This window comes from Bacteroides sp. D22, assembly GCF_000163675.1.
In the GTDB taxonomy this organism is placed as follows: domain Bacteria; phylum Bacteroidota; class Bacteroidia; order Bacteroidales; family Bacteroidaceae; genus Bacteroides; species Bacteroides xylanisolvens.
Map to the genome: position 1 here is coordinate 183,380 of NZ_GG774804.1, position 41,386 is coordinate 224,765.

Sequence of the window (41,386 nt, forward strand, 5' to 3'; positions counted from 1 at the left end):
CGTCTATTTTGCTTTATTTCTAACCCTTTTTGAATGATAATTATCCCCTCCTTTTTAGGTGAATCGCCTACCTTTGCCGTATACTATTAAAATTCTATTTTTGAATAAACCATGAAAAACAAAATTATTGCTTTACTGGTACTTTTTACAGTTATTCTCTTTAGTAGTGCACAGGCGCAAACCACTGCCCACAAATTTGAGGCGGGCAAGAACACATTCCTGCTTGATGGAAAACCATTTGTAGTGAAGGCGGCTGAATTGCATTACACCCGTATCCCACAGGCTTACTGGAGTCATCGCATAGAGATGTGCAAAGCATTGGGAATGAATACGATTTGCATTTATATTTTCTGGAATATCCACGAACAGGAAGAAGGAAAGTTCGACTTCTCCGGGCAGAATGATATTGCCGCTTTCTGTAAACTTGCGCAGCAACATGGAATGTACGTCATTGTCCGTCCCGGTCCGTATGTGTGTGCGGAATGGGAGATGGGAGGACTTCCCTGGTGGCTGTTAAAGAAAAAAGACGTAGCTTTGCGCACGCTTGATCCTTATTACATGGAACGGGTAGGCATTTTTATGAAAGAAGTCGGTAAGCAACTGGCTCCGTTGCAAGTGAATAAAGGAGGAAATATTATCATGGTTCAGGTGGAGAACGAGTATGGCTCTTACGGAACCGATAAACCATACGTTTCTGCCGTGCGTGATTTGGTACGTGAATCCGGTTTTACCGATGTGCCTCTGTTTCAATGTGACTGGAGCAGTAACTTTACCAATAATGCACTCGACGATTTGATTTGGACTGTGAATTTCGGAACTGGAGCTAATATCGACCAGCAGTTTAAGAAACTGAAAGAACTTCGTCCCGAAACTCCATTGATGTGTAGTGAGTTCTGGAGCGGATGGTTCGACCATTGGGGACGGAAACACGAAACACGTCCTGCAAAAGATATGGTACAGGGCATCAAGGATATGCTCGACCGGAATATCTCTTTCAGTCTCTATATGACTCACGGAGGAACGACTTTTGGTCATTGGGGAGGTGCAAACAACCCTGCTTATTCCGCTATGTGCAGTTCGTACGATTATGACGCTCCGATCAGTGAAGCTGGATGGACCACCGAAAAGTTTTTCTTGCTTCGCGATTTATTGAAAAATTATCTTCCGGCCGGTGAATCATTGCCTGAAGTCCCCGCCGCTTTGCCTGTTATTGAGATTCCTGAAATTCATTTTAATAAAGTGGCTCCACTATTCTCGAATTTGCCGGAAGCCAAACAAACAGTGGATATTCAACCGATGGAACAATTCAATCAAGGATGGGGAACTATTCTGTATCGGACCACACTGCCTGAAGCAACCCTCGCAGGAACCGTTTTGAAGATTACGGAAGTGCACGACTGGGCGCAAATCTATGCCGACGGCAAACTTCTGGCGCGTTTGGACCGTCGTAAAGGAGAATTTACTACGACTTTGCCCGCACTGAAAAAAGGTACGCAACTGGATATTCTGGTGGAAGCAATGGGACGTGTCAACTTTGACAAATCCATTCACGACCGCAAAGGTATCACGGAAAAGGTGGAACTAGTTTCGGGTAATCAGACTAAGGAATTGAAAAACTGGACTGTGTACAACTTCCCGGTAGATTATTCTTTTATTAAAGACAAGAAATATAACGATACAAAAATACTACCGGCTATGCCTGCTTACTACAAGAGCACTTTTAAACTGGATAAAGTAGGAGATACATTTCTGGATATGAGCACATGGGGTAAAGGTATGGTTTGGGTGAACGGTCATGCAATGGGACGTTTCTGGGAAATCGGTCCGCAACAGACCCTCTTTATGCCGGGTTGCTGGCTCAAAGAAGGAGAGAATGAAATTCTCGTATTGGATTTGAAAGGTCCTGCCAAGGCTTCTATCAAAGGCTTGAAGAAACCTATTCTTGATGTGCTTCGTGAAAAAGCTCCCGAAACACACCGCAAGGATGGAGAAAAACTGAAACTGGCAGGTGAGAAAGTAACACACGAAGGTGCTTTCACTCCGGGCAACGGCTGGCAGGAAGTACGATTTGCTGCTCCAGTGAAAGGACGTTATTTCTGTTTGGAAGCGCTTTCTCCGCAAGCAAATAATAACATCGCGGCAGTAGCAGAGTTCGATGTCCTGGGAGCTAATGGCAAACCGGTATCTCGTGAACATTGGAAGATTCGTTATGCCGATAGCGAAGAAACGCGTAGCGGCAACCGTACAGCCGACAAAATATTTGATTTGCAGGAATCTACTTTCTGGATGACTGTGGATAATGTCCCTTATCCTCATCAACTGGTGATTGACTTGAGTAAAGTGGAAACAGTGACCGGCTTCCGCTATCTGCCCCGTGCCGAAAAAGAATATCCGGGCATGATTAAAGAATATCGGGTGTATGTGAAATCTGCTGACTTTAATTACTAAACTATTGATGTACAAGCATTGAAATGATAATAGATATGAAAAAAAATATAATCCTTTTCGCACTCCTCTTTGTAGGAGTGTTGACTGGATATTGCCAACAATCTGCCTACCTGTTTGTTTATTTCACCGGCAATCGCATGAGTGAAGAAGCCGTCAGGATGGCTGTTAGTCTCGACGGATATAATTATAAAGCCTTGAATGGAAATCAACCGGTACTTGATTCCCGGGTGATTAGTTCAACAGGCGGAGTGCGCGATCCCCATATTTTACGTTGTGAAGACGGGAAGACGTTTTATATGGTAGTTACAGATATGGTATCTGCTAATGGATGGAGTTCTAATCGCGCCATGGTATTGCTGAAATCGAAAGACCTTGTACACTGGACTTCCAATATCGTGAATATCCAGAAGAAATATCCCGATCAGGAAAACCTGAAACGTGTGTGGGCGCCACAAACGATTTATGACAAGGAGGCCGGAAAATACATGATCTATTGGTCCATGCAACATGGCAATGGCCCGGACATCATTTATTATGCTTATGCTAACAAGGATTTTACCGATATAGAAGGAGAACCGAAACCGCTGTTTCTTCCGAAAAACGAAAAGTCATGTATTGACGGCGACATCATTTATAAAGGCGGGCTTTATCACTTGTTCTATAAAACGGAAGGGAATGGAAATGGCATTAAGAAGGCTACTACTTCCTCTCTGACCTCCGGACAGTGGACGGAATCAGATGACTATAAGCAGCAGACGAAGGATGCAGTAGAGGGTGCGGGCATCTTTCCATTGATTGGCTCGGATAAGTATATCTTGATGTACGATGTGTATATGAAAGGCAAATACCAGTTTACGGAAAGTGCTGATTTGGAACACTTCAAAGTGATTGACCATGCCGTTAGTATGGATTTCCATCCACGCCACGGTACTGTTATTCCAATTACTCAAAAAGAATTGCAACGCCTTTTCAAGGCGTATGGTAAACCGGAAGGTTTCTGATCTAAAGGAGGAAGGTCAAAACCCATCTAAATTAGAAATCATCCTCGCCACAGCTTCTTGTCGCGAAGATGATTTCGTTGAAAGGAAATTTGGGCACCTCTCATCTACAAATTCAATGAATTTCAAGCGGGTAGTCTTCATTTACAGATAAATACATTTACTCTTTCGTCTTTTTTTGAGTTATTAAGATAAGGTGGATTCACTAGTGTAATCCAGGAAAATAGTATACGATATTGGAAAAAGTGTATATTTTACCCTTGTTTACTTGTTTCTTATATATTTTTAAGTGTAAAACAACCAATTATAGCTTGAAATATATCAGTTAGAATAATGAAAATCTTAACTTTGCGATTGATAATCTTAATGCAATAGATACCATGAGAAAATTATTCCTGTTTTTAGTTGTCTTGTTTTTGTCGTTTCAGCAAGTCACTTTAGCTGCAATCAAAGAAATGACGAGTACCCCCGATTCGGTTTATCTCTTTTCCTTCGCTACTTCCGGAGACGACGGACGTAGCGGGCTTCGTTTTGCCTGGAGCATGGATAAGGAAAACTGGTTTGAAGTCGGCCGGAACTACGGATATCTCCGGTGTGATTACAGCCGTTGGGGATCACAGAAGAAAATGCTCGACCCTTATTTGAAACAGTCGCCCGCTGGCGAATGGATATGTACCTGGAAATTGAATGATCGTGATGGATACGGTCAGGCCACTTCTAAAGACTTGATAAACTGGACCAGCCAGAAATATCCCCGTACTACTTCCGATTTTGACGGAACAAGAGTGAAAGCCGTAGTTGCCGGAGAGGAGCAGAAAGGAACTATCAACCGGGTAGCATGGACTTTGGTAGGTGGATTAAATAAGAATTATGGCTGGAATCAATATCGGAACTCATTGCATGAAGAGCGTCCGGTGCAGGATGGAGAACGTTTTGCCGGTTTGAAGCCTGTAAATGCAATGGTCACCGTACAGCCCGAACGTGCCAAAGCCATCAGCGATGTCTTGTTGGGTGCTTTCTTTGAAGATATTAATTATTCGGCAGACGGAGGACTCTATGCAGAGCTGATCCAGAACCGTGATTTCGAATACGACCCTTCAGACAGGGAAGGGGATAAGAACTGGAATAGTACTCATTCCTGGACATTGAAAGGAGATAAAACCACTTTTGCCATTAACACTAGCGATCCTATTCATGCCAATAATCCGCATTATGCCGTATTGAATGTAGAACGACCGGGAGCCGCGTTAGAAAATACAGGCTTTGATGGTATCGCGCTGAATGTCGGAGAGAAATATGATTTTTCCATATTCGCAAGGGTTCCGCAGGGGCAATCAAACAAATTGCAGGTTCGTTTGGTAGATGGAGAAGGAAATATATGTGGAGAGACTTCTCTGACTGTATCTTCCCGCCAATGGAAAACGTATAAAACAGTGATTACTGCCAAAGTAACCGCAGATACTCGTCTCGAAATCATTCCCCAATCTGCTGGAGAATTGAATCTGGATATGGTTTCCCTGTTTCCGCAGCATACATTTAAAGGACGCAAGAACGGACTCCGCAAGGATCTGGCTCAAGTGTTAGCTGACATTCATCCCCGTTTCATCCGTTTTCCCGGTGGCTGTGTGGCTCATGGTGATGGTCTGAAGAATATCTATCAATGGAAAAACACAGTCGGTCCGTTAGAAGCAAGAAAGGCGCAACGTAACCTTTGGGGGTATCATCAAAGCATGGGACTGGGATATTTTGAATATTTCCAATTCTGCGAAGATATTGGCGCAGAACCGCTTCCGGTATTGGCAGCCGGTGTTCCTTGCCAGAACTCTGCCTGTCACGGTGACTTGAGAGGCGGACAGCAAGGCGGTATCCCAATGAGCGAAATGGGGGCTTATATTCAGGATATTCTTGATTTGATAGAATGGGCAAATGGCGACGCTAAGAAGACAAAGTGGGGAAAGGTACGTGCCGAAGCAGGCCATCCGAAACCTTTCAACCTGAAATACATCGGTATCGGAAATGAAGATCTCATCACCGATATCTTCGAAGAACGTTTTACAATGATATTTAATGCCATCAAAGAAAAATATCCGGAAATGATCGTTGTAGGTACAGTAGGACCGTTCAATGAAGGTACAGACTACGTAGAAGGATGGAAACTGGCCGACAAACTGGGTGTGCCGATGGTGGACGAACATTATTATCAGACTCCGGGATGGTTCCTGAACAATCAGGATTTCTACGATAAATATGACCGTTCGAAAAAGACAAAAGTATATCTGGGCGAATATGCGACTCATATCCCGGGACGAAAAGCGAATATCGAAACTGCACTGACGGAAGCTCTTTATCTTGCTGCCTTGGAACGCAATGGAGACGTTGTACACATGACTTCCTATGCTCCTCTTCTCGCCAAAGAAGGACATACCCAATGGAATCCGGATTTGATTTACTTCAATAACCGGGAAGTGAAACCTACTACCGGATATTATGTGCAGAAACTCTACGGACAGAATGCCGGAAACGAATATTTGCCGTCGAAAATCACTTTGGATAATAAAGACGATAAAGTGCAGAAACGTTTTGCTTCTTCCATTGTCCGCGATTCGGCAAGTGGAGATGTGATTGTGAAGTTGGTCAACTTACTTCCAGTAGAGGTTAATACTCATGTCGACCTTTCCGGAATCGGTGCGGTACAGCCTTCTGCAAAGAGAACCGTACTGACCGGCAAACCGGCAGATACTCCGCTACCTGTTGAAGATACGGTGGAAGTGGCAGAAAAGTTTGAATGCCAATTGTCTGCCTACTCTTTTACGGTGATCCGGATAAAAAAGGCAAATGAGAAATAACAGGAAATAAATGAAGAACATAATAACATGAATAATATGAAGAAGATAATAAGCACTCTACTGGTGGCTGGTTGCTGTCTGACTTCGCTGATGGCACAAGACGTGGTCGTGAAAGGACCGGATGAAAAACTGCAATTGGTTGTCTTTACTTCCCCTGCCGAAAAGCCAAGTTATTCCATTACCTATAATGGGAAAACCATGCTGGAGAAATCACCTTTGGGTATGAACACGAATATCGGTGACTTTGCTAAAGGAATGAAACTGACAGGGCATACGGTCACCCCGATTGATACCGTCTATCGTCAGGATCGTATTAAAACCTCACAAGTGCATTATCAGGCAAACGAGCTGAACTGTCAATTTGAGAATCCGAAAGGACAGAAAATAGACGTTGTCTTTCGTGTCAGCAACAATGATGTAGCTTTCTGTTATACCCTGCCGCGTCAGGATGGAAAAGGAAGTGTAACGGTGACTGCCGAAGAAACCGGTTTCCGTTTTCCGCAACAGACTACTACTTTCTTGTGTCCGCAAAGCGATGCCATGATAGGATGGAAGCGTACAAAACCCAGTTATGAGGAAGAATACAAGGCAGATGCTCCGATGAGTGACCGTTCCCAGTACGGGCATGGTTACACATTCCCTTGCCTGTTCCGTATCGGTGACGATGGTTGGGTGCTGGTTAGCGAGACAGGAGTGGACAGTCGATATTGCGGCTCACGTTTAAGCGATGTGAGCGAAGGTAATCTGTATACGATTGCTTTCCCGATGGCAGAAGAAAATAATGGCAACGGAACGGTTGCTCCAGCATTTGCCTTGCCGGGAGCCACTCCCTGGCGTACCATAACTGTTGGCGAAACTTTGAAACCGATTGTGGAAACAACTGTTACGTGGGATGTCGTGCGTCCTCTTTATGAAACAAAATATGACTACCGTTTCGGACGTGGCACATGGAGCTGGATTCTTTGGCAGGATGGTAGTATCAACTATGACGATCAGGTGCGATATATTGATTTTGCTGCGGCAATGGGATATGAGTATGCGTTGATTGATAACTGGTGGGATACGAACATCGGTCGCGACCGCATGAAGTCTTTGGTAGAATACGCACGTAGTAAAGGCGTGGAACTCTTCTTATGGTATAGCTCTTCCGGTTATTGGAATGATATTGAGCAAGGACCGGTTAATCACATGGACAACGCCATTATCCGCAAACGCGAGATGAAATGGTTGCAGAGTCTCGGAGTAAAAGGCATTAAAGTCGATTTCTTTGGTGGCGACAAGCAAGAAACGATGCGCCTGTATGAAGAAATCTTGAGTGATGCCGACGATCACGGCCTGATGGTGATCTTCCACGGTTGTACAATCCCTCGCGGATGGGAACGCATGTATCCGAATTATGTAGGTAGTGAAGCCGTACTGGCATCCGAGAATATGGTATTCAACCAGCACTTCTGCGATAAAGAGGCTTTCAATGCTTGTCTGCATCCGTTTATCCGCAATACGGTGGGTAGCATGGAATTTGGCGGCTGTTTCCTGAACAAACGGCTGAACCGCAACAATGACGGAGGAACTACGCGTCGCACTACTGATATATTTCAATTAGCCACTACCGTGTTATTCCAGAATCCGGTACAGAACTTTGCACTTGCCCCCAACAACCTGAAAGATGTTTCCCCTGTTTGCATGGACTATATGAAAACGATTCCTACCACGTGGGATGAGACGTGTTTCATTGACGGATATCCGGGGAAATATGTAGTCTTGGCACGTCGTCACGGTGGCACTTGGTATGTGGCGGCCATTAATGCAGGAAAAGAAACATTGAAGTTGAAACTGGATTTAGAGATGTTTGCCGGAAAAACAGTTTCTCTGTATAAGGATGATAAAAAAGGAGCACCACAGCTAGTGCCGTTGAAAGTAAAAGAGAACGGTAAAGTACAGCTGGAGATTCTTCCGCAGGGAGGTGCTGTATTGGTAAACAAATAGATGATAGTGCTACCGTTTGTTGTGGGATCATGTGGCAATGATTGTTCGGTAAAAGTTTGATAGAATCAATATTTATAGCATAATTTATGTAGCACTTTTTATGCTACACAAATTGTGCTATGAATAATTGCTTGAATATAAACAATATAGACTGCTTTCTTTATTCTTTGAATGAAATCATATTTGAGAAATGTTTCGTGGATATAATTCATTCAGTTGTGGTTGCAGACATTGCCTTACGCTGGTATACTAAAATAATCATATTCAAGAAAAGACCCTTCACCTTTCACAATGCCCTGTTCATCGTCATTAGCGGGTGAAGGGCTGGCTTTCACCTTCCTTTCACCTTTCTACCCTGGCTTTTACAGCTGTCTAGTCTGCTAAATCTTTTATCTATAGCTGGCAGGAGAAGTATTAATAGATGGCTTCCAGACTATTATAAGAAAACTTCTTTTCTATAAGGGATAAACTTCCTTTGTATAGGACCCAAACTTTCTTTGCATTATAAGAAAACTATAAATGCAAGCTTTGATTATATAAATGAAACTTCCATTTATATAATTGCAAGTTTTGTTTTTATAAACGCAACTTTCATTTATAGATTGCATTTATTGAAAAGTAAGTTTACATACTGGTAATAGGAAGTTTACCTATAATCAAAAGAAAGTTTGTTATTAATGAAAGAGAGGGTAGTTAGTAATGGATAAGGAAGCAGGTCAGGTATGTTTTCAGAAGCATAGATAGAGAAGTGCCATATAGGATTAGGAAACCGGATTATCAGAAAAGCATTTTATGTGTATATATAAATGACCTGCTCGACCAGAAAATCACTTTGTGTTGAAATCGGGTAGGTTCTTTTTATTGAGTGAACTGATAGGTGAAATCCCTATCCCTATCGTATTATATGGTAAACGCGGGCTAAAATCGAAGTGCAAATGCTCTGTAATATCGTGCATTTAGCGGAGAATGATTGTTTTTTAGTCCTTTTTTGACACATAAGTGTACCTTTATATTTAATGTATCATCTATCTTTGTAAACAAGAAATCTTATTTAATATCATGAATATGAATAGACATTGCAGAATAATCAAGTGTATATTATCAGGAGTCGTTTGCGCGTTGTTATTGCCTGTATCAATGCAGGCACAGAAGAACATGGCGTTTATCCCCGGACAAGTGTGGAATGATACGGATGGAAATCCGATCAATGCCCATGGTGGCGGACTTCTTTATCACAATGGTACTTACTATTGGTATGGTGAATACAAGAAAGGAAAAACGATTTTGCCGGACTGGGCTACGTGGGAGTGTTATCGTACAGACGTGACCGGAGTAGGTTGTTACTCTTCTAAAGACTTGCTGAATTGGAAATTTGAAGGAATTGTGCTTCCGGCAGTCAAAGACGATCCGAATCATGACCTGCATCCGTCCAAAGTGTTGGAACGTCCGAAAGTCATCTTTAATAAGAAGACCGGTAAGTTTGTAATGTGGGCACATGTGGAAAGTGCCGATTACAGTAAGGCTTGTGCCGGAGTGGCAGTTGCCGATTCTCCTGTCGGGCCGTTCGTCTATCAGGGAAGTTTCCGTCCGAACAATGCGATGAGCCGCGACCAGACAGTTTTTGTGGATGATGACGGACGTGCTTATCAGTTCTATTCTTCGGAAAATAATGAAACCATGTATATTAGTCTTTTAACTGATGATTATCTGAAACCCAGCGGACGGTTTACTCGTAATTTCGTCAAAGAGTCTCGTGAAGCTCCGGCTGTGTTTAAATATAATGGTAAATACTATATGTTAAGCTCCGGTTGCACAGGCTGGGATCCGAATGTGGCCGAAATAGCAGTGGCCGATTCTATTATGGGAACGTGGAAAACGATCGGTAATCCTTGTACGGGACCGGATGCGGATAAAACGTTTTACGCGCAGAGTACTTACGTTCAGCCTGTTATCGGAAAGAAGGACGCATACATCGCTATGTTCGACCGCTGGAAAAAGAAAGACTTGGAAGACTCACGCTATGTATGGCTGCCTGTACTTGTAAAAGACGGAAAGATAACAATTCCCTGGCATGAAAAATGGACTCTTTCCATCTTTGACAAATAAAAAAGAAGATAAGCATGAAACGGATATTACTACTACTTTGCGGAATAATACTTGTTCCTACTCTTGTCTGTTCCCAGCGTTTGGTGGAAGTAGGAAAGGGATATAGCTGTACTTCGGTCAATACGACGGTCTTTCGGAATAACTCGCTGGTGACGCACGGTGAGGAACAATATATCAGTTATTACGATAACGACGGCTATCTGATACTTGGAAAACGGAAACTGGATTCGAAACAATGGACTTTACACCGTACCCAATATCAGGGAAATGTAAAGGATGCTCATAATGTAATCAGTATGATGGTGGATGGAGAAGGTTACATACACGTGTCTTTCGATCATCATGGACATAAACTGAATTATTGCCGGAGCATTGCTCCCGGTTCTCTGAAACTGGGAGATAAAATACCGATGACCGGAGTTGACGAAGGAAATGTCACCTATCCGGAGTTTTATTCTTTATCCGGAGGAGATTTACTGTTTGTTTACCGTTCCGGTTTTTCCGGTCGTGGCAACTTGGTGATGAACCGTTATTCGCTGAAAGAACATAAATGGACTCGTGTGCAGGATATACTGATTGATGGAGAAAATAAACGGAATGCTTATTGGCAAATGTATGTCGATGAGAAAGGAACCATCCATCTTTCGTGGGTGTGGCGCGAAAGCTGGCATGTGGAAACAAACCATGATATATGTTATGCCCGTTCGTTTGATAATGGAGTGACTTGGTATAAATCAAGTGGAGAGCAATATGAACTTCCTATCCGATTGTCTAATGCAGAGTATGCCTGTCGTTTGCCTCAAAACTGTGAGTTGATTAATCAGACAAGTATGAGTGCCGATGCAGAAGGAAATCCGTATATAGCTACTTATTGGCGGGACTCCGATAGTGACGTGCCCCAATACCGTATCGTCTGGAATGACGGGAAAGTATGGCATCAACGGCAGATCACAGATCGCAAAACACCTTTTACCTTGAAGGGTGGCGGTACGAAAATGATACCTATTGCCCGTCCGCGTATTGTGGTAGAGGGTGGGGAAGTCTTTTATATTTTCCGCGACGAAGAACGGGGAAGCCGTGTATCGATGGTACATGCGTCCGACGTCGGCATTAGTAAATGGACGATAACGGATTTGACCGACTTTTCCGTGGATGCCTGGGAACCGTCTCATGATACGGAACTCTGGAAGAAACAGCGGAAGCTCCATCTCTTTGTGCAACACACCCGTCAGGGAGATGGTGAACGTACAGCGGAAATTGACCCTCAAATGGTATATGTATTAGAAACAGATATGAATATAAATAAGTAAAGATATGAAGGAATTATCTGCAACTCTTTTTTCGTACTCTTCCTAGGTGGTGTAATTCGTGTCTTAATTCATCATCAAGCTCATATATGGCTTTAACGGCTGGAGTATTCTATCGGTTAGTTCGCTAATATTCATCTGTATATGCGCACCGGGCAGCCGCTCGGTACTATACATGCACTTCCCTTTACACAGATAATAATAACCGTTATTTACCGACAGTTGTTTATCCGATAATTCCAGCTGCATTTCATCTTCGGGAAAAGCTGCGGCATAGATTTGCAGCACTTCTTTGGCATTGATGATACGTGCCATGCCCAACGGATGTTGAGGCTGTTGATCTTCGGGAGGTAAGAGTTGAACCATGCGCTTATATCCGGTGTGTTGCCTGATAGCATACAATAGGCTATATTCCACATCTTTATCTTCAGCGCAAAGCTCATTGATAATGATATGTTTGTCTCCTTTATATATAATAGTCACCCCCTTGATTTCGTTTTCTTGTCTGGCTACAAATAAGTATCCTCCGCTGATGGCAAGATCAGTCATAATAACCTGAAAGTCTTCCAGCGTGTGCTGAATACAGCAAGCCCGTTCGGAAAGCTTCTTATTCAAATAAGAATAGATCTCCTCCTGAAACTCTGATACCACACTGACCGCTATCTCTTTAGCAGGAATAAATTCCGGCAAAACGATCTCTTTAGTTGAATACTTGAATACGGAAGCATATCCCATGCGGGCATAATAGTCGAACAACCAGGGCTCTGCCGGTATCAATGTACTGAAATGTACTCCATTCCGCAGCATCCGGGCGAAAGACTGTGATAAGAGCTCTCGCATAACCCCTTTGCTTCGGAAATCGGGATGCGTACAGGCTCCTGAAATATAGGAAGTCTGCACTGTTTCTCCGCCGAAAGTCATCGGATAAGGAAGCATCTGAAGCGCAGAGATTACCTCATCGCCACTTTGGATGGCGACATTCACCTCTGTTTTATAGCGCAGTCTGAAGTACATTTCAACGAATTCTTCACTATCGTCAAAACAGATTTTCCACAATGCTTTTACTTGCTCCTTTATCATCATATTTATAATGGATTTACCATTTTACCATATTCATGGGATGCTCTTTGAGGCAAGCCATATATTTTTCTAGAATCGTTGCCGGCTGGTAAGACAGTTTGGCTTTGCGTAAACCCTCAATACCTAAATCCTCTTCCCGGTTGATATAAATATATTGTTCGGGAATCCGGTTGGCAAATTCATAATTAATCATGGCATACGCACCTTCAATACTGGTATCCGCTTTTTCTACATGTACGCCGAATGTTTCATGATTGATAGGCATACCGAATGTGAATGCGACGATTTTACCGTTCACATGCAAGATACCTCCCGTCAGTCCGAGTGCCTCGAAGTTGTGGAGAGCATAAATCAGGGCGCGACGTTCGTTGCCTGTCCCCTCCTGTTGGTCACAATTATTCACTTTACACCACTCTGCTTCCAGATCCAGACATTCCTGAATACGGTCCGGGGTAATCGGTGTGTATTCGTAATCCGGATAAGTGTTGCGGAACCGGTTGATATGATTTCTTTTCGCCTGGAATTTCTTCCCTTTCAGCGTAGAAAGATCACTTCTCAAATAAATATAATCCGCATAGTCGCGGTCTTCTGTGAAAGTGAACTGTTCCGGAAGGATAGCTTCGAGATCAGCGCGCATATTGCTGCACACTCCCAGCATACAGAAATGCTGGTTCTCTTTGCGGGCATCTTCTATCAGTTCCCACAATACTGCTTTCAAATCTCCTGTGCCTACGGGCATCATATAAGCGAGTTGTTCTCCCGCCCAGAACTTGAATACCAGAAAGTTGTCGACCACTGCGAATTGAGTGTCGTATAAGAACCTCCAGCTGCAAAGATTGGAGAATGAAAGATCGCAATTGCGGCGATCACTTTTCATCGTGAATGAGGTGATTGTGTCTTTGTCTGCTAATGTGATATCTTTAAATGGAATCATAAAATTGCTTTTTGCGTTTAACTCTTTATATAACAGAAAATCAAGAGATTTTGTTTTTACAAGACACCTAATAATCGAAGGATCGTAGGTGTGAGCAGTGCAGTGAAGATTCCATTCAGTGTCAGTCCCAGACTGGCGTATGCCCCATATTTGCTGCTGATATCCATTGCGGTGGAAGTTCCGACAGCATGAGCGGCTGTCCCCATCGAAAGCCCTTGGGCGATCGGACTGCCTACACGCATGATTTTCATGGTCTTAAAACCACAGATTGCTCCTAATAAACCAACTGCCACAACAACTGCCGCCGTCAGTGACGGAATACCGCCAATGGCTTTGGTTACTTCCATCGCAATCGGAGTCGTAACCGATTTGGGAGCCAAAGACAGGATTACTTCTTGGGAAGCTCCCATGAATTTCGCAATCAGCACTACTGAAATAACTCCGACAATGCAGCCTGCCAGTTGAGACAGAAGGATAGGCAATAACTGCTTTTTTATCATCTCCAATTGAAGATATAAAGGTACGCCTAAAGCAACAACAGCCGGGCGGAGCCAGAACTCGATCAGATGTCCTCCTTTATTATAGGTCTCGTATGAGATATTTGTCATTTTAAGGAAGATGATTAATAGGGCGATGGTCAGCAATATAGGATTTAATAATACCAGTCCTGTTTTCTTCTGAAGCAATTTGGCAAAGAAGAAAATCCCGAAGGTGATAGCCAGCAGGAAGAAATTATTCTCTAAGAAACTCATTTGTCTTTATTCGTTAAGTTGATTTTATCTTTAAAGTGCAGTTTCTCCGACAGATGGAAATCCGTCAGATGAAGTTTGCGCGCCAGCTTAATCTGACGTGCCAGCCTGAACTTGCGGACGATTTGATGTACCCATCCCGTAACGACAAGTACAAGCGCGGTGCTGACAATGGTCGCTGTTACTATCGGCCAGAACTCTGCCGCAATAACATCAAAGTATAGCATAAGAGCCACACCGGGCGGAACGAAAAAGAATCCTAAGTTGGCAACCAGAAAGTCGGACAATCCCTGTACCCAGTGTAGTTTAATCCAACCTAATTTTAAAAAGAGGGTGAGCAGCAGCATACCGATGATGCTGGAGGGGAGCTTGATACCCGTAAGATAAACTATTAATTCACCCAAAGCCAAACAGCCAAATAAAATGGCGCACTGACGTATCATATACTAATAACCTATTGATTTTGTTTGAAAACACTGCAAAGGTATGAAAAATAGGAGTACAGTGTTAAATATTATAATATTTTAGACTTGGGAGAGAAAAATAGCCGAAATTGTAATGTGGATATTGCAAAATTGAGTACTTTTGCACCGCAAATTACAAATTGTAAGGACGTTTTATAATAATATTCAATATATCTATGCTCAATTTAATCAACCAAATCGTGGCGCGTGCGAAAGCAAATCGCCAACGTATTGTTCTTCCGGAAGGAACTGAAGAACGCACATTGAAAGCTGCCAATATGATTTTGACAGACGAAGTCGCTGATCTAATTTTACTGGGTAAACCGGCAGAAATTAATGAACTTGCTGCAAAATGGGGATTGGGAAACATCGGTAAAGCTACTATCATTGATCCTGAAACTTCTCCGAAACACGAAGAATATGCGCAGTTGTTGTGTGAACTTCGTAAAAAGAAGGGGATGACTATCGAAGAAGCCCGCAAGTTAACGAATGATCCTTTATTCTTTGGTTGTTTAATGATGAAGAATGGTGACGCTGACGGTCAGTTGGCTGGTGCCCGCAACACTACTGGTAATGTATTGCGTCCTGCTTTGCAGATTATCAAGACTGCTCCGGGAATCACTTGCGTATCTGGTGCTATGTTGCTCTTGACTCATGCTCCCGAATATGGAAAGAATGGAATTTTGGTCATGGGTGATGTGGCCGTAACCCCGGTTCCTGATGCTAATCAATTGGCGCAGATTGCAGTTTGTACAGCGCAGACTGCCAAGGCGGTTGCCGGTATCGAAAATCCGAAAGTAGCTATGTTGAGTTTCTCTACCAAAGGCTCTGCTAAACATGAAGTGGTAGACAAAGTAGTAGAAGCAACTAAAATAGCTAAGGAAATGGCTCCGACTCTTGATTTGGACGGTGAACTGCAGGCAGATGCGGCTCTTGTTCCTGAAGTAGGTGCAAGCAAAGCTCCGGGTTCGGAGGTAGCCGGACAAGCAAATGTACTGATTGTTCCGAGCCTGGAAGTAGGTAACATTTCTTATAAGCTAGTTCAACGTTTGGGACATGCTGATGCTATCGGCCCGATCCTTCAGGGTATCGCTTGTCCGGTAAACGACTTGTCTCGTGGTTGTTCTATTGAAGATGTATATCGTATGATTGCTATCACGGCTAACCAGGCTATTGCTGCAAAGGCAAATAAATAAGTATTAGATATAAAGTAGTAAGTATTAAATTGACAACGAAATGAAAATTCTGGTATTGAACTGCGGAAGTTCATCTATTAAATATAAATTGTTCGATATGACCAGCAAAGAAGTGATTGCGCAAGGTGGTATCGAAAAAATCGGTCTGAAAGGATCTTTCTTGAAACTGACTTTGCCGAATGGTGAAAAGAAAATTCTGGAAAAAGATATTCCTGAACATACAGTAGGAGTAGAGTTTATCCTGAATACGTTGATTCACCCCGAATATGGCGCTATCAAATCTTTGGATGAAATCAATGCCGTAGGTCACCGTATGGTACACGGAGGCGAGCGTTTCAGCGAATCTGTATTGTTGAATAAGGAGGTATTAGAAGCCTTTACAGCTTGCAATGATCTGGCTCCGTTGCACAATCCTGCTAACTTGAAAGGTGTGAATGCAGTTTCTGCTATTCTTCCTAACATTCCGCAGGTAGGTGTATTCGATACGGCTTTTCATCAGACCATGCCGGATTATGCTTACATGTATGCTATTCCTTATGAATTGTATGAAAAGTATGGTGTGCGTCGTTATGGCTTCCACGGAACATCTCATCGTTACGTGTCCAAACGTGTATGCGAATTCTTGGGTGTAAATCCGGTAGGAAAGAAAATCATCACTTGTCATATTGGTAATGGTGGTTCTATTGCCGCTATCAAAGATGGTAAATGTATAGATACTACTATGGGCTTGACTCCATTGGAAGGCTTGATGATGGGTACTCGCAGCGGTGACATTGATGCCGGTGCAGTGACGTTTATCATGGAAAAAGAAGGCTTGAATACTACGGGTGTTTCCAACCTGTTGAACAAGAAGAGCGGTGTACTCGGTATTTCAGGTGTATCAAGCGATATGCGTGAACTTTTGGCTGCTTGTGCGGCTGGCAATGAGAAAGCTATCCTTGCAGAGAAGATGTATTATTATCGTATCAAGAAATACATCGGTGCTTATGCTGCTGCATTGGGCGGTGTAGATATCATTCTGTTTACAGGTGGTGTAGGTGAAAATCAGATGGAATGTCGCCGTGAAGTTTGTAAGGATATGGAATTCATGGGTATCGAGCTTGACAACGATGTGAATGCTAAAGTTCGTGGTGAGGAAGCAATTATTTCTACTCCTGCTTCTAAAGTGAAAGTAGTAGTGATTCCGACAGATGAAGAACTGTTGATTGCGTCTGATACAATGGATATTCTGAAGAAGTAATAACTGAACTGATTTATATTGTACGGGGATGTGCCAAGATTGGGACATCCCCGTCTTTTTTTGTATTAGTTTTACCTCATGGTTCCTTTCATTTACTTCCAAGAAACAACATTGTTATTATTATTGTTATTTGTAGCTAACAGGTTTGCTTGTTCTTAAAAATACCTGTATGTTTATTGTGTAATTAAATTAAGTAATAGTAACATGTTAAAAGTAGTAGCATTTATGAGGCAAGTGGCTAATGGGCTACAAATGGGGGGAAACTTTGGGACGGCTCACGTATATCGTAGTAGTCTCAATGCCATTATTGTTTATTGTGGGAAAGGAGATTTCACTTTTGATAAAGTAACTCCGGGATGGTTGAAAGGCTTCGAGATACATCTTCGTAGCCGTGGTTGTAGTTGGAATACAGTTTCAACTTATTTGCGCACATTTCGTGCAGTCTATAATCGTGCGGTCGATCTTCGAAAAGCACCTTATGTGCCGAATTTGTTCCATTCGGTTTATACCGGTACTCGCGCTGACCGTAAGCGAGCTTTATGTGAGGAAGACATAAAAAAGGTATTTGCAAAATTACATTCATCGGTTGCAACTCCGGCTTTGCGATGTACACAAGAGCTATTTACTCTGATGTTTTTACTTCGTGGTTTACCTTTTGTCGATCTCGCATATTTGCGTAAGAGTGATTTGCATGATAATGTGATTACTTATCGTAGGCGTAAGACGGGGCGTACATTGTCGGTGACATTGACTCCGGAGGCAATGCTTTTGGTGAAGAAGTACATGAATTGTGACCCTTCTTCTCCATACCTTTTCTCATTGTTGAAAAGTCGTGAAGGAACAAAAGAAGCATATCGAGAGTATCAGTTAGCATTGCGCACATTTAATCGGCAATTAATGTTGTTGGGTGAATTGTTGGGACTGGGGGATAAATTGAGTTCATACACCGCCCGCCATACATGGGCCACAACAGCGTATTATTGTGAAATTCATCCGGGCATTATTTCCGAAGCGATGGGGCATTCGTCCATTACAGTGACGGAGACTTATCTGAAACCTTTTCAGAATAAGAAAATAGATGAAGCAAACAAGCGGGTTATTGATTTTATCCGATATTCAGTTCGAAATGCAATTTGCTGAATATAAGTCTGTTACTTCGTAGGTAACGGGAATAAATACCGGTGCAAATATGAGCATATTTCTTAAAACAACCAAACGAAATCACACATTTTTTTCTAATAAAGCATTCAAAAGAAGAACATAAACAGATAAAACACGTAGATTCTTTGTATTAGGGCATGTCAACCTCTAAATTTTGCATAAGATTTCTCTCCCCTCTACCTCTTTCATGAAGTAGGGGTTAAAATGTTTCATTGTATATTATATCATTTTCTAGTATTGACTACTCAAGAAGAGCAGGAACAAAGGTTTGCCGTTACCTACGAAGTAACGGGTATGCTATTATTGAAACTTAGTGTTTAATAATATATTATTAATGTAATTTTTAAGTAGTTATGAAGAAAAAGTTTGTAAAAGTGATGCTCTTCGGGGCGCTGGCGCTTTCTACTATCAGCTACGTAGGATGCAAAGACTACGATGATGATATAGATGGTTTGCAACAGCAGGTCGACGCCAATAAGAGTAAAATTGAAGAGGTGGATGCTGCAATGAAAGCCGGTAAATTTATTGTCAGTTATACTCCTGTAGCAAATGGTTATGAGTTGTCTCTTTCTGACGGTTCTAAATTGACTATCACCAATGGTAAAGATGGAGAGAACGGACAGCCGGGACTAAATGGTGAAACGGTCATTCCTAAATTTAAAGTATCAAGTGACAACTATTGGCAGGTAAGTACTGATGATGGCAAAACCTATGAGTATGTTTTAGATGCAGATGGAAATAAGGTTAATGCTACTGGGAAGAAGGGAGAACAAGGTGAACCTGGTAAGCCTGGCGAACCAGGGCAGGATGCATCAGCTAACGTGTCCATTAATAAAGATGGGTATATCGTTATCGGTGATGTGGTAACAAGCTTGAAAACTGATACTAAAGTTCCTTCTATCGTTATAAATGAAGTGGATGGTTTGTATGTCATCACTCTTGACGGTAAAGAATATAAAATGTTGGCAGAAGGTTCTGCTTATAATGGTTTGCAAAGCATTATTTACAGAAGACAAGCTGCTGATGATCGGGAGGATTTTGTAAGATCAATTGGTTTGATGTCGTCCAATGATCCTGAAGCGGAATTATTGGCAACCAGTGCTTCAGTTGCTACTTTCAAAGTATGGCCTACTACACTAGATCTGGGTAAAGCTGTATTTGCATTTACCGATACATACAAAACCAGAGCACTTGTTCCTGCACTGAAATATGTAGAAGGTAGTGCAAAATGGGTGGATAACCGACAAGGTATCTTGAGTGTAAATATGATTTCCGAAAACATTGAAGTTGATAAACCTTACGCTTCTTCTTTGGATGTAACAATTAACGGTTATACAACAGCCTCTGATTATTTCAACTTCAAAGCTGAAAAATGGACTCCGGCTGATTTGAGTTTTGTGCATACAAAAGATGCAGTTGAAGTTCCTACTGATGTTTTGGCTGATGCAACTACCGAATCCGATTTTTCATCTTATGTTGAATATACGTTTGTTTATAACAAATCTTATAATTTGAATGATTCTGTAGCATTGGGACATGATGTGGAAGAGGATTTCATTTCAATGGCTGATTTAGGATTTAGTGGTATCACTGTTGAATTCAAACAAACAGCTGATAAGGCAAAAGGTATCTTTGAAATTAAAGACGGTGTTATTACAGCTAAATCTAGTGAGCAAGCTTCTGCTATCAATGAATTATGCTATGTGACAGCAACTTATAAGAATGAAAAAGGTACGGAAATCATTTCTTATGACTTTGCAGTGAAAGCTGTTCGCGAGCAGCAAGTGGCTCCGGCATTGGTTGATATTGATGTAGAAACGAAAGATGCAGCTGCAGCTGATAAGTTAGCTAAATTGCAGTATAGCACAAGTGAACAAACTATTGACTTGAATGTTCGTGCATTCTTGAATTCACTGGGTGGACGTGACTATATGTCTGACAATGAAAACGTAACTCCTGTTAAATATGGTTTGTATTACCTGACTAATGAAGATGGTAAAACTTATGCTAACAAGGTTGATGCATATATTGAATTCACACCGGGTACAAGCACAGATTTGGATAATCTTAAATTGATATTCCCTGCCGGAACTGTTATCAATGGAGATCAGCAATTGTATTCATTCGAAACATGGCCAGGTGGTGGAAACTCAAAATATGAAATTACAAATTCTGAAGAATATGCATGGCGTAAATCCACAACAACTCATCGTGTTAACGGTTCTAACAAACAGTATACTTTGAAATTGAAGGATCTTGTTAAGTGCGAACGTAAAGTAATCATCAAGCAAAATAGTGCATTTGTTGTGAATGGTAAGACAACTATTACCGGTGCATGGACTGAAGCTGATAAGTCATTCAGTATGACGGCTGATTTGACAGTTCTTTATGCTGCATATAATACAGATAACAGTACTTCTAGTGAAGTTATTGAATATTATCTGGCTCCGCAAGTAAAACAGTCTGATGCTGTTAAAGCTGTTTATAGTCAGATAAGCATTGCTGGTAATGTTATTACTGTAACTCCGGATGTAGATGTGAAGACTTTAGGTGCTATCAAGATCGGAGCTAAAATACAAGGAACTGATATTGAAGCTACTATTCTTGATATAAATGGAAAAGAAGTGACTTATTGTGAACCTGTATTGCGTTCTCCGCTTGATGTCTTGTCTTACAAGTCTTCTATTGATTGGAATATAGATGGTGATCAGAATAAGACTATCAATGTAGGAACGAAAGCAGAAATCAAGATGTCTGACAAAGATATCAATGTAACCAAGAAGAATGTAGTTATTGAAAATGGAGTAGCAAAAGCTCCTTGGGCTGCAGCTTATGGCATTGATGCTGCTGGCGCCATTACTTATGCAATTGATGGATATAGTGCTACTGTAAATGAAGGTACCTATACTATTAATCCGTCAACAGGTGTGATTACATGTAACAATACAGCGATTGTTCAGTCATTGGACATCTATGTGAAAGTAACTGTAAATCATAACTGGGGTACAGAAACTATTAATAAGATCACTGTGAAAGCTTCTTTGAAATAGTCCTATTTTAAATAAGAAAGAAAGGGTAACTCTTTTCCTTTGTGTAGAGTTACCCTTTTATTGATAATATAATTGTCCGATATGGTGGTATCGGATATTATTTGTCGAATTATTCATCTTTGTGAAAAGATGAATATGTTATTTCCCACTAAGGATTTTTGACATCCTTAATTTATTAGATGAAAAAAGGTAAAGACTGCACTTGTGAAAGACCAGTCTAATAATAAACCTTTATTTCGAAGGGCGTTCCAATTTTCCCTTATTTCCCAGGAACGCCCTTTTTTATTCTGTAAGATTTATCAAAACTAATATAGTTGGAGAAACTCAATCTCTTTTTATAATGATTCTAACGGAGAATAGAAAACTTTTTGAGGGAATCTTGATAAAAAGTAGATAGGAAATATAGTTAGTTCTTTTGTTTTTCTGGAGATTTGGGAGTAGTTTCCCCTTTTTTGTCTTAATTTGCATCTCAAATTCATTCTTAAAACGAATTTACTATGCGTTACTCCGTCATAATCCCCGTTTATAATCGTCCCGATGAAGTGGATGAATTATTGCAAAGTCTTACCATGCAACACTTTAAAGATTTCGAAGTCGTTGTTGTAGAAGATGGTTCCTTCATTCCCTGTAAAGAAGTAGTAGAACGGTATGCAGACCGGTTGAATATAAAATACTTCTCTAAACCTAACTCCGGTCCGGGACAGACCCGCAATTACGGGGCAGAACGTAGCGAAGGAGAATACCTTATTATATTAGATTCTGATGTCATTCTTCCCGAAGGATACTTCGATGCGGTAGAGAAGGAACTTCTCGCTTCTCCTGCCGATGCTTTCGGCGGTCCCGACCGTGCGCACGATTCTTTCACGGATATCCAAAAGGCGATAAACTATTCCATGACTTCTTTCTTTACGACCGGAGGGATCCGTGGCGGAAAAAAGAAGATGGACAAATTCTATCCCCGCAGTTTTAATATGGGAGTTCGCCGGGCAGTGTATGAGGCTTTAGGCGGATTCTCAAAGATGCGTTTTGGAGAGGATATTGACTTTAGTATCCGTATCTTTAAGAACGGCTATACTTGCCGGCTTTTTCCGGATGCCTGGGTGTATCACAAACGCCGCACTGATTTGAAGAAGTTCTTCAAGCAAGTGCATAACTCCGGCATTGCCCGTATTAATCTTTATAAGAAATACCCGGACTCTCTGAAACTGGTGCATTTACTTCCTGCTGTATTTACGCTGGGAGTGGCACTCTTATTATTAGGAACCCCATTCTGTCTTTTCAGTTTTACGCCGATCATTCTTTATGCATTGCTGGTATGCATGGATTCTACTATTCAGAATAAGAGTCTGACTATTGGCATATATTCCATAGCCGCTGCATTTATACAACTTATCGGCTATGGTACAGGCTTTTGGCGTGCATGGTGGCAGCGTTGTGTCAGAGGAAAAGATGAGTTTGAGGCTTTCCAAAAGAATTTTTATAAGTAACCTACTTTTAATTTGTTTACTACCATTCCTATTTTTACTTAAAAGGAATGTTGCATGACACCCGGGTCTCAATACGTCTGACACCCGGGTCTCATGCTACTCAACACCCGGGTGTCAGGTATGCTGAGACCCGGGTGTCGTACAACTTGTCTCTGCATAGAAAAAAGAAGAAGCCTGCAACCAATTTTTTCTCCATTGCCTCTATCATTAAATTAAATAAGCCTACCTTTACACCTTCAAAACGTAGCAAATGGAAAGTAAACACAAACTATCTATCAACCAATGGGCACCGGAGGACCGTCCACGGGAAAAAATGATGGAAAAGGGAGCAGCAGCATTGAGTGATGCCGAACTACTCGCTATATTAATCGGCTCCGGAAATACGGAAGAAAGCGCTGTTGAACTGATGCGGCGCCTGCTCCTGTCTTGTGATAACAATCTCAATTCTCTGGCAAAATGGGAAGTCTGCGATTATTCCCGTTTTAAAGGTATGGGACCGGCGAAGAGTATTACAGTGATGGCTGCATTGGAACTTGGAAAGCGTCGGAAACTGCAAAACACAAAAGAAAGGCCTCAAATCACCTGTTCAAAAGATATTTATGATATCTTTCAACCTTTGATGTGCGACCTCGAACAAGAAGAATTCTGGGTTCTTTTATTGAATCAGGCAACGAAACTGATTGATAAGGTGCGTATCAGTACCGGTGGAATAGATGGAACATACACCGATGTACGCACCATCCTTCGGGAAGCATTGCTGCAAAGAGCCACCCAAATAGCTGTGGTCCATAATCATCCTTCAGGGAATATCCGTCCTAGTCAGCCTGACAAAACACTGACAGAACATATTCGTAAAGCGGCAGATACAATGAATATCCACCTGATAGATCATGTCGTCGTTTGCGAAGACGGGTTCTTTAGCTTTGCGGATGAAGGATTGCTTTAATTTCCTCTACATCTTTATTCCCTGTTTGCAACAATTTACCATCTGGGTACGTTTTTCATATTAGTGAAGATGGAGAATAGATGTAATATTCTTTAGGTACACGATGCTCATTCCGTACCTAATTTTTTATGTTTCATTTTTTATCTCTATCTTTGCGATACATAACAAAATGAGAAGACGTATGGAAAAGATTGAAATAGAAGAAAAGATTGTAGCCATGCTAAAAACGGTGTACGATCCGGAAATTCCGGTGAATGTATACGATCTTGGACTGATTTATAAGATAGATGTCTCCGATACTGGAGAAGTGGTACTTGATATGACATTGACAGCCCCTAACTGTCCGGCTGCTGATTTTATCATGGAAGATATTCGTCAGAAAGTGGAATCGGTGGAGGGTGTGACTGCGGCTACCATTAATCTGGTGTTTGAACCGGAATGGGACAAAGATATGATGAGTGAGGAAGCGAAACTCGAACTCGGTTTTCTCTAGTTACGAGTGATAACCTCATAATCAATCTCTTATAACTAACAACTCAAAACTCATGAAGAACGTTTATTTCCTTTCCGATGCGCATCTTGGGTCCCGTGCTATTGAGCATGGACGCACGCAGGAACGGCGTTTGGTGAACTTCCTTGATAGTATAAAGCACAAGGCTTCTGCTGTTTATCTGTTGGGAGATATGTTTGATTTCTGGTATGAATTCCGGCTGGTCGTCCCCAAAGGATATACCCGTTTCTTGGGAAAAATCTCCGAACTGACGGATATGGGAGTGGAAGTGCATTTCTTTATTGGCAACCATGATATATGGTGTGGGGATTATCTCACCAAAGAATGTGGTGTCATTATGCACCGTGAACCGCTGACTACCGAAATATACGGAAAAGAGTTCTATCTTGCTCATGGTGACGGGCTGGGCGACCCGGACAAGAAGTTCAAACTGCTTCGTTCCATGTTTCACAGCAAAACATTACAAACATTGTTTTCCGCTATTCATCCCCGATGGAGCGTGGAACTTGGTTTATCATGGGCGAAACGCAGCAGGCAGAAACGGACTGACGGAAAGGAACCGGATTATATGGGGGAAAATCAGGAGCATCTGGTACTATATACAAAAGAGTATTTGAAAAGTCATCCCAATATAAACTTCTTTATTTACGGACATCGCCACATTGAACTTGATTTGATGCTAAGTGTCACTTCACGTGTGCTGATACTTGGAGACTGGATTAATTTCTTTTCTTATGCCGTATTCGACGGCGAGAACCTTTTTCTTGAAGAATATATAGAAGGAGAGACGCAGGTTTGAGGCGGATAGTTTCATCCCGGTTTGAAACAAAAAGTTTCCCGGTGTGAAACGAATGGTTTCTCGGTGTGAAACACTTCGTTTCTCGGTGAGAAACAAACAGTTTCAAGGCATGAAACAACTAGCTCGCTTAAAAGGATTGAAAAAGAGCTCATGCTTGAAGAGAAAAATCTCTACCGATAAGAAATAATTAAAGCAATAAATCCCTGCTCCAACATTGTGGAACAGGGATTTATTACATTATTATGGGTTGTTTTCTATGATAACTCTGATTACAACCGTTCAATCAATTGTTTACTGGAAAGTTGGTGTATAACTTGAAGCTATTAGCAGGTATAACAACAGGCTGTTCAGAACTGTTAGTCACATTCAATGTTTCACCATTCAATTCATACCAATCTCCCGTGTTACCAAAGTACACACCTGTATTAATCTGTTCATTCTTGAAATTGCCTACTACAACCAGTTTCTTTGTAGTGGATTCCAATCTTAGATAACGACCTTTATCCCAATCGGAAACACTTACTTTCCAGTCTTTGAATGCGTTGTCGCTGAATAAGTCCGGATTATCATTGCGTAATTTCAGCAAAGTGCTATAAGTGTCGTATAATCCTTTCCGATATTGGTCAGTAAGATAATCCCATTTCACAGGCTTGGCATCAGTATTCTTTTCAGTTCCCATTGTTCCATCGTACTTATACATTATGGAATAATCATATCCTAGTTCGCCAAACTGCCAAATCATTTTCGGTCCTGGAACGGTCAGGAAGAAGGCTGCATTTGTTCCCAGTTGTTTCATGCGGATATCAAGACCTGCATTTTGAAGATTGCCAAAAGCAGTTTGCTTGTATGCAACTCTTTCTTCATCATGGCTTTCCATGAAATTAACCCATCCTTCGGCAGGCATTCCGCTATTTCGCATGTATGAAAAATCAGAATTGCTTGATTCTCCCATTCCGGATTGGCAATAGCTTTCATTCATATTATGCCATAGTTTCATCCCTGCTTTAGCCAATTCTGACTCTTCATCCAAATTGCAGAAGTGTTCGAGAATCATCACTGCATTAGGATTGGTCGTATTCACTGTTTTATAGTAATCTTTCAAGATAACAATACGGGAGTCATCTTTGTTGCTTGCCGTTGATTCATTGCTCTTGTTTTGAGTAAATCCTTTGGTTAAGTCAAAACGGAAACCGTCAAACTTATACTCTTCCAACAAGAACTTCAAGTTACGTTTTACAAATTCACGTACAAGCGGCGATTCGTGATTGAAGTCATGGAATACGCTGAATGGATGCGGAGCATCGACATTGAACCACGGATTATTCTTGGCTGTCTTGCTTTCTTTCGAATTCCAATAAAGTTTAGCAAATGGATGACTGCCAGTAGCATGGTTGTAGACTACATCCAGTAATACTGCAATGCCTTGTTTATGACATTCATCAATGAATTGCTTATATTCCTCTTTCGTTCCATATGCTTTGTCCATTGCAAAATAATAACATGGATTGTATCCCCAGCTATTATTCCCGTCGAATTCTTGTATAGGCATCAGTTCAATCGCATTCACTCCCAGACTCTTGATGTAGTCCAAATGTTTAGTAGCCTCTTTGATTGTACCCGTAGCAAGTTCGGAACCTACTTGTGTGAAGTCACGGAATAGTAACTCATAGATTACCATATTGTCAGGATTATCAATCTTGAAGTCGGATACTTGCCAATTGTAGGATGCCGGTTTTGTTTGGAATACGGAGACAATGCCTGTTGTCTTTCCATTCGGATACTGTATGGCACTAGCCGGATAAACTCCTTGTTCTACAAGATATTTATCGTTCGAGCCATCCAGCACTTTTTCACAATAGGGGTCGCCAATACGAACATTGCCGTCTTTTTCACTACCCATGTAATATTGGAAACCATACTCTTTGGCGGGGTCGATGCCTGTAACGGTGTACCACCAGAAGTGTTTGTCGTTATCACGCTTCATCTGATATTCAGTACTAAGTTCCCAATCATTGAAGTCGCCAATGAGACAAGCATAATCCTTGTAATTGTTATCCGTATCCAAATCGTATAGTGCGAAAGTCACAGATGTTCCGTCAGCCGATGGATGGATACCCGCTTCTTCTACCGGGCAGGCAGCTATCTCTACCGGAGCCGGTGTGAAAGTCTTGTCTCCTGTTACTGTGATAAAAAAGTCGCTGGTTTTCTTTTCGTCAGTCAACGCTTCATCATTGCGGAAGAGGATGCAGACATTTTGAATGTTTGCTGCATTTTCCGCGCCAAACCATTCGCGTACTGTCGGGGCAAGTGTAAAGCACCAAATATTATCCGCCACTTTCTCTGCCTTGTATTTATCTTCATTTACACCCCATTCCGTAGGAACATACATCCAGTCATTGATACCGATGTGAACATATACATCACCTTCATAGCCGTACAAGTCGTCACCGGCTGCTGCTTTATACCAGATTTTACCTTGCTTGTCGCCCTTGAATTTAGTGGGGTAATTATTGATTCCTTCTACCAATTCTTCGATAGACGGCTCGTGATCCAGTTCGGGGATTTCCGGACCGGTGATTAACATCTCATGGTTTTCGTCGGAACATGCTACTATCGTGAATAGACAGAGCAGCATCCAGAATATATGTTTTATATCTTTTTTCATAATGTATTTTCCATTTATTATTCTTTAATGAGGACTAGTCTACCGTTCAGATAGAATTTGATGGTATAGTTACCGGTTGCGTCCATTGAAATATTATCTCCAGTAAAAGGACTGGGTGTATCTAATGTTCCCCCGAAACTAACACCGGAATCCCAACTGGAATTGACGCGGAGTTTAAATTCACCCACAGTCATTTCAGTCTTTGCAGTCCAGCATTTTTCTGTTGCATCATAAGTTAATTCTTTGCCGTTTTCCCATCCTCCTGTGGCTGTACCTATAATATCCATAGATGTTATTTCTGTTGCAGAGGCATACTTGTCGTCCAAATTGACTACAATGTAATAAATACCCTGTGGTAAAGATAAGTTTCCACCATCATTTGTCATACCTTCTTTCGAGGTAAAATAGTCATATCCATAATCAAGTCCGCCATTCGAACCATCCGGCCAATAGGGCTGTGCGGTAAACTTAAAGCCACCGTTCAATTCCGACATTCCCCAATAAGCATTGTTTCCTTCTGGCTTATATAAAGTCGGTGCTTGTGAAGGCTTCCATTCCTGATGATTTCCTGGTATCCATAAATGAGGTGCATCCATTGTTTTCTCAATCTTGTAAGTGCCTTCCATCATGTTGATGGAGATTCTAACTGATTTATAATCGCCACCGGATATTTTGATAGGATTTGCTGTTTCTGATAAAATGAGATTGCCTTCTGGAGCATCGTTGTCTGCATCAACCGCGCCAAGTGATTTGCCTGAGTTGGATTTAATCAGGAAATAGGCATCTTTTGCACCGGTGTTATCTGTAACCAGAGCAGGAACTGTTGTTGTAAAGACTGAATTGGTATAAGGATCACCACTTGTATTAACAAATGCTACATTCTGTTCCCAAGTCAGAGAGCCATTAATATAATAAGCGCTTTCAATAACCGGTGCTTCCGGAGTAACTTTCAACTCATAGCTTTCAGCCGGTGCCGCATATACTGTCTTTCCGACAGCCACGTATGACGTTAATACTGCATTCATGGTACGTTCTACCGGACGGATACCATATATTTGCGCCACTGCATTCTGCAAATCTTCCGTTGCTACGTATCCTTTGTCGTCTACAATTAAAGTCACTTTATTATCTAACTTCATTTTATAGGATAAAGTGGCTTCTTCTTCAACGGCAGGAGCTGTAAATACGGCAACCGCTACGGATTCTTCCTCGACATTTCCAATATTAATCGGGGCTACACCTGTAGCTGTAAAAGTTATTTTGCCGGCAGCTTCTTCCTGTCCGTAAGACTGTGGGGAAGCTACCCCTTCATTAAAATCTTCGTTGCAGGCTGTTAGTGCGGCAGCCAGTAACACGGTTATATATATTGATAATTTTTTCATATCTATCTGCATTTAAGATTAATCTATTTTGCTTTGAAGTAATAGCACTCGTCCAGTTCGTTGAACAGTACAGTATAATCACCCGGTTTGCAACTGATGGTAGCTCCATCAACAAATGAGCCGAATGGGAATACCTCTCCACCCCAAGTCTTGTCGCCGGAAGTAAATTTGGCTTTGCAGCTTGCCGCGATTGTTATGTCGGCATACCATACATGTGAATGCTCCATGGTAACTTTGGTCATGTTTACAGATTCCGAACCATAAATCAATGTGACGGCATCATATTCTGTCGGTTGAGTTTCAAAAGTAGTAGCTTTCATTGTCAGTTTATTTTCAAGCGTATTGAGATGAAGTGTGTACCAGCCGGCCGCATTCACTTTAATATTTTGAGAGTTCTTGTCATTTACCAAATTGGTGAATCCTTCGCTGTCAGCATTTCCCCATTGGTCGTCCCATGCACCGGGAGTAGCCACTACCTTAAATCCTTTATCTGCTGGGATATATCCTGTGTAGGTAAATTCTCCTTTACCAGTATTGGCATCATACGCATATCCTTTTACCAGTGACATCGGGAAATAAGCGGTACCTGCTGCCATTGTCGGATTTCCCCAGGGAACTTCACCGATGAAATCGCCCAGTAAATAATAAGTGGCAGGAACGGCATCAGATATATCCATATAATAAGGTATAACTTTCAATTCAATCGAATTGGAATGTATAGGATACCCTTTATCTCCGATATGTGCGTACAAACGTACAAATACACTCATCGGTTCGCCGTCATAATCATTCTCCGATGTCCAGCCGGCAAGTTTTACGATTGCCTTATTCAATTCCTGTGTGTTGGCATCCACTTTGGCTGATGTAGATATGGAAGGTAGTGTCAGATAAGAGGCGTTTGCCGTTTCCGTTTCATCAGTCCATTTGTCTGTTAAATCCGCTTGCATGGTGTAAGTCACTACGGCAGGGTAGCCATAGTCCGGTTGCATACAAGTCAACTCGATATTCTTGGATTGATTTAGGTCATAGACGTTGTACGTTGCATTGGCAGGGGTGTTCAATACAAAAGTAGTAGGTTCCTGTATGGTAGGATTTGAGTCCCTGTCATCCTCGCAGGCGGTCAGCAGGGCTGTCGCTACTAGTATGGACGTCAATATATTTATTTTTTTCATATTACTCTGTTTATTTAAAAGTATAACTTCGGTCTGATTTAATACTCGGGATTCTGATCCAGATTTGTATTCGCATTGATATCATTGGCAGGAATAGGATAAATGTTGCGGAACTCTTTTATTTCAGTACCTTGTTTTTCTCCACCTTTCCAATCCCAGTTATAGTCGGTGTGTCCGCCGAAATCGCCGAAACGAATCAAGTCAATGCGGCGGCGACCTTCAAACCAGAACTCACGTGCCCATTCGTCACGGATGTCCGTCAATGTATATGAATCAGATTCGGCGGCGTTCGCACGCTTACGGATTTCATGCATAGCGTCTATGGTCTCCTGAGTAGAAACACCATTGTTGGCACGGATGCTGGCTTCTGCTACAATCAGATAAGCTTCTGCCATACGAAGAAGAGGTATATCCATATCAGGATTATCCGTATCGCTTGTCAGTCCGTTGTCTGCACGGATGTTCGAGAATTTGGCACATGCGAATCCGTCCGTAAAGCTCATATTGTCTCCTGTCGACGTACTTCTCTGCACTCCGCACATCAAGGCACGGTCATCTTTTGCTGCCACTACCATCTGGTCTTCCAATACGGAAGGAGCATCATTTACGTTCGGGAAGAATTTGGCTACCATTGCCTGACGACAATGCGGGCCGCCCCATCCTTGCTTACTTCCCCAGGGATTCATGCCTGTGTCACTTTTGTGCGTACCTGCAATCAAGAACAGCGAACCACCCCAACTCTTGGTTCTCACACCATCCTGCAAAATGGGAAGTATCACTTCCTGTCTTGCCTTGTTGACATTGCTGCCATCATTATCTGCCATGAACAGGTGTTTGTAGACGGGAGCCAGTTTATAGCCGGAACCAATCACTTTTTGGGCATATTCCTTGGCTTTTCCCCATTGAGGCGTGTCGGTATAGACTTCTGCGTTGAGATACATACGTGCCAGCAATAACCAGGCGGCAACACGGTCTACACGGCCGTAAGTCGTTTGAAGCGGCTGTGCCAGTGTGGCGGTAGCGTCGTCACCGATTTCTTTCAACTCTTCTTCAATCTTCGCGAAAAGATCCGCACGTTGTATTTGCTGAGGCTTCTCTGTCGATACTTTATCGCAATAAGGCGGATTGCCGAACATATCCATCAGGTAATAGTTATTCAAAGCACGGATAAAACGTACTTCTGCACGTTGGCGTGTCGTTTCATCATCTGTCAGTCCTTCCGTTTGTTCCAGGAAGTAGTTGCACAATGTGATGTCAAATGTCAGACGGTAATAGAGTCCTGTCACGATTTCATTGGAAGAACTCCAACTGCAATCGGCAATAGTAGCGACACCGGCATCGTTCCATGAATTGACAATCGCTTCATCTGTCATCAATTGGTTGGCACACCAAGTCATACGGTAGAAAGAGGAAGTACCTTCGTCGATGTCGTCCAAGTCACCGCTTCCGTCGGGGCCTTTCTGACCTGTCAGTCCGAGGGTTCCATATATCTTGTTAAAAACGCTTGCCTGGTCGAATGTCATCACTATATTCGGGTCGATAGGAGTCGCATCCAGGTCACCGATACATGAAGTCACGCTGACTGCCAGTAATAGTGAAGCAGCCGATAGGATTGATTTTATATATCTGAATTTCATAATTGGTATTTTTAGTAGGTTTAGAAATTAAGGCTTAAACCGATTAATGTAGTCAGAGGACGCGGATAAATATTGTTATCCAATCCCTTTTCTACTTCAGGGTCAAGTCCTTTGTATTTGGTGATAGTGAATACGTTCTGTACGGCTGCATATACGCGTCCGCCAATCGGAGCGCCGAACAGCTTTTTGAACGAGTATCCCAAAGTGATGTTGTCACATTTCATGAAGGAAGCATTCTGTACGAAGTAATCGGATAATAAGGTGTTGTCTTTCAGGTTCTGGATATTATTTGCCACTCCCATCAACGGACGGTTGTTGAGTGCGCCGAATGAATAGACAGAGGTTGGGTTGCAGTCGGAACCACCTGCTTCGACAGAGTTGTACACATAGTTGTTCAGGCTGGCGCGCAGTGAGAAACTGAAATCCCATGACTTGTATGAAAGACGGGAAGTAAGTCCCATAAGTACGTCGGCTGTCGGCTTTTTGTAGAAGTAGCGGTCGTCGCCGTTAATCGTTCCGTCTCCGTTGCGGTCTACAAATTCGTTCTCGATAGGCTTTCCATTCTCGTCATACACTTGCTGGTAAACATAGAAGGAAGAAGCCGGATGCCCTACGGCATGCGCCATTGCTTTCATATCACGTCCGCCACCGATATTGTCTCCGGCAGCAACATAATAATTTTCGCTATCTCCGGTAGTTAATTTGGTGATTTCGTTTTTGTTGTAAGTGATATTGAAGCCAAGGTCCCATGTCCAGTCGGTAGTTACAACCGGTTTTGAATTAATAGAGAATTCGATACCTGAATTTTCTAATGAACCGACGTTGGACAATACCTTGTTTTTGAAGTTCGTTCCGGCAGAAACGAATACGCTGTTCAGCAAATCGGTGGTCTTGCGATAGTAATAATCCACAGCACCGTTGATGCGGTTGTTCAGGAATCCGAAGTCCAAACCTACATTATAAGTGGTCGTCTTTTCCCATTTCAAGTCCGGGTTGTATGCATTCGGGCGGTAAGTGGTTCCTTCTCCCAGGATAGGATAGTAAGCCCCGTCTTTGTTTGTCTCATAAACAGCCAGATACGGATAGTCGCCCGAATTGATATTCTGCTGACCGGTAATACCATAGCCAAGACGAAGTTTTAAATCAGAAAGTACATCAACGTCTTTCAGGAAAGCTTCTTCTTTCAACTTCCATCCCAAGGCAAAAGACGGGAACAATCCCCAACGGTTGTTTTTGTGGAAACGGGAAGAACCATCCTGGCGTACGGTTGCCGTAAACAGGTAACGGTCCAACAGTGTGTAATTGACACGACCGAAGAAAGATACCAGATAACTTTCCGTAGCCGAACCACTTGAGGTATTGTTGTAACGCTGACCTCTGTTCTCTACCACGTTGTTCGACAGCGGATAGAGTCCCCAATATTCCTGGTCGGACGTATCATGGAAGTGCTGCCATTCATAGCCTGCCATTACATCGAAACGATGTTTGTCGGTAAAATCTTTGCTGTATTGCAGGTAGGCATTCAAAGAGAGGTTGTACTTGTCTTTCTGTTCCCAGCCATAGCTGCCATAATAGTTGTTGGTCGAAGAATAGGGAGAGACATCCGTATATTGCTTACCCGTAGAGAGGTCCATACCACCGTTCACGTGTGCGTGCAAGTCCGGCAAGAAATGAAACTTATAATCCAGTTCCAGATTACCGATTAAAGATTTGGAGATGGCACGGTCGTCCTTTTCTTCCAACAAGGCAACCGGATTACCCGGAGCATTGCTGTTGAAAGTACGTTTCCATGTGTCGTCATTCAAAGAAGAAGCGTCCGTATTCCATTGGAAATATCCGTCGAAATAATATTGATGGTAAGGATCGTCGGAGCGGACGGACTGTGTAGGGTCAAAGCTGACCGCAGAACCTACCGCACTACCGTCAGCGTAGCGGTTCTTGGCAATCATACCTTTCAGGTTGGCATTTACTTTCAGATGGTCTTCAAAGAAAGAAGGAGCCAAGCTGACAGAAGCCGTATAACGTTCGAACTTGGATGTTTTCACAATACCGTTCTGGTTGGTATAACCGAACGATACACGGTAAGGCATATTCTTCAATCCACCGGAAATGGTGAGGTTATGGTCTGTACTTACGGCTGGGCGGAATATTTCTTTCTGCCAGTCGGTGTTGGCATTTCCTAATTTGCTATAAGCTTCGCTGTCTTCTCCCCAAATGTCTTTGATGAAAGAACGGAACTGGTCTCCGTCCATTACGTCGACGGTAGATTTTACAGTGCTGACAGATACATTGCCGTCATAAGAAATGGTAGGACGTGCGCCTGCCTGACCTTTCTTCGTTGTAATGATGATAACGCCATTAGAAGCACGCGAACCGTAGATGGCGGTAGCCGAAGCATCTTTTAATACGGTAAAGCTTTCAATATCATTCGGATTGACCATAGACAGAGGATTGGCCAAACCTTTCACTCCCTTATTATCCATTGCCAGACCGTCGATTACAATCAGCGGGTCGTTTTCTGCAGTCAGTGAAGAACCGCCACGAATACGAATCGTTGCGCCCTCGCCCGGAGCTCCGCCTTTGCTGATAACGCTTACACCGGCAATCTTACCAGTCATCATATCCTGTGCGTTGGTAATCAAACCTTTGTTTAGTTTGTCCGGTTTGATGGCCGTAACCGAACCGGTCATATCGTTCTTTTTCACCGAGCCGTAGCCGATAACGACTACTGCGTCCAGTACTTGAGAATCATCTTCCAATGTAACCATTACAGTAGAAGCCGCTTTCACTTCTGCTGATTTATAGCCGACGAATGAAACGGAAAGAATGGCATCTTTCGGTACATTCAACATAAAGTTACCATCGAAATCAGTTATTGTTCCATTGGTTGTACCTTTCACCAGTACGTTAGCACCGATGACAGGCTCACCCGTTGTGTCTTTCACATGCCCCTTGACAGCTATTTGCTGAGCAAATGCTCCAATGGAAAGGAAGAGTCCCACCAATAATGTGAGCAGGGCTTTTAGTCTTAAGCTCTTTTTCATGTCTCTAATTTAAAGTTATTTTATCAAAATCAAATATATCTCTCTAAAAAATACCTACTGAAAACTATATTCTCCCAATCTTATTCCCTAAAATTTCTTTAGTCCTTTTACTTCCGCTTTATCCTTTACTTCCTTGATACTGATGGCATAACCGCCACCGTTGGCAGCGCGCAAGTTCAGTTTGCTTTTGTTTGTCAGGATACCTTTTTTGATGGTATAAGCTTGCGGATTTTCTTTCCAGTCGGCATCTTTAGCATCCGCATAAACAGTGGCAATGTATTGTTTTCCCGGTGTGAGGAAGTCGAATACCAGTTTGGAAGTATGACCGTTCTCACCGGCTGTACAACCTACATACCAGTCGCCTGTACCTTTTGCCTTACGGGCGATAGTGATATATTCTCCCGGTTCTGCTTCCAGATAGTTTGTTTCGTCCCAGTCGATTGCCACGTCTTTGATGAATTGGAAAGCATCCATGAAACGTTCGTAGTTTTCAGGAATATCGGCAGCCATTTGCAGCGGGCTGTACATGGTCACGTACAAGGCTAACTGGCGGGCGATGGTAGAACGTACCTGTGAATTGTTTGCAGGATTCATCTTGTTACAATGAGTTTCGAAGATACCCGGAGTGTAATCCATCGGGCCGCCGACCAAACGGGTGAAAGGAAGTATAGTTGTGTGATATACTTTGTTTCCGCCGAATGATTCGTATTCGGTTCCGCGTGCGGATTCGTTGCCGATTAAGTTAGGATACGTGCGGCAGATACCTGTCGGGCGGGTTGCTTCGTGAGCATTTACCATGATTTTGTAGTCGGCTGCTTTCGTCACTGCATACAGGTAGTGGTTGTTCATCCATTGTCCGTAGTGGTGTTCGCCGCGCGGAATGATATTGCCTACATAACCGCTCTTTACAGAATTGTAACCGTTGTCTACCATAAACTGGTAAGCCTTGTCCATATGGCGTTCGTAGTTGCGGACAGATGCGGAAGTTTCGTGGTGCATCATCATCTTGATACCTTTGCTCGCTGCGTAACGATGTACTTCTTTTACATCGAAATCCGGATACGGAGTGACGAAGTCGAATACATAGTCCTTGCTATTGCCGAACCAGTCTTCCCAACCTTCATTCCAGCCTTCTACCAATACAGCGTCGAACCCGTTTGCTGCGGCGAAGTCAATATAGCGTTTCACGTTGGCAGTGTTGGCAGAATGTTTGCCGTTCGGTTTGGTTTTAGAGTAATCCGTTTCTCCCAGTTTTACGCTAGTCAGTTCGTCGGTATAAGCCCATGAACCTTTTCCGGTAATCATATCCCACCATACGCCGATATATTTCACAGGCTTCACCCATGAAGCGGCATCTGCGATTTTGCATGGCTCATTCAGGTTCAGAGTGATGCGGGATGCAAGAATATTGCGGGCATCATCGCTGACGATAACGGTACGCCACGGAGTATTACAGGGAGTTTGCAGATAACCTTTGTCTCCTTTAGCATCCGGAGTCAGCCAGGATTCGAATACCATATTTTTGTCGTCCAGATTCAGGTGCATACATGAGTAATCGATGAGAGCAGCTTCGTGAAGATTGATATATAAACCGTCATCCGTTTTCATCATCAGTGCAGTCTGTACGCCTGTCTGTGAGAAAGGAGTCTGAGAAGAGTTCGGAGTAATGGCTTCTTTCATCAAACCTCTGATTTCTGACAGGCGGGAGATAGTGTAATCATATTCCTGAGTGTCATAGTCGCCCGGTATCCAGTAAGCGATGTGGTCGCCTGCCATTGCAAACTGGGAATGTTCTTCTTTGATGATGAAGTAGTTCAGAGATTTCTGCTGCGGGAATTCGTAGCGGAATCCTAAACCATCGTTGAACAACCGGAAACGGATAAGGATAGAACGGTCGTTCATGGGCTGATACAGCGTGGCTGCCAGTTCGTTATAATGATTGTGGATTTCTTTTTCTTCTCCCCATACCGGTTGCCAAGTTTCGTTGAATGTGGAAGTCTTGACGTCTTTCACTTCGAATCCGTTATAAAGATTAGTCTTTGAATCAAGTTTTGTCAGATCCCGGCGGTCTACCCAGTCGAAATCTGTGCGGGTATTATCTTCTTTCTTTAATTCCAGTCCCAGGGTACTTGGTTTGATAACCGTTTTGCCTTTATAAATCAAGTCGTACGTTGGAGCACCTTCTTTGTTAACCTGGAAGGTCATTACTAGATTTCCATCCGGCGAAGTGAGTTTCTGTTGTGCATTCGCTATAAACGAGATACAGAAAAATGCGATAAGCAAAAGATTCTTTTTCATTTTATTTTTATGGTATTAAATTGTGAGCTAACCTATGTTTTTATTCCTTTTGTTTCGGATATTGCAAATGTAGCGACCGTCTGAACTGAGTTTTCCAATTAGAATAAAAATACAAGTTAGTATAAACTTTATTATTTTGATTTATAGCTAAATAACTGCTTGGGTACTTCGGATAAATATAAGTCGTAGTGAACTTCTTTAAAAGGATAAAAGGTATATCCCACGGCTCGGAAGTGTTAAATCCTTTCCTAATTCTACTTTTTTATCTTCCAATACATTGTATGCAGAAGTATCAGGCAGTATTTCCCGGTAAGTATCCAAACTGATAGTCTGTTCCCGGTCTGTTCCATTCAGGAGAACAACGACTGATTTATCACCCTGTTTCCTTTCGTACGCATAGATACCTTTACTCGGTGCGAAGTGTTTCAGTTTTCCTTTGGCTATAACTTCGTTTCCTTTTCTCCATTGGAGCAGTTTCTTCAGATAAGAGAAAGCTTCATTTTGTAGCGGAGTGCGGTTTGCCGCATCGAAGTAATTATGAGTATCATTTTGCCAGCCGCCCGGAAAGTCACAGCGAAGTAATCCGTCACCGTTGGCTTTATCGGCAGCCATCAGGATTTCTGTTCCGTAATATATTTGTGGAATTCCGCGTGTTGTCAGAAGGAACACTAATGCTTGTTTGTATCGGTTTAGGTTTTTAGTATCCGCTTCCGAACGATAAAAACGGGAAGTGTCGTGATTATCCAGGAAAGTCAATAGATTCATCGGGTCAGCAAAGACGATATCTTGCGACAGGTATTCGTAAAGCCGGCACAGTCCGCCGTTCCAGTCGGTTGTTTCTTCATCAAAAGCCCTGTTCATATGTTCCATCAATGGGAAGTCCATGACAGTGGGCAGGTAGGTGTTTTTAGGATAGGTCAGTTTGCTGTCTTTTTGCCAATAAGAGATAAGTACATTGCTGCCTAACCAGGTTTCGCCTACAATATTGAATTTGGGATATTCTTCGTTCACTGCCTTGCACCAATGAGCCATCATGTCAAAGTCTGCATAAGGGTGCGTATCTTGGCGGATTCCGTTAATACCGGCATACTCTATCCACCAGATACTGCTCTGAATCAGATAAGTAGCTACATGGCGGTTCCGTTGGTTGAAATCCGGCATAACCTGGCTGAACCAACCGTCAACTGCTATTTTCTTTTCGTAATCAGAAGCATACGGGTCTAGTTGGGTGGCAGTCTTAAAACTTGTCTGCACATAGTTGCCTTTGAAGTTGAACCAGTCTTTGGATGGCATATCCTTATATAGATAGTTTTCACTACCGCAGTGGTTGAAAATCATATCCATGACTACTTTCATCCCTTTGGCATGTGCCTGGTCTACAAGGTTCCGGAATTCTTCATTATTCCCAAAGCGGCGGTCTGCCTGATAATAATCAGTGATGGCATAACCGTGGTAAGAGCCTTCCTTCATGTCATTCTCCTGAATCGGATTCAGCCATATGCTCGTCACACCTAAGTCTGCGATATAATCCAGATGCTTTTCTATCCCTTTGAAATCACCTCCATGGCGGGCGAAGGAGTCGTTGCGGTCTACTCTGGCTTCCAACATTCCGGAAATTATATCATTAGAAGAATCACCGTTAGCAAAACGATCCGGCATAATGAGATAAAGCACATCGTTAGAGTTGAAACCTTCTATCTGAGAAGAACCCGGCTTTCTTTCTTTGAGTTCATAAGGAATTACAGTCTGTTTTTTACCTTGTTTCAGAATCATGTTGAATGTCTGCGGGGCTGCTTCCGAGATATTCAGATAGACAATCAGATAATTTGGATTTTCTAGCTTGACAACCTCTTGCAAGGTGATGTCTTCGGAAGAGATACTGACTTCTGCAAATGCTATATGTTCTCCATATAGCAAAACCTGCAACTCCGGATTTTTCATACCTGCCCACCAAAAAGCAGGGACTACTTTTTTTATGACAGTTGCGGCATATACCGGGCTGCAACCAAATAGTAGTACAAGTAAGATTACAAATAGAAAATTCTTTTTCATGGTAACATAGATTTTAAATGTTTGCTCGGCGAACCGATGTTGCAAATGTAGGGGGATAGGGGAAAGCATTTGGGGACTAGAATATAAATATAAATACTTGTGATGCTCATTTTGTTGAAAATGAATGCATTGCTTGTGAAAAGACTATGAGAAAATACAACTAGGAATTAAAATTATTTTGACCGTCTGTTTCATAATCATTACTATATTCATTATATTTGTGACATCTTTAAAAAGTAACCTATGAGAAATATAGCCTATATCTTAGCTTTTCTTTTAGTTTGTCCGACTTTACTGTTTGCGACACAGACGGATGATAATGCGGCAGTCCTTAAAAGACTGGATGATATTATAAATAAGAAAGAGACTTTTCAGGTTCAGAAAGAGAAAGCTATTGATGCGCTGAAAATGCAGCTCGCTCATTCGGTTGCTCCTGCTGATAAATATCGCTTGTATGGTTCTTTGTTCGATGCTTATCTTCATTATCAGGCAGATTCTGCACTTTATTATATAAACAGGAGACAACAGCTTCTCCCCCAACTGACCCGTCCAGAATTGGCAGATGAGATAATAATTGACCGTGCAACAGTATTGGGAGTGATGGGAATGTATATTGAAGCCATGAAAGAACTGGAGAGCATAAATTCGGAGAAGCTGGACAAACAAACATTACTATCCTATTATCAGACTTATCGTGCCTGTTATGGTTGGCTTGCAGACTATACCACTAATAAAGAGGAAAAGAAGAAATACCTGACAAAGACAGATTTATACAGGGACTCTATCATTGGTATAATGCCGCCCGAAATAAACCGTACGATTGTACTGGCTGAGAAATGTATCGTTACAGGTAAGGCTGATACAGCTTTGGTGATGCTCAGCGACGCGTTGAAGGATGCGGTTGACGAACGTCAGAAAGTCTATATCTACTATACGCTGTCCGAAGCATATGGCATGAAAGGCGATATGGAAAAAGAAGTATATTATCTGATATTGACAGCTATTGCCGATTTGGAATCTTCGGTCAGGGAATATGCTTCATTGCAGAAACTGGCACACTTGATGTATGAACTGGGCGATGTAGACCGCGCTTACAAATATCTGAGCTGTTCGATGGAAGACGCCGTAGCTTGCAATGCCCGCCTGCGTTTTATTGAGGTGACGGAGTTCTTTCCTATTATCGACAAGGCTTATAAACTGAAGGAAGAAAAAGAACGTGTGGTTTCACAGGCAATGCTTGTCAGCGTCAGTCTGTTGTCTTTCTTTCTCCTTATTGCTGTTTTCTATTTGTATCGTTGGATGAAGAAACTGTCTGCCATGCGGCGTGACTTAAGCTTGGCGAACAAACAAATGCAGGCAGTAAACAAAGAACTGGAACAGACGGGGAAAATTAAAGAGGTGTATATCGCCCGCTATCTGGACAGATGCGTCAACTATCTGGATAAGCTGGAAACTTACCGTCGTTCACTGGCGAAGCTGGCTATGGCGTCACGTATTGAAGACTTGTTCAAAGCCATCAAGTCCGAGCAGTTTATCCGTGACGAGCGGAATGAATTCTATAATGAGTTTGATAAGCCTCAAATCCGCAACTAAGCCCTTGAACGTCCTTATTGCGTTTACACGTCCTCTCATTACTGAATTTGCAGATAATTTGAACTTGAAGCACCCACTTCTGCCTACAATATCCCCTTACCCCACAATGTGACTTGAGGCAATACACAATATCATTCCCATAAGTTGTAGGCATTATCCAAAATCAGTCTGGAAAACATCTGCGTAAGCATTATTACAGGTATAGATGTTCAGCACATACCGCCTTGATGTCCTG

25 protein-coding genes and 1 pseudogene are annotated in these 41,386 nt (G+C 42.3%); 15 read left to right on the forward strand and 11 right to left on the reverse strand.

Annotation, left to right across the window (positions count from 1 at the left end; translation table 11 throughout):
* Nucleotides 1-111: 111 nt before the first annotated feature.
* The 6 genes from HMPREF0106_RS13795 to HMPREF0106_RS13770 all read left to right on the forward strand — a co-directional run bounded on the left by HMPREF0106_RS13795 (nucleotide 112) and on the right by HMPREF0106_RS13770 (nucleotide 11,694).
* Nucleotides 112-2,448 carry a beta-galactosidase gene (locus tag HMPREF0106_RS13795; RefSeq protein WP_009039806.1) on the forward strand — a complete coding sequence of 779 codons (2,337 nt, stop codon included), beginning with the start codon at nucleotides 112-114 and terminating at the stop codon, nucleotides 2,446-2,448.
* Nucleotides 2,449-2,471: 23 nt separating this feature from the next.
* A complete protein-coding gene (locus HMPREF0106_RS13790; protein ID WP_009039807.1) occupies nucleotides 2,472-3,449 on the forward strand; it encodes a glycoside hydrolase family 43 protein in 978 nt (325 codons plus the stop codon).
* A 377-nt stretch (nucleotides 3,450-3,826) separates the two neighbouring features.
* On the forward strand, nucleotides 3,827-6,292 hold the full coding sequence (locus HMPREF0106_RS13785; RefSeq protein ID WP_009039808.1) for an alpha-L-arabinofuranosidase C-terminal domain-containing protein: 2,466 nt from the start codon (nucleotides 3,827-3,829) through the stop codon (nucleotides 6,290-6,292).
* Nucleotides 6,293-6,328: 36 nt separating this feature from the next.
* On the forward strand, nucleotides 6,329-8,278 hold the full coding sequence (locus HMPREF0106_RS13780) for a glycoside hydrolase family 97 protein (protein ID WP_032851296.1): 1,950 nt from the start codon (nucleotides 6,329-6,331) through the stop codon (nucleotides 8,276-8,278).
* A 1,065-nt stretch (nucleotides 8,279-9,343) separates the two neighbouring features.
* Nucleotides 9,344-10,384 (forward strand): glycoside hydrolase family 43 protein, encoded by a 1,041-nt coding sequence (locus HMPREF0106_RS13775; RefSeq protein WP_009039810.1) that lies wholly within the window; start codon nucleotides 9,344-9,346, stop codon nucleotides 10,382-10,384.
* Between the two features lie 14 nt (nucleotides 10,385-10,398).
* Nucleotides 10,399-11,694, forward strand: a complete 1,296-nt coding sequence (locus HMPREF0106_RS13770) for a BNR repeat-containing protein (RefSeq protein WP_009039811.1) — start codon at nucleotides 10,399-10,401, stop codon at nucleotides 11,692-11,694.
* Between the two features lie 63 nt (nucleotides 11,695-11,757).
* Here the strand turns inward: HMPREF0106_RS13770 and HMPREF0106_RS13765 are convergent, their stop codons facing one another.
* Genes HMPREF0106_RS13765 through HMPREF0106_RS13750 form a run of 4 tightly spaced genes read right to left on the reverse strand, consistent with a single transcriptional unit; the run spans nucleotide 11,758 to nucleotide 14,897 of the window.
* Nucleotides 11,758-12,774, reverse strand: coding sequence for a GNAT family N-acetyltransferase (locus HMPREF0106_RS13765; RefSeq protein WP_032851281.1), 1,017 nt, complete (start codon nucleotides 12,772-12,774; stop codon nucleotides 11,758-11,760).
* Nucleotides 12,775-12,787: 13 nt separating this feature from the next.
* On the reverse strand, nucleotides 12,788-13,705 hold the full coding sequence (locus HMPREF0106_RS13760; RefSeq protein WP_004305058.1) for a DUF2156 domain-containing protein: 918 nt from the start codon (nucleotides 13,703-13,705) through the stop codon (nucleotides 12,788-12,790).
* Between the two features lie 56 nt (nucleotides 13,706-13,761).
* Nucleotides 13,762-14,457 (reverse strand): LrgB family protein, encoded by a 696-nt coding sequence (locus HMPREF0106_RS13755; protein WP_004305057.1) that lies wholly within the window; start codon nucleotides 14,455-14,457, stop codon nucleotides 13,762-13,764.
* Nucleotides 14,454-14,897 carry a CidA/LrgA family protein gene (locus tag HMPREF0106_RS13750; RefSeq protein ID WP_008645890.1) on the reverse strand — a complete coding sequence of 148 codons (444 nt, stop codon included), beginning with the start codon at nucleotides 14,895-14,897 and terminating at the stop codon, nucleotides 14,454-14,456. Before HMPREF0106_RS13750 ends, HMPREF0106_RS13755 begins: the two co-directional genes overlap by 4 nt.
* A gap of 197 nt (nucleotides 14,898-15,094) precedes the next feature.
* On the opposite strand from HMPREF0106_RS13750, the gene pta reads away from it, so the two are divergent.
* The 8 genes from pta (at nucleotide 15,095) to HMPREF0106_RS13710 (ending at nucleotide 25,308) form a co-directional block, all read left to right on the forward strand.
* Entirely contained in the window at nucleotides 15,095-16,114 is a 1,020-nt protein-coding gene (gene pta / locus HMPREF0106_RS13745; protein ID WP_009039813.1) for a phosphate acetyltransferase, read from the forward strand.
* Nucleotides 16,115-16,154: 40 nt separating this feature from the next.
* The gene (locus HMPREF0106_RS13740) at nucleotides 16,155-17,354 is read left to right on the forward strand and encodes an acetate kinase (RefSeq protein ID WP_004314424.1); all 1,200 of its coding nucleotides are present in this window, start codon (nucleotides 16,155-16,157) and stop codon (nucleotides 17,352-17,354) included.
* A 204-nt stretch (nucleotides 17,355-17,558) separates the two neighbouring features.
* Nucleotides 17,559-18,494, forward strand: coding sequence for a tyrosine-type recombinase/integrase (locus tag HMPREF0106_RS13735; RefSeq protein WP_004314426.1), 936 nt, complete (start codon nucleotides 17,559-17,561; stop codon nucleotides 18,492-18,494).
* A gap of 374 nt (nucleotides 18,495-18,868) precedes the next feature.
* On the forward strand, nucleotides 18,869-21,565 hold the full coding sequence (locus HMPREF0106_RS13730) for a PL29 family lyase N-terminal domain-containing protein (RefSeq protein ID WP_009039814.1): 2,697 nt from the start codon (nucleotides 18,869-18,871) through the stop codon (nucleotides 21,563-21,565).
* Between the two features lie 497 nt (nucleotides 21,566-22,062).
* Entirely contained in the window at nucleotides 22,063-23,052 is a 990-nt protein-coding gene (locus HMPREF0106_RS13725) for a glycosyltransferase (RefSeq protein ID WP_009039815.1), read from the forward strand.
* A 250-nt stretch (nucleotides 23,053-23,302) separates the two neighbouring features.
* On the forward strand, nucleotides 23,303-23,998 hold the full coding sequence (gene radC, locus HMPREF0106_RS13720) for a RadC family protein (RefSeq protein WP_009039816.1): 696 nt from the start codon (nucleotides 23,303-23,305) through the stop codon (nucleotides 23,996-23,998).
* Nucleotides 23,999-24,179: 181 nt separating this feature from the next.
* Nucleotides 24,180-24,491, forward strand: coding sequence for an iron-sulfur cluster assembly protein (locus tag HMPREF0106_RS13715; RefSeq protein ID WP_004314431.1), 312 nt, complete (start codon nucleotides 24,180-24,182; stop codon nucleotides 24,489-24,491).
* A 52-nt stretch (nucleotides 24,492-24,543) separates the two neighbouring features.
* Entirely contained in the window at nucleotides 24,544-25,308 is a 765-nt protein-coding gene (locus tag HMPREF0106_RS13710) for a UDP-2,3-diacylglucosamine diphosphatase (RefSeq protein ID WP_004314435.1), read from the forward strand.
* Nucleotides 25,309-25,591: 283 nt separating this feature from the next.
* Here HMPREF0106_RS13710 and HMPREF0106_RS13705 read toward each other — a convergent pair whose 3' ends face one another.
* From HMPREF0106_RS13705 to HMPREF0106_RS13675, 7 genes are all read right to left on the reverse strand, one after another.
* A complete protein-coding gene (locus HMPREF0106_RS13705; protein ID WP_009039817.1) occupies nucleotides 25,592-27,973 on the reverse strand; it encodes an alpha-amylase family glycosyl hydrolase in 2,382 nt (793 codons plus the stop codon).
* Nucleotides 27,974-27,990: 17 nt separating this feature from the next.
* Nucleotides 27,991-29,355 (reverse strand): DUF5115 domain-containing protein, encoded by a 1,365-nt coding sequence (locus tag HMPREF0106_RS13700; RefSeq protein ID WP_225450259.1) that lies wholly within the window; start codon nucleotides 29,353-29,355, stop codon nucleotides 27,991-27,993.
* A gap of 23 nt (nucleotides 29,356-29,378) precedes the next feature.
* On the reverse strand, nucleotides 29,379-30,527 hold the full coding sequence (locus HMPREF0106_RS13695) for a SusE domain-containing protein (protein ID WP_009039819.1): 1,149 nt from the start codon (nucleotides 30,525-30,527) through the stop codon (nucleotides 29,379-29,381).
* A 38-nt stretch (nucleotides 30,528-30,565) separates the two neighbouring features.
* Nucleotides 30,566-32,164, reverse strand: a complete 1,599-nt coding sequence (locus HMPREF0106_RS13690; protein WP_009039820.1) for a RagB/SusD family nutrient uptake outer membrane protein — start codon at nucleotides 32,162-32,164, stop codon at nucleotides 30,566-30,568.
* A 20-nt stretch (nucleotides 32,165-32,184) separates the two neighbouring features.
* Nucleotides 32,185-35,208, reverse strand: a complete 3,024-nt coding sequence (locus HMPREF0106_RS13685; protein ID WP_004312984.1) for a SusC/RagA family TonB-linked outer membrane protein — start codon at nucleotides 35,206-35,208, stop codon at nucleotides 32,185-32,187.
* 87 nt (nucleotides 35,209-35,295) lie between these two features.
* Nucleotides 35,296-37,506, reverse strand: a complete 2,211-nt coding sequence (locus HMPREF0106_RS13680) for a glycoside hydrolase family 97 protein (protein ID WP_008776434.1) — start codon at nucleotides 37,504-37,506, stop codon at nucleotides 35,296-35,298.
* Between the two features lie 198 nt (nucleotides 37,507-37,704).
* Nucleotides 37,705-39,558, reverse strand: coding sequence for a glycoside hydrolase family 13 protein (locus HMPREF0106_RS13675; protein ID WP_032851282.1), 1,854 nt, complete (start codon nucleotides 39,556-39,558; stop codon nucleotides 37,705-37,707).
* A gap of 243 nt (nucleotides 39,559-39,801) precedes the next feature.
* Between HMPREF0106_RS13675 and HMPREF0106_RS13670 the strand changes: the two are divergent.
* Nucleotides 39,802-41,133 (forward strand): annotated as a pseudogene (locus HMPREF0106_RS13670) (DUF6377 domain-containing protein); the annotation flags it as partial.
* Between the last annotated feature and the right edge of the window lie 253 nt (nucleotides 41,134-41,386).

What these genes read in the sequence shown, in the direction of transcription:
- HMPREF0106_RS13795 (WP_009039806.1), top strand. Translation starts at nt 112, where the DNA reads ATGAAAAACAAAATTATTGCTTTACTGGTACTTTTTACAGTTATTCTC.
- HMPREF0106_RS13790 (WP_009039807.1), top strand. Translation starts at nt 2,472, where the DNA reads ATGATAATAGATATGAAAAAAAATATAATCCTTTTCGCACTCCTCTTT.
- HMPREF0106_RS13785 (WP_009039808.1), top strand. Translation starts at nt 3,827, where the DNA reads ATGAGAAAATTATTCCTGTTTTTAGTTGTCTTGTTTTTGTCGTTTCAG.
- HMPREF0106_RS13780 (WP_032851296.1), top strand. Translation starts at nt 6,329, where the DNA reads ATGAAGAAGATAATAAGCACTCTACTGGTGGCTGGTTGCTGTCTGACT.
- HMPREF0106_RS13775 (WP_009039810.1), top strand. Translation starts at nt 9,344, where the DNA reads ATGAATAGACATTGCAGAATAATCAAGTGTATATTATCAGGAGTCGTT.
- HMPREF0106_RS13770 (WP_009039811.1), top strand. Translation starts at nt 10,399, where the DNA reads ATGAAACGGATATTACTACTACTTTGCGGAATAATACTTGTTCCTACT.
- HMPREF0106_RS13765 (WP_032851281.1), bottom strand. Translation starts at nt 12,774, where the DNA reads ATGATGATAAAGGAGCAAGTAAAAGCATTGTGGAAAATCTGTTTTGAC.
- HMPREF0106_RS13760 (WP_004305058.1), bottom strand. Translation starts at nt 13,705, where the DNA reads ATGATTCCATTTAAAGATATCACATTAGCAGACAAAGACACAATCACC.
- HMPREF0106_RS13755 (WP_004305057.1), bottom strand. Translation starts at nt 14,457, where the DNA reads ATGAGTTTCTTAGAGAATAATTTCTTCCTGCTGGCTATCACCTTCGGG.
- HMPREF0106_RS13750 (WP_008645890.1), bottom strand. Translation starts at nt 14,897, where the DNA reads ATGATACGTCAGTGCGCCATTTTATTTGGCTGTTTGGCTTTGGGTGAA.
- pta (WP_009039813.1), top strand. Translation starts at nt 15,095, where the DNA reads ATGCTCAATTTAATCAACCAAATCGTGGCGCGTGCGAAAGCAAATCGC.
- HMPREF0106_RS13740 (WP_004314424.1), top strand. Translation starts at nt 16,155, where the DNA reads ATGAAAATTCTGGTATTGAACTGCGGAAGTTCATCTATTAAATATAAA.
- HMPREF0106_RS13735 (WP_004314426.1), top strand. Translation starts at nt 17,559, where the DNA reads ATGTTAAAAGTAGTAGCATTTATGAGGCAAGTGGCTAATGGGCTACAA.
- HMPREF0106_RS13730 (WP_009039814.1), top strand. Translation starts at nt 18,869, where the DNA reads ATGAAGAAAAAGTTTGTAAAAGTGATGCTCTTCGGGGCGCTGGCGCTT.
- HMPREF0106_RS13725 (WP_009039815.1), top strand. Translation starts at nt 22,063, where the DNA reads ATGCGTTACTCCGTCATAATCCCCGTTTATAATCGTCCCGATGAAGTG.
- radC (WP_009039816.1), top strand. Translation starts at nt 23,303, where the DNA reads ATGGAAAGTAAACACAAACTATCTATCAACCAATGGGCACCGGAGGAC.
- HMPREF0106_RS13715 (WP_004314431.1), top strand. Translation starts at nt 24,180, where the DNA reads ATGGAAAAGATTGAAATAGAAGAAAAGATTGTAGCCATGCTAAAAACG.
- HMPREF0106_RS13710 (WP_004314435.1), top strand. Translation starts at nt 24,544, where the DNA reads ATGAAGAACGTTTATTTCCTTTCCGATGCGCATCTTGGGTCCCGTGCT.
- HMPREF0106_RS13705 (WP_009039817.1), bottom strand. Translation starts at nt 27,973, where the DNA reads ATGAAAAAAGATATAAAACATATATTCTGGATGCTGCTCTGTCTATTC.
- HMPREF0106_RS13700 (WP_225450259.1), bottom strand. Translation starts at nt 29,355, where the DNA reads ATGAAAAAATTATCAATATATATAACCGTGTTACTGGCTGCCGCACTA.
- HMPREF0106_RS13695 (WP_009039819.1), bottom strand. Translation starts at nt 30,527, where the DNA reads ATGAAAAAAATAAATATATTGACGTCCATACTAGTAGCGACAGCCCTG.
- HMPREF0106_RS13690 (WP_009039820.1), bottom strand. Translation starts at nt 32,164, where the DNA reads ATGAAATTCAGATATATAAAATCAATCCTATCGGCTGCTTCACTATTA.
- HMPREF0106_RS13685 (WP_004312984.1), bottom strand. Translation starts at nt 35,208, where the DNA reads ATGAAAAAGAGCTTAAGACTAAAAGCCCTGCTCACATTATTGGTGGGA.
- HMPREF0106_RS13680 (WP_008776434.1), bottom strand. Translation starts at nt 37,506, where the DNA reads ATGAAAAAGAATCTTTTGCTTATCGCATTTTTCTGTATCTCGTTTATA.
- HMPREF0106_RS13675 (WP_032851282.1), bottom strand. Translation starts at nt 39,558, where the DNA reads ATGAAAAAGAATTTTCTATTTGTAATCTTACTTGTACTACTATTTGGT.